The sequence below is a fragment of the Enterobacter soli genome (genome assembly GCF_964208575.1).
Taxonomy (GTDB): Bacteria; Pseudomonadota; Gammaproteobacteria; order Enterobacterales; family Enterobacteriaceae; genus Enterobacter; species Enterobacter soli_A.
On record NZ_CAXOFU010000009.1, the window covers coordinates 112,221 to 169,014 of the forward strand.

The window sequence follows — 56,794 nt, forward strand, 5'->3', positions numbered from 1 at the left end:
TCGGCAGAGCTCATTTCTGGCTGCAGATCGTAGGTCGCGACTTTCGGCGAGTTGATCAAGATACGGTCTTCACCTTTGAACGGCTCTTCGACGCCGCCGTTAAAGAAGAAGGTGACGTGCGCGTATTTCTCGGTTTCGGAGATACGCAGCTGGGTTTTATCGTTTTTCGCCATCCACTCACCGAAGGTATTTTCCAGTGAAGCCGGTGGGTAAGCGCATGGCGCTTTAATGTCGGCGGCGTATTCGGTCAGCTGAATGAAGTCGAGTTTCACCACTTTCTTACGGGCGAAGCCGTCGAAATCGCTGTTGACGAACGCACGAGTAATTTCACGGGCGCGGTCAGCACGGAAGTTCATGAAGATCAGCGCGTCGCCGTCTTCCATTGCGGCATCCGCCTGGCCTTCCGCACGAATCACGGTCGCTTTAACGAATTCGTCGTTCTCGTCGCGCGCGTAAGCGGCTTCCAGACCTTCAACCGCCGTTGCGAACTGGAATTCACCTTTCGCCAGGGTCATCAGGTCGTAAGCTTGTTCAACGCGATCCCAGCGGTTGTCGCGGTCCATTGCGTAGTAGCGGCCAATGATTGACGCCACGCGGCCTTTGCCCAGCGCGGCAAATTTGTCTTCGAAGGCTTTCAGTGAGCCTTCCGCGCTGCGTGGTGGGGTGTCGCGGCCATCAAGGAAAGCGTGCAGATAGATTTTTTCCGCGCCGCGTTCTGCTGCCAGTTCAACCATCGCCATGATGTGATCTTCGTGGCTGTGTACGCCGCCCGCGGAGAGCAGGCCCATGATGTGTACCGCTTTGCCTGCCGCAACGGCTTTATCTACCGCACCGGCCAGGGTCGGGTTGGAGAAGAAGGTGCGTTCTTTAATTTCAACGTCCAGACGGGTCAAATCCTGATAAACGATACGACCTGCGCCCAGGTTAACGTGTCCAACTTCGGAGTTGCCCATCTGGCGGTCCGGCAGACCCACTTCCAGGCCAGAGGCGTCAATCAGGGTATGAGGGCGTTTCGCCCACAGTGCATCCATCACTGGCGTTTTGGCGTTGAAAATAGCGTTATCCTGGCTGTCTTCACGGTAGCCATAGCCATCCAGAATCACCAGTACCATAGGTTTTTTAGAAACCGACATTGCGACAACCTCATGCTCAAGAGTCAAAAATTTGCGTAATTTTACTACAGCTGAATCGATCAAATAGCCGCGGAAGATCAAAGAATGCGTAGGGGCAAGGCGCTTCTCAGGTCATTTTCGGGCTTTTTTTTCGTGGCATCCCGCAGAAAATGGATTAGCTTATTGTCGCTGGCTGTATTTGCCACAACGCACAGGTATACTCCTGTCCTGGTTTTTTTAATCACTAAGACGGGAGTTGTTACCCCCCATGCAAGAAATTATGCAATTTGTTAGCCGCCACCCGGTACTGAGCATCGCGTGGATCGGTCTTCTGGCCGCTGTATTATTCACCACCTTTAAGGGCCTGACGTCTAAAATTAAGGTCATTACCCGCGGTGAAGCCACGCGCCTGATCAACAAAGAAGACGCCGTCGTTGTCGACCTGCGTCAGCGTGATGATTTCCGTAAAGGTCACATTGCAGGCTCTATCAACCTGCTGCCAGCTGAAATTAAAGCGAACAACATTGGCGAACTGGATAAGCACAAAGCCCAGCCTATTATCGTTGTTGACGGTACAGGTATGCAGGCTCAGGAATCCGCAAGTGCGCTGACCAAAGCTGGCTTTGAAAACGTATCTGTACTGAAAGAAGGCATTTCCGGCTGGAGCGGGGAAAATCTTCCTTTGGTTCGCGGTAAATAAGGAGTTCAGTCATGGCCAATATCGAGATCTACACCAAAGCAACCTGCCCGTTCTGCCATCGTGCGAAGGCGTTGCTGAACAGCAAAGGCGTTACCTTCCAGGAGCTGCCGATCGATGGTGACGCAACAAAACGCGAAGAGATGATTCAACGTAGTGGTCGCACGACGGTTCCGCAGATTTTTATTGATGCGCAGCACATTGGCGGCTGTGATGACTTGTATGCGCTCGACGCGCGTGGTGGACTCGATCCCCTGCTGCGCTAAGAGACTTTAGGACAATTAAAAAGGGTTTTTCCATGTCAGAACAAAACAACACCGAAATGACTTTCCAGATTCAGCGCATCTACACCAAAGATGTCTCTTTCGAAGCGCCAAATGCGCCACACGTTTTCCAGAAAGATTGGCAGCCAGAGGTTAAACTTGATCTTGATACCGCATCCACCCAGCTGGCGGATGATGTGTATGAAGTTGTGCTGCGCGTTACCGTTACCGCGTCTCTGGGCGAAGAAACTGCATTCCTGTGCGAAGTACAGCAGGGCGGCATCTTCTCCATCGGCGGTATCGAAGGCAACCAGATGGCGCATTGCCTGGGTGCATACTGCCCGAACATCCTGTTCCCGTATGCTCGCGAATGCATCACCAGCCTGGTTTCTCGCGGTACATTCCCGCAACTGAACCTTGCGCCAGTTAACTTCGATGCGCTGTTCATGAACTATCTGCAACAGCAGGCTGGCGAAGGTGCTGAACAACATCAGGATGCCTGATGAGCACTGTTAATGCGTCAATGACTGTGATCGGTGCCGGCTCTTACGGCACCGCTCTTGCTATCACGCTGGCGAGAAATGGTCACGATGTGGTCCTGTGGGGCCACGATCCTAAACATATCGCGACGTTGCAACACGACCGCTGCAATGTGGCGTTCCTCCCGGACGTTCCGTTCCCTGATTCCCTGCACCTGGAAAGCGATCTCGCCACCGCGCTGGCCGCCAGCCGCAATATCCTGATCGTGGTGCCAAGCCACGTGTTTGGTGAAGTGCTGCGCCAGATCAAGCCGCTGATGCGCCCTGATGCGCGCATTGTCTGGGCGACGAAGGGGCTGGAAGCGGAGACCGGACGCCTGCTGCAGGACGTTGCCCGCGAAGCGCTGGGCGACGACATTCCGCTGGCGGTGATCTCCGGGCCGACCTTTGCCAAAGAGCTGGCCGCTGGTCTGCCGACGGCCATTTCGCTGGCGTCCACCGATCAGGCTTTCTCTGACGATCTCCAGCACCTGCTGCACTGCGGCAAGAGCTTCCGCGTTTACAGCAACCCCGATTTCATCGGCGTGCAGCTGGGCGGGGCGGTGAAGAACGTGATTGCGATTGGTGCCGGGATGTCTGACGGCATCGGTTTTGGTGCGAATGCGCGTACGGCGCTGATCACCCGCGGCTTAACCGAAATGTCCCGTCTTGGCGAAGCGCTGGGCGCGGATCCTGCCACCTTTATGGGCATGGCGGGTCTGGGCGATCTGGTGCTGACCTGTACCGACAACCAGTCGCGTAACCGCCGCTTTGGCATGATGCTCGGTCAGGGCAGCGATGTGAAAGGCGCGCAGGAGAAGATTGGACAGGTGGTTGAAGGCTACCGCAATACCAAAGAAGTCCGCGAGCTGGCACACCGGTTTGGTGTCGAAATGCCAATAACCGAGGAAATTTATCAGGTATTGTATTGCGGAAAAAATGCGCGCGAGGCAGCATTGACCTTATTAGGTCGTGCGCGCAAGGACGAGCGCAGCAGCAACTGAGCCGGAACCTTTGTCACCTGAATGACCCAGCCAGCGCAGAACTGGCTGGTCATTACTATATCGTCTGGAGTAAGCAATGCCGTGTGAAGAACTGGATATCGTCTGGAACAATATTAAAGCCGAAGCCCGGGCTTTGGCCGACTGCGAGCCTATGCTTGCCAGCTTCTATCACGCGACGCTTCTCAAGCACGAAAACCTCGGTAGCGCCCTGAGCTATATGCTCGCCAACAAGCTGGCGTCCTCCATTATGCCTGCCATCGCCATTCGTGAAGTGGTGGAGGAGGCCTACGCCGCAGACCCGGAAATGATCGCCTCTGCCGCCTGTGATATTCAGGCCGTGCGCACGCGTGACCCGGCTGTCGATAAATATTCCACGCCGCTGCTGTACCTGAAAGGTTTTCATGCCCTTCAGGCCTACCGCATCGGCCACTGGTTATGGAATGAGGGCCGCCGCGCGCTGGCTATCTTCCTGCAAAACCAGGTTTCTGTGACCTTCCAGGTCGATATCCACCCGGCGGCGAAAATTGGCCGCGGGATCATGCTCGACCACGCCACCGGCATTGTGGTGGGTGAAACGGCGGTGATTGAAGATGATGTGTCGATCCTGCAGTCGGTCACGCTTGGCGGTACGGGCAAAACCAGCGGCGATCGCCACCCGAAAATCCGCGAAGGGGTGATGATTGGTGCGGGTGCCAAGATCCTCGGCAATATCGAAGTGGGTCGTGGCGCGAAGATCGGCGCGGGCTCTGTGGTGCTACAGCCTGTTCCTCCGCACACCACCGCCGCTGGCGTACCGGCGCGTATCGTCGGCAAGCCAGACAGCGATAAGCCGTCGATGGATATGGATCAGCACTTCAACGGCATTCACCACACGTTCGAGTATGGTGACGGCATTTAACTTCTGAGAATGGCGCCAGCGTATCCCAGCTGGCGCCACGCCTCGTACACCACCACCGACACCGCGTTAGACAGGTTCATGCTGCGGCTGTCCGGCATCATCGGAATACGAATTTTTTGCTCAGCGGGCAGGGCATCGAGAATGCTGGCCGGCAGGCCGCGCGTTTCCGGGCCAAACATCAGATAATCCCCTTCCTGATAGCTCACTGCGCTGTGCGCTGGCGTACCTTTGGTGGTCAGGGCAAACATGCGCTGCGGTTTTTCGGCGTCCAGAAACGCGGCGTAATCCTGATGGCGAACCACGGCGGTAAATTCATGGTAATCCAGCCCCGCGCGGCGCAGGCGCTTGTCGTCCCACGTAAAGCCCATGGGCTCGATGATATGCAGGCGAAAGCCAGTGTTCGCGCACAGGCGGATGATATTGCCGGTATTGGGTGGAATTTCTGGTTCGAATAAAACGATGTTAAGCATGCTGCCCCCTTAATTGCGGTGGGAAGCATAGCAGATTTTATTTTTTGCCTCTTCCTGTGGGCTAAGGGATCGCCTTTAATCCTAACCCTCTCCCCAAAGGGGCGAGGGAATGATTCTGTGCGAACATTATTTTGTGGGGAGCCCTCTCGCAGCAGGAGAGGGCTGAGCTAACGCCTTACGCCGCATCCCCCTGCGCCAGCGGTGCCAGCGCCGCTGGCAGCTTACGCAGCTCTTGCACCAGCGAATCCTGGCTGATTTCGCCGATGGATTTCGCCCCGGTCAGCGTCATCGCCACCTTCATCTCTTTCTCGATCAGGGTCAGCAGATTGGCGACGCCCGCCTGGCCGTGGGTCGCCAGCGCGTACAGGTAAGCGCGTCCCAGCAGCACGCTGTCGGCACCCAGCGCAATCATGCGCACCACGTCCAGCCCGCTGCGAATGCCGCTGTCGGCCAGGATCGCGATATCCCCTTTCACCGCATCAGCAATCGCCGGCAGCGCGCGCGCGGAGGAGAGCACCCCGTCAAGCTGGCGTCCGCCGTGGTTAGACACCACAATCCCGTCAGCGCCAAAGCGCACGGCGTCGCGGGCATCTTCCGGGTCGAGAATGCCTTTGATCACCATCGGGCCATCCCAGAATTCGCGGATCCACTCCAGATCTTTCCACGAGATAGACGGATCGAAGTTGTTCGCCAGCCAGCCGATGTAATCTTCCAGCCCGGTCGGCTTCCCGAGATACGCCGAGATGTTCCCGAGATCGTGCGGACGCCCGTTCAGACCCACATCCCACGCCCACTGGGGATGGGTTACCGCCTGCCAGTAGCGGCGCAGGGCGGCATTCGGGCCGCTCATGCCGGAGTGCGCATCGCGATAACGCGCGCCCGGGGTCGGCATGTCGACGGTAAACACCAGCGTTGAACAGCCCGCCGCCCTGGCGCGCTCCAGCGCGTTGCGCATAAACCCGCGGTCGCGCAGCACGTACAGCTGGAACCACATCGGGCGCTTGAGGGTCGGCGCGACCTCTTCAATCGGGCAAACGGACACGGTAGAGAGGGTAAACGGAATGCCTTTGGCGTCTGCGGCGGCGGCAGCCTGCACTTCGCCGCGGCGGGCGTACATGCCGCACAGGCCGACCGGCGCCAGCGCAACCGGCATGGAGAGCGTTTCGTTGAACAGCGTTGTCTCAAGGCTCAGGTCGGACATATTTTTCAGCACGCGCTGGCGCAGCGCGACGTCCGACAGGTCTTCGACGTTGCGGCGCAGCGTGTGTTCGGCATAGGCCCCGCCGTCGATGTAGTGGAACAGAAACGGCGGCAGTATGCGCTGTGCGGCGGCGCGATAGTCGCTGGCGGCTGAAATAATCATACTTTGTTCTCCCTGGAAATATCATTGTCGCCGGGCAGGCGGGTGATACGCGCCTGTCGGGCCTGATCTTCATCGAATCGTTTGATGGTGGTATGGACGAAGCCCAGATGCGCCATCATCGCTTTGCGCGCGGCATCGGCATCCCCGTCCAGAATGGCGTTAAGCACCGCGTCGTGCTGCTCGGTGAGCTTCGCAAACACCGGCGGCACCAGATACATGCGCTGGCGGCTCTGCTTCACGGAGGATTGCAGCAGGTCGAAGAACCCGCGCATGGTCTGGAGCAGCACCACGTTGTGCGAGGCCTCGGCAATGGCCAGATGGAAGCGCACGTCGGCCTGCGACGCGATATCCGGATCGCTGCTCTGGGTGGCCTCAAAGCAGGCTTTGAGCTTCTCTTTGTCCGCGTCGGTGGCGCGCATCGCCGCGTGCCAGGCGGTGCTGGCTTCGATGGCGTGGCGGGCTTCAAGGATATCGAAGCTGTAGTCGGGGTCGTTTTCCATCAGCGTTTTGAGCGGCTGAACGATGTTTTGCTCCGACCAGTCATCGTGCTGCCAGCGCACGAAGGTGCCGCCACCGCGACGGCTCAGCAGCACCCCTTCGTTCACCAGCGTCGCCAGCGCTTCGCGCAGTGAGTTTCGCGATACGCCGAGCTGGGCGGCAAGCTGGCGCTCGGCGGGCAATTTCATGCCCGCTTCAAGCTGTTGTTCTTCAATCAGCGCCCGCACGCGAGAGGCAATCTCGTCGGACAGGCGCCTGGGCATCACTATCATGGAATCATCCAGGTTAAGACATAGGCCTGCAGGGTGGTGATTACGCCCACCATGCAGGTAAATATCAGGCTGTGTTTAACGGTAAAGCGGAACAGATCCGACTCTTTCCCCACCAGTCCCACCGCGGCGCAGGCAATGGCGATGGATTGCGGCGAGATCATCTTCCCGGTCACGCCGCCCGTGGTGTTAGCCGCGACCAGCAGCACGTCCGATACGCCGATTTGCTGCGCGGCGGTGGCCTGCAGGGCGGCGAACAGGGCGTTAGACGACGTATCTGACCCGGTCAGGAACACCCCCAGCCAGCCGAGGAACGGCGAGAAGAAGGTGAAGGCATGGCCGGTATGCGCCAGGGCCAGCGCTAGCGTCGAGGAGAGACCGGAGTAGTTCGAGATAAACGCGAACGCCAGCACCATCCCGATGGAGTAAATCGGCAGCGCCAGCTCTTTGATCGTACTGGCGAAGGCCTGCACCGCGTCGGCGGGCTTCATGCGCAGCCACACCACAGAAAGGATAGCCGCAAACAAAATGGCCGTGCCGGTCGCGGAGAACCAGTCGAATTTATAGACCGCCGCGTAAGGCGTCGCATCGTGAACCACCGGCGGCATACGGGCGACCATCTTGTCGAGGAACGGCACGGAGATGTTGATCACCATGTCGTACAGCGCGCCGCCCGGGGCGAACTGCGCTTTAAACGGCGGGATGCTCCACAGGGTTACGGTGGCGGTCAGGAACAGGAACGGCGACCACGCGCGAACGACCTGGCCTGCGGTGTAGCCCGTGCGCGCCAGGGTTTGATCGACCTGAGAAGCGCCCATATCGGCAAAGCGGAAAATACGCACCGGCTGCCAGCGCTTGAGGAACAGCGTCAGGCACACCAGAGAGACCAGCGAAGAGATAATGTCCGGCAGCTCCGGGCCGAGGAAGTTCGAGCTGAGGTACTGGGCAATGGCGAACGAACCGCCCGCGACCATCACCGCAGGCCAGGTCTCTTTCACCCCGCGCCAGCCGTCCATGATCGCCATGATCCAGAACAGCACGATGATGGTCAGGAACGGCAGCTGGCGGCCCACCATCTGGCCGATTTCAAAGCTGTCCAGCCCGGTCACCTGTCCGGCCACCAGAATCGGGATGCCCATCGCGCCAAACGCCACCGGGGCGGTGTTGACGATCAAGCACAGTCCCGCGGCGTACAGCGGGTTAAAGCCCAGACCGACCAGCAGCGCGGCAGTGATGGCCACCGGCGCGCCGAACCCCGCCGCCCCTTCCAGGAACGCCCCGAAGGAGAAGCCGACAATCAGCATCTGTAAGCGCTGGTCCGGCGTGATAGAGAGAATCGACGAGCGGATGATGTCGAACTGCCCGGTTTTCACCGAGATTTTATAGACGAAGACCGCGGCAATGATTATCCAGGCAATCGGCCACAGCCCGTAGAAGAAGCCATACACCACCGAGGCCAGCGCCCGATCCACCGGCATTTTGTAGAAGAACAGCGCCACCAGCAGGGCGATGGCAACGGTGTACGTTGCGGCAAGGTAGCCCTTCAGCTTGAGCTTAATCAGCGCAAAGAAGAAGAACAGGATCGGGAGCGATGCGATCAGGCTCGACAGCCAGATATTCCCGGCCGGATCGTAGTTTTGTTGCCAGAGGCTCATGCAGGTCTCCTGGGGACCGCACAGTCAGCTTCGCGGTGAGTCTGCGCTCATCTCGGCGTCACAGCCTGTGTAAAAGTGGTCCTGCCAATAGTGTGATGTAGGGTTAATGACAATGAATGGTTAACCAAATGTTATGAGTGGGCAATGGTTTTGTAATCTGAGTTGCTGAAACTGTGAACGTTTGACGGTTTTGGGGTTGAATTGGTAGGACCAAACGCGCGGTGTGTTTTTACGGGCTGCCGCGGCGCGGATCGACAGGAAAACAGGCGGTGAGTGGGGATTTTTTTACGCCGCGGAGGGTTAACAAGAATAATGAGAATTGAAGATTATTTTATATAAAGTAAAGCAGATGTATTTTTAAGGTTGCATTCAAGAAATCAAATAATATCCTGTTTGTATGCGGAAACGCCTTTTTTTCAGAAAAATAAATTTTTTTTGGTTAAAAATGCTAAATCTAAGCTGTAGCAAAAAATTTTAATTAAGGTAATTTTCACGCATGGCTTTTAACATAATATTACAAACGATCAATTGCTGATCAGTGCGCATTTGTTCTGTGTATTCTCATTTTTTCAGAATAAAAATTAGTTACAGAGGGGATATCGGGAAAATTATCCCGAGACTTATTCAATAAAAATTGATCAAACATTGATCAATCTCTCACTTTTAAATTTCTGCTGAAACTAATAGATTGGTCATTATTTTCTTTGCAAACCAAAATGAGTTAATTTTGTTATATTTTTGTGAAACCGATGACATATATTACGCCGCTCTCCTCACCTGCGGGGCGTAGACGTTAAAAAATAAATGATCTACTATTTATGAAATTCAATGTTTTCGATGAATTGAATTTTCTCATAATAATCATATTCAGGTTATTAATTGAGCCCGCAGATATCCCCTCTTTTTCTGAGGAAATATCATCTGTCAGGGCCAAACACATGGATTGTCACATTGGGATGGACTCTTTTTATTCTATGAGGTCGCGTCTCCAACTCTTAATACCCTCAATGGGTGACGCCTTTCGATTCCTTATAGCGGTTAAATAACCTGGTACAACATATCTATATCTGTTTAATTTACAGAGGAAAGGTCATTTTCAAATGAAACTCAAAAATGTGGCGTTGGCCATTGCGGCAACGGGCCTGCTTTTATCTGCTCAACCGGTACTGGCGGGCAGTGATTCTGGCGTAGACACCTCCCTGGATACCGGGGCAGGAACTCAGGGTACCGGCGGCGTGATTAATTTCACCGGCAAAATTACGCTGGTTTCCTGCGATATTACGCCTGCGTCTAAGAGCAAAACGGTCGATCTCGGTGCCTGGGCGAAAAACTATTTTGACGAGCACAATGAAACGACACCGCGTGAATTTAAAATCAACGTTGAGAATTGTCCTCCTGCCGTGCAAAAGGTAGCCGTGCTGTTTGATGGCACCAAAGATAGTTCTGACGATACGCTGCTGCAGGTCACGCCGGGTGACGGCATGGCGTCCGGCGTTGGCGTGAAGCTCTATAACAGCAATCGTAGCACCGTCATTAAGCCGGGCACGGTATCAGAGACAACCACACCTAATGACGGAGATGCGGAATTAACTTTTTACGCCGCGCTGTCAAAAGATGGTTCAGAAGTTGCTGCCGGTGATGTGAATTCCGTTTCCAACTTCCTGATGGTCTACAACTAATTTCCTTTGTTTAGCCACCTCCAGAGATAATAGTGATGAAGCCTTTATCGTATATTATGCTCACTGCATTTATGATCAATTCTGCGTCAGCGTTTGCCGGCGTTGTTATGGGCGGTACACGGATCGTATACCCTCAGCACAGCAAGGAGGTGGCATTTTCTGTTGCAAATAAGGAAAGCGCGACCCCCTATCTTATTCAGTCCTGGGTTGAGGGTGATAAACAGACTGAAAATCACGCTGCACCATTTATTGTTACGCCTCCGCTGTTTCGACTCGACCCCGATCAGATAAATACGCTGCGTATTCAGTATACCGGCGCGCCGCTGCCAACCGATCGTGAATCGGTATTTTGGCTCGATATTAAAGCTATCGCGCCAAAGCCCAAAGAGAGCAGCAACGAATTACAGATTAACGTTAAATCGAAATTTAAAATTTTCTACCGACCCGAAAATCTGAAAGGCGATGCGGCGACGGCCTGGCAAAAAATTACCTTTACGCGCACGGCAAAAGGGGTGAAAGCCACGAACCCAACGGCCTATTACGTCTCTTTTTTCCAGCTGAATGTGGCAGGACATAATATCGACCAGCCGGGCATGATTGGCCCTGGAGAGTCGCGCGAGTGGCCGGTCGCGGGCAACGGTAGCGTCAGCTGGTCGGCGATTAATGATTTCGGCGCTATCACCTCCACGCACGTCCAGCCGCTGTAAGATGATGGCTTTCCGCCTGTCTCGCTATGCGATTTTACCCGTGCTGTGGCTCAGCCTGAGCCGCACGGGGCTAGCGGATGATTATTTCGATCCTGCGGCGCTGGAACTCTCTTCGTCTGATCAGAAAACGGCGGATCTGCACTATTTCTCGCAGAAGGGCGGCCAGATGCCCGGCACCTGGACGGTGACGCTGGAGATCAACGGGCGCGAGGAGCGGCAGGAGGAGATGACCTTCGTCGCGGAGAAGGACGGCCTGCAGCCGGTGTTTAACGTGCCGCTGCTGGAGGCCATCGGGGTGAACGTCAGCGCGATCCCCGCGTTCTCGCGGCTGCACGACGGCGAAACCTTTACCCATCTCGCCGACTTTATCCCGGCGGCGCGCTCTACCTATGATTTCAACCTGCAGCGCCTGTACATCAGCCTGCCACAGGCGGCGATGAAAAACCGCAGCCGCGGCTACGTTCCGCCCTCGCAGTGGGATGATGGCATTCCGGCCGCGTTTGTGGATTACAGCCTGTCGGGGGCGTCGGCCCATCGGGAAGACGGCGATACTACTTCAAGCTACCTGAGCCTGCGTAACGGCATGAACCTGGGGCCGTGGCGGCTTCGCAACACCTCGGCCTGGAGCCACAGCGAGGCCGGCGGCGACAGGTTCCAGTCACAGAGCACCTGGCTGACGCGCGATATCCGCAGCCTCAGCAGCCAGCTGCGCGTGGGGGATGCCTGGACCGCTGGCGACGTGTTCGACAGCGTGGCGTTTCGCGGGGTTCAGCTTGCCTCAAACGAGAGCATGCTGCCCGACAGCCAGCGCGGCTTCGCACCCACCATTCGCGGCGTGGCCCACAGTTTTGCCAAAGTCTCCGTTTCGCAAAACGGCTATGTGATTTATGAAACCTGGGTTGCCGCCGGGCCTTTCGTGATTAACGATCTCTTCCCCGGCGCGCAGAGCGGCGATTTACAGGTAACCATCACGGAAAGCGACGGCTCGAAGCGCGTTTTTACCCAGCCCTTCTCCGCCGTGCCGTTTATGCGCCGCGAGGGCAGCGTGAAATACAGCCTCAACGCCGGGCGTTTTCATTCCGGGACGGAGGGCACCCGCGAGCCCGATTTTGTTGAAGGCGCCTTCTTTTACGGCATTGCCTCGCGGACAACGGTTTACGGGGGGATCCGCGGGTCGGACAACTACCACGCCGCCGCGCTGGGCGTGGGCCAGGGGTTTGGCCTGTTTGGCTCGCTGGGCATTGACGATACGGTGGCAAAAAGCCGCTTGCCGGACGGCAGGCGGGCGATAGGGCAGGCGTGGCGGGTTCAGTATCAAAAGAACTTCAGCACCACCGGAACCGCATTCAATCTGGCGAGCTATCGCTATGCTTCCGGAAACTATTACGAATTCAGCGAGCTGAACCAGTCAGACCCTCAGCAGCTCCGCCTCAACAACCGCCGCAGCCGCTCGCAGGTCACCTTCTCCCAGACGCTTGGCCGGCTCGGCAGCCTGAGCGTTTCCGCCTGGATGCAGGATTACTGGCACACCCGCGGGCAGGACAAAACCATTCACGTGGGCTGGTACTCCAGCTGGCGGGGGATCTCCTGGGGGATGGGCTATTACTACACCGATTCCGCCCTCGAACGTAACCCTGAGCGTACCCTGTCGTTTAACATCACCGTCCCGCTGAGTAAATGGCTGCCGGACAGCTCGGTCAGCTATTTTACCAACCACAACAACCGGGGGATGTCGACTCAGCAGATGTCGCTCAACGGCACCGCGCTCGCCAACCGTAACCTCAATTACTCCGTTCAGCAGAGCGTCGCCCGCGAGGGGCAAAATGACAGCACCAGCCTGGCGATGCAATACAACGGCGGCTACGGAAACGTCAGCCTCGGCTATGACCACAGCCGCAGCGGCAATAACGTCAGCCTCGGGTTAGCGGGGGGCGTCATCGCCACGCAGTATGGGGTCACGCTGAGCCAGCCGCTGGGGGATACCGTCGCCCTGCTGCGGGTGCCCGGGGCGGCGAACGTTGAGCCGGAAGGTTATAGCGGCATTCATACCGACAGCCGCGGCTACGCGGTCATGCCTTCCCTGTCAGCCTATCGCAAGAATACGGTCAATCTGAACACGGCAACGCTGGGCGAAAATGCCGACGTTGAACAGAGCGGGCTGACCCTGATCCCGACCAGCGGCGCGGTGGTGCTGGCCAATTACAAAACGCACATCGGCTATCGCGTGCTGTTTTCCCTCCGCTATCGCGGCAGGCCGCTGCCGTTTGGCGCGGAGGTGGAAATTGCCGAGCACAACCGCAGCGCCGCAAACCGAAGCATGGTCGCGGACGGCGGTCAGGCCTACGTGAGCGGGGTGCCAGAGCGCGGTACGCTGCGCGCAAGCTGGTATGAGGACGGGGAGCCGCGCCAGTGTCAGTCACCTTTCAGGCTTGGGTCGGCCCACATGGCGCCCGGTATCGCTACGCTCGTCCTTGAGTGCCATTAGAGGAATTATTCATGCGTCATATGTTGAAATGGATTGTTTACCTGGGCCTGCTCTCCCTGTTCGGCACGCTGAGCTTCCACGCCCACGCGCAGACGTCTCCCTGCCGCACCACGCGGGAACAGTGGGTCGTTCAGGTGCCATACGCCATTGGCTTTGCCCCCGGCACGCCGGACTGGACGCCGATTACAGCGCCGATACAGACCTCGGACACGGAGCTGTACAGCTGCGAGGGAGGAAGTGACGCCTGGCGCAGCATTGGGTTTGTCGAAACGGACAGCCCCGTTGGCAGCGTCGTGGGGGAAGACGGCGCGTCGCGCCATGTCTACAAAACGCAAATCGACGGTATCGGCTACGCGATGGGATTCCGCGAGCAGCAATACTGCGGCGCGGACGCGGTGCGTTACATTGACGGGACGAGCCCGGTGAGCGGCAACGAGTCCCGGCGCATTTGCGATGCGTCGCAGGACCCGGCTTTTGCCAGCGCCTCAACGTACAAGATGCAGTTCTACCTCGTGTTCTACAAAATACCGACCACTAACCCTATGCCCAACGATAACGCCAACTCGCAGGAGCAAATCACGGGGTCGATAGTGCTGCAGGCGGGCGACAGCGCGGCGAGTGCAACGAACGTGGCAACCCCGGTGCAGATCCATCTCGCCAGCTTCACGGTCAAGCGAACCAGCTGCATGGTCGGCTCTCGCAGCATTCTCGTGCCCATGGGCACGGTGAGCCAGAATGAGTTTCACGGCATCGGCTCGCGCGCCGGAAGCGGACACTTCACTATTCCGGTCACCTGTGAGAACAACACGGCGGTTAAGATGGGCTTCTTTGGCGATACCACGCCCGCCAATGCGCAAGCGCTGGCGCTGACGAAGCAGCAGGATGGCGCCAGCGGCGTCGGCATCGAGCTGGTTTACGGTGAGAACACCGGTTCGGCTCAGGGGCAGACGGTTGAGTGGAATACGCCGCAGGTACCGGTGCTGGGACAGGTGGGCGACAGCCAGACGCAGACCTTCGGGTTTGATGCGCGCTACATTCAGACGGAAGAAAAGGTGGTGGCGGGGAAAGCGGACGCGATGGCGACGTTTAACCTGGTTTACAACTAACCCCCTGCCGGGGCGGCAGGGGGATCGCTTTAGAAGGCGGTCTTACAAAAGCCCGTCATCTCTTTCAGGCCCATTTCGCGGCCCAGCTCGGTCATCGGGTGAACCACGACCAGACCGCGCACGCTCTTCTTCAGCTTGCCCATGTCGGCCTGTTCTTTTTTGGTGATCGCGCGGCGGTGCGGCATGTTCATCAGCTTTTGCGCTTCTTTGCTCAGCTTCTGGCCTTTCACTTCACGCAGGCGCTCGATTTCGGTTTCCAGCGTGGCGGCTTCTTTTTCCAGCTCGGCATACTTCTCGGCGGAATCGACCAACGAGAGGCCTGCCATCTGGTGGCGGATCAGATCGAGACGGTCGCTCAGGCGTTTAATTTCGTTCTTTTCGACTTCTTTCATGACAAATAACTCTGAAAACGGGGGATTTACAGGGAAGGATACACCAATGTGCGCGGGCTTACTTCTGAAACGCTTTTTTTAAGCTGATTCGGGAAATCAGCTCAGTCAGGGAAAGGACCATGGTTGAGCGAACAACCTGCTGATAGCGCAGCTTTTGCATCGCGTACAGCTCGGGATCGCTGTTATCAAAATGGGGTGCCGGAGGAAGGGCGGTGACGCAGTGCAGCTCGCCGAAGGGCCCCAGAATCTCATCATCGGTAAAGGCGTATTCGTTACCGTCATGATTCAACTCTTCGCGCAGGGCCATTAACAGCTCCGCGTCTTCGTACTCGGGCCTGCTGAGCACGCCAAGACCGTATATCAGCTTCAGACGCACCGACAAATCGCCCAGCGGTCCGTCGCCGTCAAGTAACGGTTCAACGGCATACTTTACGGCGTAATCGTCTTTGCGAAACACCTGAAGCACCAGGATATTCACCGCCTCGGTTAATAGCTCGACGGCGGCAATCAGGAAGCTTCGTACGGTTTTGCCAGCATTCAGACGCTCAAGCACACGATTTTCAAAGGCCTGGGTTTGTTCCATTATTGCCTGCATATCTGACAATCTGTTATCTGGGCGCAGGATAACCTGCGCCGCACTCTGCATCATTTGGTTGCGTTGTATGCGTTAACCGCCTCCACAACCACATCACTGTTGGCTTCCAGACCTGAGATCTGCGCCAGCGCCGCCTGCGGGCCTTTGCTGTCAATCAGCTCTGCCAGCTCGATGGCCTGCGGGTCTTGCTCGCTGCGATAGTGCATGGCAGCCGCAATCCCTTTCACCAGGTTAGCGTGCGGCAGGCCGTATTCCAGCGTACCCAGCAGAGGTTTGATCAGGCGATCGCCCGCGCTCAGCTTGCGCAGCGGCTGACGACCCACGCGCTCAACGTCATCTTTCAGATACGGGTTTTCAAAACGACCGAGGATTTTCTGGATGTATGCCGCATGTTTGTCAGCATCAAAACCGTAGCGTTTGATCAGCACCGCGCCGCTCTCTTCCATTGCACCTTTCACCACCGCGCGGATGTTCTCATCAAGGATTGCATCGCGAATGGTCTGATGACCGGCCAATTTTCCGAGGTACGCGGTTATAGCATGACCGGTGTTCAGCGTGAAGAGTTTACGTTCGACAAATGCCATCAGGTTATCAGTTAATTCCATGCCCGGAATGGTCGGCAGCGCGCCTTTAAACTGGGTCTTGTCGACGATCCACTCGCTGAAGGTTTCAACGGTGACTTCCAGCGGGTCGTTGGTGGCGGATTCTGACGGCGGAACGATGCGGTCAACGGCGGAATCCACAAAGCCGACGTGCGCTTCAACCCAGGCTTTGTCTTCGTCCGCGACGGCGGCCATCACGTGGCCTTTCAGCTGCGTCGTGCCGCGCACCATGTTTTCACAGGCGATGATGTTCAGCGGGGTTTCAACGCCCTGCGCTTTACGTTTTGCCAGGCCTTTCGCCACGGCGGGCGCGATGCGCTCAAGCACGACCGGGCCGACGGCGGTGGTCACCAGATCGACGCTGGCGATCAGGTCAACGACGTCGTCGCCAATGCTGCTGACCGCGTTCACGCCGGACACGGTTTCAACCTGTTCGTTTTCGCCCACCACGTGAACCTGATAGCTATGACGGGCATTCAGGGCGTCGAGCACCACCTGGTTCACATCGGCGAATGTCAGCGTAATGCCCGCGTCCGCCAGCAGTTTGCCGATAAAGCCACGACCGATATTACCTGCGCCAAAATGTAATGCTTTCATAGTGTTACCTTTATCAATGTTTTTACCCGAGAGGGCTGGGGTGAGGAACCGCGTGAATTTCCCCTCACCCTAGCCCTCTCCCCGGAGGGAGAGGGAAGAGCATAAATTATTTGTTCAGCAGCGCCAGAACTTCTTCCACGCTGGTGGTGTTGGCCAGACGCTCGATGACGGTGTCGTCGTCCAGGGCGTTGGTCAGGCTGGTAATCACCTGGATGTGCTCGTTGTTGCGAGCGGCGATACCAATCACCAGGCGGGCGATGTCGTCTTCTTCTTCACCGAAGCGCACACCCTGCGGATACTGGCAGAACACGACGCCGGTTTTCAGCACGCGGTCTTTCGCTTCAACCGTACCGTGCGGCACCGCGATAGATTCGCCCAGGTAGGTTGGGGTCAACTTTTCACGTTCCAGCATCGCTTCAACATACTCAGGCTGAACGTAACCGCCTTTCACCAGCTGCTCACCCGCGAAGCGAATCGCCTCTTCTTTATTGGTCGCGGTGCGGCCGAGGAAGATGTTCTCCGCGCCCAGCTTGAACAGATGCGCGTTGCTCTCGTCGAAGCTGTCCTGCAGGCTGGTACGCACTTTCACTTCGTTATCTTCATGACGCTGCGCGGCAACCAGACGTTCGGTCAGGCTGGTGTACAGGCCGCTGTCGAGGAAGTTGGTCAGCGAAATGTGCTGTGCCTGTGGCACCTGGCGCATCGCACGTTCGGTCAGATCGCGGTGCGTGATAACCAGGTCGACATCCGGCGGCAGGCTGTTGATGGCGCTGTTGGTCACAGAGATGTTGGTCAGACCCGCATCCTGCACTTTCTTACGCAGCACGCCTGCACCCATTGCGCTTGAACCCATACCGGCGTCGCAGGCAACGATGATTTTACGCACGTGGCTCAGGTCGTTAGACACATCGCCCGCAGCCAGAGGGGTTGCTGCACCTTTGGATTCTGCTTTCATATCCTGCATACGACGGGTCGCTGCTTCGATATCGTCTTCTTCTTTCACTTTGCTGGTTTTCAGCAGGATAGAAGAGACAACGAAGGAGACCGCCATAGCCGCGAAGATTGCCGCGATGTTGGCGAAGTAAGCGCCTTTCGGCGTCATCGCCAGTACCGCCAGGATAGAGCCCGGAGACGCCGGAGACACCAGACCGCCGCCCAGCACGCTCAGGGTGAACACGCCGGTCATACCGCCGAGGATAACGGCCAGGATCAGACGTGGGTTCATCAGCACGTACGGGAAGTAAATTTCGTGGATACCGCCCAGGAAGTGGATGATAGCCGCACCGCCAGCAGACTGTTTCGCGCTACCGCGACCGAAGAAGATGTACGCCAGCAGAACGCCCATCCCCGGGCCTGGGTTCGCTTCAATCAGGAAGAAGATAGACTTGCCGAGGTCATGGGACTGCTGAATGCCCAGCGGCGAGAAGATACCGTGGTTGATGGCGTTGTTGAGGAACAGGATTTTCGCCGGTTCAACAAAGATAGACGCCAGCGGCAGCATGTCGTGCGCAACCATGAAGTTAACGCCTGCTGCCAGAATTTTGGACAGCACTTCAACCGCCGGGCCAATGCCGAGGAAGGCCAGAATCGCCAGGATCATACCGATGATGCCAGCGGAGAAGTTGTTCACCAGCATTTCGAAGCCGGATTTGATTTTACCATCAACCCAGACGTCGAATTTCTTGATTGCCCAGCCGCCCAGAGGACCGGCAATCATGGCGCCGAGGAACATTGGCATATCAGCACCCACGATAACGCCCATGGTGGTGATAGCACCCACCACGCCGCCGCGGTCACCGCCGACCAGACGACCACCGGTATAACCGATGAGCAGCGGCAGGAGATAAGTGATCATAGGGCCAACGAGCTTCGCCAGCGTTTCGTTTGGCAACCACCCTGTCGGAATAAACAATGCAGTGATGATACCCCACGCGATAAACGCGCCGATATTTGGCATCACCATGTTGCTGAGGAAACGACCAAAGCTTTGAACTTTGATCTTGAAATCGGATGACATAAAACACCCCTTCTTATGTTTACGCTTAGGCTTACTGCCCGAGGTTTATCGTTAATGTGCGGCGGCAGAGGTAGCCGGGCCCTGTTCATGCTGTGAAATCTGGCACTGAATCGTTCAACTGTCCAGACAGCGAAAATTTGTGTGATCTCAGTCACGTAAATGTAGGGGGTAGGGCATTTAATGAAGTGATCTGCATCACAAAACTAATGTACAAAAATAAATCAATGGGCATAAAAGCGGCAAAAGTCAGGGTGATTTGTGATTGTTATCACATTTCATTGCTGCCATTTTGTTTCTGTAATGTGACTGCATTCACAAAATATTTTTATGCGGATTTCTCTGGATGTGATCCCCGGCAAATTCTGTCTTGCGGTGGCGCGCCAGGATGATGTTGAGGTGACATCAAATGCTAAAAAAATACTCACCGAGTGTGGTATGGCAAAAAACGAAATCCTGGATTACGCTCATTATGTAAGGTTAAGTCTATTATTATTCAGGATATATTTTGACACGCTTATAAACTTGCATGGAGATATAATTAAAAACCATACTCCCCGGCTCTGAAATAAATAAGCGCAACCCTTGCGCTTATTATGAATTAATTTGGTTGCTTACCATTTTATTTAATTAATGAGTTGACGTTGTTTGAGTGAGGAAAATATGTTTCTCAACTATTTTGCGCTGGGCGTATTAATCTTCGTGTTCCTGGTTCTGTTTTACGGGGTCATCGCGATTCACGACATTCCCTATAATATGGCGAAAAAACGTAACCATCCCCATGCCGATGCTATTCATACGGCGGGGTGGATTAGCCTGTTTACGCTCCATGCCATTTGGCCGTTTTTATGGATTTGGGCAACCCTGTACAGAGAAGACCGCGGCTGGGGGATGCAGAACCACATCACCCGACCTGATGAGGTCCCCGGGATGGATGCCCTGTCCCGGCGCGTGGCCGAACTGGAACAAAAGCTGGCTGCGGTAGATCCCACCGCCGATAAGAATACGTCGGAGCGTTAATCATGGATTTGCTGATTATTTTGACCTATGTGGCTTTTGCCTGGGCGATTTTTAAAATATTCCGTATTCCGGTCAACCAGTGGACGCTCGCCACCGCTACTTTAGGCGGCGTATTTATTGTGGCCGGACTCATCTTATTGATGAACTATAACCATCCGTATACCTTTACGGCGCAAAAAGCGGTTATTTCTATTCCAATAACACCTCAGGTTACAGGTGTCGTAACGGAAGTGACGGATAAAAATAACCAGCTCATTAAAAAAGGCGAAGTGTTATTTAAACTTGATCCAGGCCGCTACCAGGCGCGCGTCGACAGACTGCAGGCTGACCTGGTGACCGCCACGCATAATATCGACAACCTGAAGGCCCAGCTTTCAGAAGCGGTGGCCAATACCACCCGGGTCTCCGCGGAACGCGACCGCCTGTTTAAGGACTATCAGCGCTACCTGAAGGGCAGCCAGGCGAAGGTGAACCCGTTCTCTGAAAGCGATATCGACAACGCCCGGCAGAACTATCTGGCGCAGGACGCGATGGTCAAAGGCTCTGTTGCCGAACAGACGCAGATCCAAAGCCAGCTAGACAGTATGGTCAACGGCGAGCAGTCGCAGATTGCGTCCCTGCGCGCCCAGCTTGCCGAGGCCAAATACAATCTGGATCAGACCGTGGTGCGCGCGCCAAGCAACGGCTATATCACCCAGGTGCTGATCCGCCCGGGGACTTACGCCGCCGCGCTGCCGCTGCGTCCGGTGATGGTGTTTATCCCAGAGCAGAAGCGCCAGATTGTGGCGCAGTTCCGCCAGAACTCGCTGCTGCGCCTGAAGCCGGGAGATGAAGCCGAAGTGGTGTTCAACGCCCTGCCGGGGCAGGTGTTCTCCGGTAAGCTCACCAGCATTTTGCCGGTGGTGCCCGGCGGTTCGTATCAGGCTCAGGGGGCGTTGCAGTCCCTGACGGTGGTGCCGGGAACGGACGGGGTAATTGGTACTATCGAGCTTGACCCGAACGCCGACGTGGACGCGTTGCCAGACGGTATTTACGCACAGGTGGCGGTCTATTCCGACCACTTCGCCCACGTGTCGGTGATGCGTAAGGTGCTGCTGCGCATGACCAGCTGGATGCACTATCTCTACCTCGATCACTAATCTATTCAGGGCAGGAATGCGATACGCATACCTGCCTTTTTTTCTCGCTTGATCCATACTCTGCTCTTTGTGGGCATTAAGGATCAGGTCATGAAACTCATCGGCAGCTACACCAGTCCCTTTGTACGTAAAATTTCGATTCTCCTGCTGGAAAAGGGCATTGCGTTCGAATTCGTCAATGAACAACCCTACAACGCTGAAAACGGCGTGGCGCAGTTCAACCCGCTGGGAAAAGTCCCGGCGCTGGTCACCGATGAAGGCGAATGCTGGTTCGACTCTCCCATTATTGCCGAATACATCGAACTGCTGGGCGTCGCGCCCGCCATGTTGCCCGCCGACCCAAAGGCCGCGCTGGAGATCAAACAGATTGAAGCCCTGGCCGACGGCATTATGGACGCCGCATTGACGTCCGTGCGCGAGCAGGCAAGACCGGCGGCACAGCAGTCGGAAACGGAGCTGCTGCGCCAGCGGGAAAAAATCAGCCGCAGCCTGGACATGTGCGAGCAGCTTATAAAGGAAGGCAAAATTCTCACCGACAGCCTCAATCTGGGGACAATTGCCATCGCCTGCGCGATTGGCTATCTCAATTTCCGTCGCGTGTCGCCGGGCTGGTGCGTCGAACGCCCGCTGCTGGTCAAGCTTGCCGAGACCCTGTTCCAGCGCGAAAGCTTTGCCCAGACTGAACCGCCAAAGGCTTGATTCGGGTTATAACACTTCGCGGCAGGAGGTTGTACAATCCCTCTTCACGTCGACTCCCTCTCCCGTCGGGAGGGGGGATGATACTTAATTGCCAGGCACTTTCATGACAACGCATCTTTCTCTCTACAGCCATATCCCCGCGACCGATCGTCTGCTTCGTGATCCCCACGTCCTCACCGTGCTGGAAAAGTACGGCCATCGCGCAACGGTGGATACCCTGCGTGCGCTCCAGGAAGAGGCCCGGAAACATATTCAGACGGCAAATGCGCTACCGGCGTGGTCGGCAAATTGGGGGCAGGAAGTTGAGCGTCGGCTGGACGCGAATGCGCAAAGCGCGCTGCGCCCGGTGCTGAACCTGACGGGCACGGTGCTGCACACCAACCTGGGCCGCGCCCAGCAGGCGGAAGAGGCCATCGACGCCGTGGTGCAGGCGATGCGCGCCCCGGTGACCCTGGAGTACGATCTTGACGGTGCCGGGCGCGGTCATCGCGATCGCGCGCTGGCAGACATTCTTTGTCAGCTGACCGGCGCAGAAGATGCCTGCATTGTGAATAACAACGCCGCGGCGGTGCTGCTGATGCTGGCGGCAACGGCAGGCGGCAAAGAGGTGGTGGTGTCGCGCGGGGAGCTGGTGGAGATTGGCGGCGCGTTTCGCATTCCCGACGTGATGCGCCAGGCCGGCTGCACCCTGCACGAAGTGGGCACCACCAACCGCACCCACGCGAAGGACTACCGCGCGGCGGTGAATGAAAACACCGCGCTGCTGATGAAAGTCCACACCAGCAACTACCAGATTGAAGGTTTCACCAAAACGGTTGAAGAGGCCGAGCTGGCCGAGATTGGCCGCGAGCTCAACGTCCCGGTGATTGCCGACCTGGGCAGCGGCTCGCTGGTGGATCTGAGCCAGTACGGCCTGCCGAAAGAGCCGATGCCGCAGGAGATGATTGCCGCGGGCGTCAGCCTGGTGAGCTTCTCCGGCGACAAGCTGCTGGGCGGGCCGCAGGCGGGCATTATTGTCGGCAAGCGCGAGCTGATAGCTAAGCTTCAGCAGCATCCGCTCAAGCGCGCGCTGCGTGCCGACAAAATGACGCTCTCAGCGCTGGAGGCCACGCTGCGCCTGTATCTCCACCCGGAGAAGCTGGCCGAGCGCCTGCCGACGCTGCGCATGCTGGCGCGGGATGCCGCGTCTGTCCGGGCGCAGGGCGAACGGCTGCTGCCGCAGATTGCCCCGCACTTCCCTGAGTTTGATGTCCGCGTCGAGGCGTGCCAGTCGCAGATTGGCAGCGGTTCGCTGCCGGTGGACAGGCTGCCCAGCGAAGCCTTGACGTTTACCCCGCGCGACGGGCGCGGCAGCCGGCTTGAGGCGCTATCGTCACGCTTACGCGCGCTGCCCGTGCCGGTTATCGGACGCATTTACGACGGCCGTATGTGGCTGGATCTACGCTGCCTTGAAGATGAAGCGCGGTTTCTGGAGATGATGTCGAAATGATTATTGCCACCGCCGGTCACGTTGACCACGGCAAAACTACCCTCCTTCAGGCCATTACCGGCGTGAATGCCGACAGGCTGCCGGAAGAGAAAAAACGGGGCATGACCATCGATCTGGGCTATGCCTACTGGCCGCAGCCGGACGGTCGCGTGCTGGGGTTTATCGACGTGCCCGGACACGAAAAGTTTCTCGCCAACATGCTGGCGGGCGTGGGCGGTATCGACCACGCGCTGCTGGTGGTGGCGTGCGATGACGGCGTGATGGCGCAAACCCGCGAGCATCTCGCCATTTTACAGCTGACCGGCAACCCGCAGCTGACGGTCGCCCTGACCAAAGCCGACCGCGTGGACGACGCGCGCGTTGAGGCAGTGCGGGAAGAGGTGCAGGCCACCCTGCGCGAATTCGGCTTTGCCGATGCGCCGCTGTTCGTGACCGTCGCGACGCAGGGGACGGGCATCGATGCCCTGCGCGAGCATCTGCAGCACCTGACCTCCCGCGAGCAGGCCAGCCACCATCGTTTTCGCCTGGCGCTCGATCGCGCGTTCACCGTCAAAGGTGCGGGGCTGGTGGTCACCGGAACGGCACTGAGCGGCGAAGTGCGCGTGGGCGACACCCTGTGGCTGACGGGCGTCAACGCGCCCATGCGCGTGCGCGCGCTTCACGCGCAAAATCAGCCGGTTGAGCAGGCGCATGCCGGGCAGCGCATCGCGCTGAACATCGCCGGGGATGCGGAAAAAGAGCAGCTCAAGCGCGGCGACTGGCTGCTTTCAGACGCGCCGCCGGAGCCTTCAGAGCGCGTGATTGTCGCTCTGCAAACGCATACACCCTTGACCCAGTGGCAACCGCTGCACATTCACCATGCCGCCAGCCACGTCACCGGGCGCGTGTCGCTGCTGGAAGGATCGCTGGCGGAGCTGGTGCTGGACACCCCTTTGTGGCTGGTGGATAACGACCGCCTGGTGCTGCGGGATATCTCCGCCAGAATCACCCTTGCCGGGGCGCGCGTGGTTACCCTGAATCCGCCGCGTCGCGGCAAACGTAAGCCAGAGTATCTGCAGTGGCTGGCCGGACTGGCCGAGGCGAAGGATGACGCCGCCGCGCTGGCCGCGCATCTCGATCGCGGCGCGGTCGATCTGGCGGACTTTGCCTGGGCGCGTCAGCTGAGCGGCGAAGGTTTGCGTCAGCTGACGCAGGAGCCGGGCTTTATCCAGGCCGGAGACAGCCTGCTCAACGCGCCGGTTGCCGCCCAGTGGCAGCGCAAGGTATTGAGCACGCTCGCCACGTACCACGCGCAGCATCAGGACGAGCCGGGCCCGGGCCGCGAGCGCTTGCGCCGCATGGCGCTGCCGATGGAAAACGAGGCGCTGGTGCTGCTGCTTATCGAAAACATGCGCGCCAGCGGCGTGATTCAAAGCCACCACGGCTGGCTGCATCTGCCGGATCACAAGGCCGGATTTACCCCAGAGCAAGAGGCGTTATGGCAGAAAGCCGCGCCGCTGTTTGGCGACGAGCCCTGGTGGGTTCGGGATCTGGCGCGCGAAACGGGCACGGACGAGCAGACCATGCGTCAGGTGCTGCGTCACGCGGCGCAGCAGGGGCTGATAGCGGCGATCGTCAAAGATCGTTATTACCGTAACGATCGCATCGTGGCGTTCGCGAATATGATCCGCGAGCTGGATCGTGAGCGCGGTTCCACCTGCGCCGCCGACTTCCGCGATCGCCTGAACGTGGGGCGCAAGCTGGCGATTCAGATTCTGGAATATTTCAACCGCATCGGTTTTACCCGCCGTCGCGGTAACGATCATCTGCTGCGCGACGCGAAGTTATTCCCCTAAGCGCTGCGGGCACAAGGCTGTCTGTGCCGCAGAAACGAAGCCTCCGCCGCGGGAATCCGTGACAGGGCTCGTAAACCGGTGACCGGCTGGCGAGAAAATAGCCAGCCGCGGCTACCCTTGTTGTATACCAACAGCAAGGAGAAGGTCATGACAAACAATCCTCCCTCATCGCGCGTTCAGCCGGGCGAGTATGGTTTTCCTCTCAGACTGAAACCCCGGTATGACAACTTTATCGGCGGCGACTGGGTCGCCCCCGTTGACGGCGAATACTATACGAACCTGACGCCCGTTACGGGCCAGCCGCTGTGCGACATCGCCAGCTCGGGCAGGCGGGACATCGATCTGGCGCTGGATGCGGCGCACAAGGTGAAGGACAAATGGGGGCAGACCTCCGTGCAGGATCGCGCCGCCATATTGTTCAAAATCGCCGACCGCATGGAGCAGAATCTGGAGCTGCTGGCGACGGCGGAAACCTGGGATAACGGCAAGCCGATCCGTGAAACCCTGGCGGCGGATGTGCCGCTGGCGATTGACCACTTCCGCTATTTTGCCTCCTGTATTCGCGCCCAGGAGGGCGGGATCAGCGAAGTCGACAGCGATACCGTGGCTTACCATTTCCACGAGCCGCTGGGCGTGGTCGGGCAAATTATTCCGTGGAACTTCCCGCTGCTGATGGCGAGCTGGAAGATGGCGCCCGCGCTGGCGGCGGGCAACTGCGTGGTGCTCAAGCCCGCGCGCTTAACGCCGCTGTCGGTGCTGCTGCTGATGGAAGTCATCGGCGACCTGCTGCCGCCGGGCGTGGTGAACGTGGTTAACGGCGCCGGGGGAGAAATCGGTGAATATCTGGCGACCTCAAAGCGCATCGCCAAAGTGGCCTTTACCGGCTCCACGGAAGTGGGCCAGCAAATCATGCAGTACGCGACGCAGAACATCATTCCGGTGACGCTGGAGCTGGGCGGCAAATCGCCGAACATTTTCTTCGCCGACGTGATGAATGAAGAAGACGCCTTCTTTGATAAAGCGCTGGAAGGGTTTGCGCTGTTCGCCTTCAACCAGGGGGAAGTCTGTACCTGCCCAAGCCGGGCGCTGGTGCAGGAGTCCATCTACGAGCGCTTTATGGAGCGCGCGATCCGCCGCGTAGAGGCGATTCGCAGCGGCAACCCGCTCGACAGCGTCACCCAGATGGGCGCGCAGGTGTCCCACGGGCAGCTGGAAACCATCCTTAACTACATTGATATCGGCAAGAAAGAGGGGGCAGACGTTCTGACCGGCGGGCGGCGTAAAGCGCTGGCGGGCGATCTCAGCGAGGGCTATTACCTTGAGCCCACCATTCTGTTCGGCAAGAACAACATGCGCGTTTTCCAGGAGGAGATTTTTGGCCCGGTGCTGGCGGTGACCACCTTCAAAACGATGGAGGAGGCGCTGGAGCTTGCAAACGACACCCAGTACGGCCTGGGGGCGGGTGTCTGGAGCCGTAACGGCAATCTGGCCTACAAAATGGGGCGCGGCATTCAGGCCGGGCGCGTGTGGACGAACTGCTACCACGCCTATCCGGCCCACGCGGCGTTTGGCGGCTACAAGCAGTCGGGCATTGGCCGCGAAACGCACAAGATGATGCTGGAACACTACCAGCAGACGAAGTGCCTGCTGGTGAGCTACTCCGACAAGCCTCTCGGGCTGTTTTAACGCAGACTCTCAGGTCGCTCGCTGAAGGGCGGCCTGAGCAATCTGGTGACGCAGGCAGTTCAGCACCGCATCCAGAACATACTGCACGCGCCAGGGCTGGTATTCGCGCTTGCGGAATATCGCCGTGAGATCGAGCCACCACTCCTCCTGGTGCGGGAAGCAGGGCACCAGCATTCCCTGCGTTAACTCTTTTTGCAGGCTCTCTTTTGGCGCAAAAACAATCCCAAGATTATTTCGCGCGAGCTCGAGGGCGGTTTGCGTATTGTCGCAAATATAATTTCCCGTCACTTTATAATCGCGTACGTCTTCCGTTCCATGCACCCGAAAACGCCAGATATTGGCATCGTCGACCAGCATTGAGTCTATTAATATACACGAATGGTTGATTAAATCTTCCGGGCCGCTAATAGGGTGCTGGCTTAAATACTCTTTGGTCGCAAACGCCGTTACGGAATATTTTGTTAAAACGCTGGCAACCAGACTTTCATCTTTAGGTTGCGCATAGGTAATTAAAATATCGCAGTCGTCAGGGAAGGACACGCCGTCGGCAAATTCATTGCGGTCGAGATTATAGGTTTTAAGGGACAGGCGAATGTCGCCCGGCTCTTCAATCCTGTGAATAACATGGCGAGCAAGATAGGTGACAATACCCGTTGGCGCGTAGATGGTCACTTTACCGCGCTTTTCGTGCTTGTAGTCGGCAATAAAATTAATGAGTTGGCTATTTTTATCCAGCGAAGCATTCACGTACGGGAGTAATGCCTCGCCGAACTGCGTAAGGGCAAGCTGGCGCGTGGTTCGCTCAAAAACCTTGAGCCCGACCCGCGTTTCAAAATCCGATAAGTATTTGCTGACGTTGGCCTGCGCCATGCCTAATAGCGCAGCGGCGTCGCCAATACTTCGCGTGGCGGCGATGACGGAGATAATTTTTAACTCGCGCGGTTTTAACTGTAGGTTATTCATCATGCACGCCCATCTATATGATTTTATATATAATATTATATAAACTGCTTTGTTGCATGGGTAAATTTGTAACCATTATTATGCGCTTCGCTTGTTTGGCGTATAAATGGATTGCACAGAATGACTATTAATAAAAATTTACTCATCGCTGCCACATTATTAGCATCAACATCTGCTATGGCCGGTGGATTATCACTTGGTGCGGGTGCGGTATTTAATGAGTCGCCTTACAAAGGGTATAACCAAAATACCACCGCAGTGCCGTTAATCAGCTACGAAGGCGATAATTTCTATATTCGTCAGACGACGGGTGGATGGATCCTGTGGAAAGATGAAAAAAACGAGTTAAGCCTGACCGCATCCTGGATGCCGCTGCACTTCGATCCCGATGATAACGACGACCACCAGATGAAGCACCTCGACGAGCGTAAGGCGTCTGCATTCCTGGGCGGCGCATACTATCGTCACGAGCGTTGGGGTAGCCTGAAGTTTGCGCTCGCGGGTGACGCCATGGACGAAAGCGGCGGGATGACCGGCGAAATCTCCTATTTCCGCCCAATCCGCATGGAACGCCTGACGCTGACCCCGTCCGTGGGCGTTTTCTATAGCGACGAAAGCTACAACGATTACTACTACGGCGTATCCCACAGCGAATCGCGCCGTACCGGGCTGGATCAATACAGCGCGGGTGACAGCTGGACGCCATACGTCGGCCTCGCAGCAAAATACCAGCTGACGCAAAATCTTTTCCTGAACGCGAGCGCGGTTTACACCGTATTGCCTGACGACGTGAAGAACAGCCCAATGATCGACCGCGACGACAGCTTCGCGCTGATGACGGGCGTCACCTGGCGTTTCTGACGGGGTAAAACTGTCCCCACGGAAGGGGGCAGCCTCTTTTTAGCCGGGTGGCGGCTTCGCCTGACCCGGCCTACGAATAAAGTCCCTTTGTGCGTGCCTGGCTCCTATCCGCCTTATATCTCCTCAAGCCAAATCCGTATTTCGCCTCTGGCATTCGGCCAGATAGGGTGGCAATTGGCACAAATCTGGGGATTTTCCCCTGTTTGATCAAAGCGCTGGCGAGGCTCTCTCTGGCACTCTGCATTTTTTACGCACGGACGGGGTAGAGAGATGAACCGGTTTATTGTTGCTGATTCGGCAAAGTGCATTGGCTGTCGCACCTGCGAAGTGGCCTGCGTGGTGTCGCATCAGGAAAAGCAGGACAGCGCCGCCGTGTCTGCCGCGGCGTTCTCTTCCCGGATCAAGGTAATAAAGGGCGGAGCGTTCACCACGGCGGTGGCCTGCCATCAGTGCGAAGATGCCCCCTGCGCGAACGTCTGCCCGACTCAGGCTATTCGTCAGTCTTCCGGCGTCTGGCTGGTTGAACAGGCGCGGTGCATTGGCTGTAAAAGCTGTATGGTGGCGTGCCCGTTCGGGGCGATGCAGGTGACCGCGGTGGCGCAGCGTGCCCAGGCGTTGAAATGCGATTTATGCTCCCATCGCGATGGCGGGCCGGCCTGCGTTGCGGCCTGCCCGACTCATGCGCTGAGCTGTGTTGATCCCGCCAGACTGCGCGGCGAACGTCTGCGTAATCTGGCGTAATCGTTACTGTCCCGCTTCACGCCAGGCGAGTTCAATCTCTTCGGCAAGAATTTTCACGCCGGCTTCAATTTTATCCGGATCGGGAACGTAGTTCATGCGCATGCACTGGTGCGTGTGCGGCCAGGGTTTATCCAGCCCCGGGAAGAAGTAGTCGCCCGGCACCATCAGCACCCCGCGCTTTTTCAGACGCTGATAGAGCAGCTCGGTCGAAATCGGCAGATCCTTGAACCACAGCCAGAGGAAAATGGCGCCTTCGGGTTTGTGGATCAGGCAGCGTTCTTCCGGTAAATAGCGGCGAAGGATCGCAATCGTGTCCTGAACGCGCTGATAGTAAAACGGTTTAATCACTTCGTTCGACAGGCGCAGCAGGTCGTTGCGTTTGATCATTTCGCACATCATTGCCGGGCCGATCCCGCCAGGAGAAAGGCTGATAATGCCGTTCATGTTGGTGATGGCGGTGATGATTTTTTCATTGGCGATGATGATGCCGCAGCGGCTGCCCGGCAGGCCCAGCTTGGAGAGGCTCATGCACAGGACGATGTTCGGATTCCACAGCGGGCGGGCCTCGCTGAAGATAATGCCCGGGAACGGGACGCCGTAGGCATTATCGATAACCAGCGGGATGCCGTGCTGATTGGCCAGCGCGTCCAGCTTCATCAGCTCGTCGTCGGTGATCACATTGCCGGTCGGGTTGGTCGGGCGCGACACGCAGATCATGCCGGTCTCTTCGCCAATGTGCAGGTGTTCAAAGTCGACGTGATATTTGAACTGGCCTTCTGGCAGCAGCTCGATGTTCGGGCGCGCGGAGACGAACAGATCTTCCTCAAGGCCGGAATCGGCATAGCCGATATACTCTGGGGCCAGCGGGAACAGCACTTTTTTGGTGCTGCCATCGGCGCGACGTCCTGCAAAGAGGTTAAACAAGTAGAAAAACGCGCTCTGACTGCCGTTTGTCAGTGCAATATTCTGTGGCTCGATATCCCAGCCCAGCTCCTCACGCAGCATGTTTGCCAGCAGAGCCAGCAGCTCGGTTTTGCCCTGAGGGCCATCGTAATTGCAAAGCGCATCGGTCGCTTTGCCGTTTTCCAGCATGTGGGCCAGCAGGGTCTGAAAATACTCGGTCATCTCCGGGATTTGCGCCGGATTTCCGCCGCCGAGCATGATTGCGCCTGGCGTGCGCAACCCATCGTTGAGATCTTCCATCAGGCGGGTAATGCCTGAATGGCGGGTAAATTTGTCGCCGAAAAGTGAAAACGTCATAGCAGGTGATCTGTCGGGCTTATTTTGAGAGTGGGTAACCATAACGCTAGCATCGTGCGGGTGCAAATCGAGAGGTGCGGTCTGGTTTGTTGTTTTATTCGGCAGGTTTGCAGTTGTGTAGTTGATTGTTCTGGAAAACGATCCTCTCCCCGGCGGGGAGAGGGTCAGGATGATGGGATTACGGGTTCCCTGCCCACACAACCATGACTTTATCGCCTTTGTGCTCGCGCACAAATCCGTACCCCTCTTTCAGGGAAAGCGTGGTTTGTTTGCCTTCTCCAATCGCCGGGTGGCGGGCGCGGAACTGCCCCAGAAGCTGCCAGTGGGCGACGGTTGAAGCCTGCTTGCCTGCAACGTCCTGCCAGTTCATGTCCGAGCGCGTTCCCTGCAGCGGGTCAGAGCCGGTTGGGCCAAACGGCCGTTCGGATTCATCGCCGTAATAGATCTGCACGCTGCCGGGTGCCAGCAGCAGCAGTTCGGCGGCGCGCGAGCCCCCCTCACGGAACAAGCGCGTGTCGTGTGAAGAGAGATAGCTCAGGACGTTGAAGCTTTGCAGTTTTTCCGCCATCTGCTGCCAGGTTAAGTCGATATCCGCCAGACAATCGACGGCTTTTGCCGCCTGTTCCTGATAATCAAAGTTGATCATCGCGTCGAAGCCGTGGCGATAGTAATCGCTTTGCATCACGCCGTGCCCCCAGGATTCGCCGGTCATCCAGAACGGGGCGTTATCGAGCTTTTTGTCCGGGTTGGCCGCTTTCCACGCGGCCAGAGCCTGTCCAGCCCGATCCTTCAGCTGCTGCCACGCGTCGAGCTCGACATGTTTGGCGGTATCGACGCGGAAACCGTCGATGCCGTAGTCCCGCACCCATTGGCTGAGCCAGTGGGTTAGATAATCGCGCGGCGTGAAGCCGGAGATCGCGCGTGCGTGGGTGTCGGGCTTGTGCTGATAAAAGTTAGGCAGGCCGGACGGGACGGTGGATTCGGTTTTCAGATCCGGTAAAAACGCCAGCGACATGGTTAAATCGTCAAAGCCGGGGTTGTCGTAATCGCCGATGTCCGTGCGGACCCACTTCTTGCCCCACCATTTTTCCCAGGCGGCTTTATCGCTGAAATTAATGTAGTCGTTAAAGCTATGCCAGCTTTGGCCCGCGCCCGGTTTCCAGTCGGTCCAGCGTTCGCCAAGCGTCTTTTTCAGCTCGTCGCCGTGCAGATAGAGCGCGCCAAACTGGTATTCCTGCATATCCGCGAGCGTGGCGTAGCCGGTGTGGTTCATGACGACATCAAACAGGACGCGAATGCCGCGCTTGTGGGCTTCATCAACCAGCTGGCGTAAATCGTCTTCGCTGCCCATATTGGCGTCCAGCTTCGTCCAGTCCTGGGTGTAGTAGCCGTGATAGGCGTAGTGAGGGAAATCGCCTTTCGTGCCGCCGCCCACCCAGCCGTGGATTTGCTCCAGCGGAGAGCTGATCCACAGCGCGTTCACGCCGAGCTGCTGCAAATAGTCGAGCTTGCCGGTAAGCCCCTTGAGATCGCCGCCGTGGAAGGTGCCAATCTCCTGCATGCCATCTTTATGACGGCCATAGCTATTGTCGTTTGTCGGATCGCCGTTCACGTAGCGATCGGTCAGCACGAAATACACCGTGGCGTTTTGCCAGCTAAAGGGGGCGGGTTTGTCGGTTTCGGCGCGTTCCAGCAGCAGTAAGCCGTTGCTGCTGGCGGCGGGCTGGAGGGTGATTTTCCCCTGCTGCACGGTGGCGGTCTGCTTGCTGTAGAAGTCGCGCACCACGCTGCCTTCCGGGAAGGTGCTGCTGACGTCAAGGGTCAGCGGTTTTCCGTCCCATTTTGGGCACTGGCGGGTGACGTTCGCGACCGGCCGGGTTTCCGCGCTCTGGATCGTCAGCATCAGCGTCGGCGTGCCGGAGCGCGTATCAACGCGCATCTGGTAATCACCATCGCGGAAGAGGCGCCACTGCGGCGGTGTGCCTTCGCAGGGCGTTAACGACAGCATTTCGTTGAGTTTGATCGCCTCAGAAGTCTGCCAGCACGCGTTGTCAAAACTCAGCGTGAGGGGACGAGTACCCTTCGTCAGCTTTGCCTGGCTGGTAAATATCCCGGTGCCTTCGGCATTGAATGCGTTAAACCCCGGGGATGACCAGCCTGCATGCGCCAGTGCGGGCAACATCAAAAAAGCTAATGCGGTACGTTTCATTCCGTATTCCTGTCGCGGCATTTTTGACCAGTTTGCCACCGTGGGAAGACAAGAAACTCCTCCCCCGATGCTTTCTGCAAGGATGATGCGTGAGGATGAGTGATCCCGCGCAAAATTAGGCAGTTATCTGCGATAACGCACACAAATTTTCAGAAATGACGATTTAGTGAGCAACTTTTAGATGACATAGTTTCGGAATTCGACTATTTCTTTACGTGCTCAGAAAGTCTATTTTTGATATGATTTGAGATTCCGCTCTCAAATTTTTGAAAAAAATAAGGTGTTGGAATGTTTAAATCCGACCAGGAGACCTAATGATATCGACTCCCATTCGACGATTTGGGGCTACGATACTCATGTTACTCACCGTGTCATTTTCAGGTGGGGTGCTTGCAAAAACGCACACAGATACATCGAGTCACAAAGCCCACGTCATAAAGACGACGAGTAAGAGTAAGGTTAGCAGTAAACAAGAGTATTCTCGCAATAGTGCAAAGAGCAGTTCACTTCCTGATTTGCGAAAATACCCTTCCGGGACACCAAGGAAAAAAGCGTTTCTCCGGACGGTAATGCCTTTCATTACAAGTCAAAATGCCGCGATTACTGCGGATCGTAACTGGCTTATTTCCAAGCAGTACGATAGCCGCTGGTCGCCGTCTGAACGCACGCGCCTGAAAGACATCGCGAAACGTTACAAGATCAGCTGGAACGGCAACACCCGTCGAGTGCCGTGGAACTCGCTGCTTGAACGCGTGGATATCATTCCAGGCAGCATGGTAGCGACGATGGCAGCAGCCGAAAGCGGCTGGGGCACATCAAAACTGGCGCGTAACAACAACAACCTGTTTGGTATGAAGTGTGCCAAAGGCCGTTGTAACAACGCACCGGGCAAGGTGAAAGGCTATTCGCAGTTTGAGTCGGTGAAAGACTCCGTGAACGCTTACGTGGTGAATCTGAACACGCATCCGGCCTACAACTCGTTCCGTAAGTCACGCGCCCAGCTGCGTAAAGCGGATCAGGAAGTGACGGCAAGTACGATGATCCACAAGCTCAAGGGTTACTCCACGATGGGGCAGAGTTATAACAACTACCTGTTCGCCATGTATCAGGATAACCAGCGCTTAATCGCCGCCCATATGTAATCATCAAAAACGCCTTCCACTGGAAGGCGTTTTCTTTTCTTGTGTAACTACATCAGCACCTCGCTGTGCCGCTCCCGATACTCCTTCGGCGTGGTGTCATACTCTTTCTTAAATACCGAATAGAAATATTGCAGCGACGGGTAGCCGCACATCTGTGAAATCTCGTTGATCGACAGCGACGTGGAGATCAGCAGGCTTCGCGCTTTCTCCAGTTTCTCTGCGTGAATAACCGCGTGAATAGTTTCGCCTACTTCTTCCTTGAAGCGCTTTTCCAGGTTAGAGCGAGAAATGCCCACCGAATCCAGAACCTGATCGACCTTAATGCCTTTGCAGGCGTGATTGCGAATGTAGTGCATCGCCTGAATCACGGCCGGATCGTTAAGGGAGCGGTAATCGGTGGAGCGTCGCTCTACTACGCGAACAGGCGGCACCAGCAAGCGCTGCAGCGGCAGGGCTTCATTATCCAGCAGCCGGTGCAGTAACTTCGCCGCCTGGTAGCCCATCTGACGCGTTCCCTGCGCCACGGACGACAGCGCCACGCGCGACAGATAGCGTGTGAGCTCTTCGTTATCGATGCCAATCACGCACAGCTTCTCAGGCACGGGAATATGCAAATGCTCGCAAACCTGCAGCACGTGGCGGGCGCGGGCATCCGTTACCGCGATAATCCCGGTTTGCGGCGGCAGCGTTTGCAGCCAGTCTGCCAGACGGTTTTGCGCGTGCTGCCAGTTCTCGGGGGCCGTTTCCAGCCCCTGATACACCACGCCGCGATACTTCTCCTGCGCGACCAGCTGACAGAACGCGTATTCACGCTCCACGGCCCAGCGTTTACCGCTGGTGGCGGGCAGTCCGTAAAACGCGAAGCGATGCACGCCTTTCTCTTTTAAGTGCAAAAAGGCGCTTTCGACCAGCGCGTGGTTATCGGTGGCGATGTAGTGAACGGGCGGGTAGTGATCGGGTGAATGATAAGAGCCGCCAACGCCCACAATCGGGACGTCGACGTCGGTCAGCAATTTCTCGATGACGGGATCGTCATAGTCAGCAATCACGCCATCGCCAAGCCAGTCTTTGATATTTTCAATTCGAGCCCGGAAATCCTCTTCGATGAAGATATCCCACTCCGATTGCGACGCCTGCAAATATTCACCCACGCCTTCAACCACCTGACGGTCGTAGGCTTTGTTGGCATTGAATAACAACGTAATGCGGTGACGCTTCTCAAACATGGCTCACTTTCCCAAATCAGTAACAATGTTGTTATCAGGCTCGTCGCTTGGTGGCGGAGTCCATCCAGACTGCCAGCAGCAGAATGGCCCCCTTGACGATATACTGCCAAAAGGTCGGGACGTCCATCATACTCATCCCGTTATCAAGCGAAGCCATAATAAATGCCCCCATTACCGCACCCGCAACGCTGCCAACACCCCCCGCGAGACTGGTTCCGCCGATAACGCAGGCGGCGATGGCGTCCAGCTCGGCGATGTTCCCGGCTGAAGGCGAACCCGCCCCTAAACGTGAGCTAAGGATAAGCCCGGCAATGGCGACCATCAGGCCGTTAATGGCGAAGACCGCCAGCTTGGTGCGCTCTACGTTGATACCGGACAGGCGCGCCGCCTCCAGGTTGCCGCCGATAGCGTAAATCCGGCGACCAAACGCGGTGCGGGTGGCCATAAACATGCCCGCCAGCAGCAAAAGCGCCAACAGCAGTACGGGCGTTGGCACGCCGCGATAGTCATTCAGCAGCCAGATCGCACCCAGCACAATCACCGCCGTCAGCGCCTGACGCCCGACAACCGATGTCGAAGGCGCAGAGGCCAGCCCCAGCGCCTGACGACGCATCCGCCCGCGCCACTGCCAGGCCACGAACGCCATCAGACCCACCACGCCGAGGGTAAAGCCTAAGCCGTTGGAGAGGTAGCTCTGTCCGATTTGCGACATGGATGCGCTGGTGGGGGACACGGTTGTGCCGTTGGTGATGCCAATCAGAATGCCGCGGAAGGCCAGCATCCCGGCGAGGGTGACGATAAACGACGGCACCTTACGGTAGGCAACCCACCATCCGTTCCAGGCCCCGAGAACCAGACCCAGCACCAGAGTTACCGCCACGGTGAGCGGCAGCGGCCAGCCAAGCCAGACGTCGAATATTGCGGCCACTCCCCCAAGCAGACCCATCATGGAGCCGACGGACAGGTCAATTTCAGCCGAGATAATAACGAATACCATCCCCACGGCCAGGATGCCTGTGATCGCCGTCTGGCGCAGCAGGTTGGAAACGTTGCGCGCGCTCAGGTAAGAACCGTCGGTCATCCAGGTAAAGAACAGCATGATGACGACAATGGCGGCGATCATGACAAAGACCTGCAGGTTTAGCGCTTTAAGTCCCGCGAACGCGCCTGGCGTCGGAACGGCGACTTTGAGATCAGACGGATTGCTTTTCGACATGGCGTTCGCTCCTTAATGCGGCTTCCATTACCTGCTCCTGCGTCAGGCTCTGGTTAATCAGATTGGCTTTCAGTTTCCCTTCGTGCATGACCAGCACACGGTCGCTCAGACCCAGCACCTCGGGGAGTTCAGACGAGATAACAATGACGGCAATCCCTTGCTGCACAAGCTGATTAATCAGTTTGTAGATTTCGTACTTCGCGCCGATATCGATCCCACGGGTGGGCTCGTCGAGAATCAAAATGCGCGGGTTGAGCAGCAGGCAGCGCGCGAGTATGGCTTTTTGTTGATTCCCCCCGCTCAGGCGACCGATCGCCAGCTCCGGCGAGGAGGTTTTAACCTTAAGGCGGGCAAGGGACTGGAGAATGCACTGCTGTTCGGCGGCATCGTCAAGGCTGCTGAGCGCGCCGGAAAACTGGTTGAGCGCGGCAAGGGTAATGTTTTTCCCTACCGCCATCACCGGCACAATGCCGTCTTTTTTGCGATCTTCGGGCACCATCGCAATACCTTGCGCAATGGCCTGCTGACAGTTATCGATATGAACCTGCTTCCCGTCGATGTAGATGCTGCCTTCCCAGCGCCCGGGCCAGACGCCAAACAGGCATTGCACCGCTTCGGTACGTCCGGCACCGACTAACCCGGCGATACCGAGGATCTCCCCGCGGTGCAGCGAGAAAGAGATGTTGTTGACGCGCTTGATGTGGCGGTTAACCGGGTGCCAGGCGGTCAGGTTTTCAACGCGTAAGACTTCCTCGCCCACGGTGTGGGGCTCGTTCGGATAGAGCGCGGTCAGTTCACGCCCTACCATCATGGTGATGATGTCGTCTTCGCTCATCCCCTGGGCTTCGCGTGTGCCGATGTGCTGACCGTCGCGAATAACGCAGATGGTGTCCGAAATGGCTTTCACTTCATTAAGCTTGTGCGAGATATAAATGCAGGCAATGCCGTGGTTTTGCAGGTCGCGGATGATGTTAAGCAGCACCGCCGTTTCCTGCTCGGTGAGCGAGGCGGTCGGCTCATCGAGGATCAACAGGCGCACCTGCTTGTTCAGCGCTTTGGCGATCTCGACCAGCTGCTGCTGGCCTAGCCCGAGATCGCCCACGCGGGTGTCGGGTGAAATCGCAAGGCTTACCTGCGCCAGCAGCTTTTCGCAGCGCAGGGTCATGGTGTCGTAATCCAGCACGCCGTGGCGTGAGATTTCGGCACCGAGGAAGATGTTTTCCAGCACGGTGAGATGCTTCACCAGCGCCAGCTCCTGGTGAATAATGGCGATACCTTTGCGTTCGGTATCGCGAATATGCGTGGCCTCAATCACTTCTCCGGCAAAGACGATTTCGCCGTCGTAGCTACCGTGGGGATAGATCCCACACAGCACCTTCATCAGCGTCGATTTGCCCGAACCGTTTTCACCACACAGCGAAACGACTTCACCTGCGTTCAGGCGCAGGCTGACGTTATCGACGGCTTTCACCGCGCCAAAGGCTTTGGTGATGCTTTTCATTTCTAATAAATAAGACATAACTGCTCCACGTGACCCGAAGGAAGAACAGTACAACTCGATGCGCCCCCGCAGGGCAGGGGCAGCGCTGGATTACAGTTCGCTCTTTTTGTGGAAACCGTCTTTAACCACGGTGGCGTCAATATTGTCTTTATTGACTTCGATAGGGGTGAGCAGGCGGGACGGCACATCTTTCAGCCCGTTATTCAGGCTGGTATCGGCTTTGGGCTGTTTATCATTGCCCAGCTCCACGGCAATTTCCGCCGCCGTGTTGGCAAGCTCGGTGATCGGTTTGTAGACGGTCATGGTTTGCGTGCCCGCAATGATGCGCTTCACGCCGGCGAGGTCGGCGTCCTGGCCAGAAATGGCCACTTTACCCGCAAGACCCTGGGCGCTGAGTGCCTGGATGGCGCCGCCTGCGGTAGCATCGTTGGAGGCGACAACGGCATCAATTTTGTTGTTGTTGGCGGTTAAGGCGTTTTCCATAATTTTCAGCGCATTTTCCGGCAGCCAGCCGTCGGCCCATTGATCGCCAACCACTTTAATTTTGCCATTATCAATATACGGCTTCAGGACTTTCATTTGGCCCTGGCGGAACAGTTTGGCGTTGTTATCTACCGGCGAGCCGCCCATCAGGAAATAATTCCCCTGAGGCACTTTATCGACCAGGCTTTTTGCCTGTAATTCACCGACTTTTTCATTATCGAAAGAAATATAAAAATCGATATCCGCATTATTAATCATGCGATCATAAGCTAAAACTTTTATACCCTCTTGCTTCGCTTCTTTAACAACGTTACTTAAGACCTGCCCGTTGTAAGGGATAATGACCAGCACATCAACGCCACGGTTGATCATATTCTCGATTTGCGACATTTGTGTTTCTTCATTGCCGTTTGCCGACTGAACAAACACCTGTGCGCCAAGTGATTCCGCTTTTTTCACAAAAATATCGCGATCTTTTTGCCAGCGTTCCAGACGCAAATCGTCAATCGCCATGCCGATTTTGACCTCTTTCGCATGGCCGGCAAAGCTGGCAAGCAGGAGAGTAGTGCAGAGAGTAAGGGACAGATTCTTTATCTTCATAATGATATGGCCTTTTTGTAGGTGATGTGTTGCCGAGATAAAAGAAACATTCACTGCTGTAGACGAGACAAATTTTTAACGGGGAATGGCTGGCTGGCAATTACAGATTTTTATCTTCTCATTACGATATTTGGTTTATTTCCGAATTTATGACCGCGATCGAATTTTAAAATGCGTAACTTATTAATTACACGGAAATCTGGAATAAGCGCCGAAAAATGGTTTGCCTGCGCATTATTTTGCGAGCCAGCGCACAGTTGTGCATTCTCTCAATAGCAGTGTGAAATAACGTAATTGAGCAAGCGCGAATGTGTATCCACTATTACTCCAGTATCGACTACTCGCCGCATCCCTTGATTATGGAGCTCAATATGCAAGCTTATTTCGACCAACTCGATCGTGTTCGTTACGAAGGCCCGAAATCCGCCAATCCTTTAGCATTTCGTCACTACAATCCGGATGAGCTGGTGCTGGGTAAGCGCATGGAAGATCATCTGCGCTTTGCCGCCTGTTACTGGCACACCTTCTGCTGGAACGGTGCCGATATGTTCGGCGTTGGCTCTTTCGATCGTCCGTGGCAGCAGCCAGGCGAAGCGATTGAGCTGGCGAAGCGCAAAGCCGATGTGGCGTTTGAATTCTTCCACAAGCTGAACGTGCCGTACTACTGCTTCCATGATGTCGATGTGTCGCCAGAAGGCGCATCGCTGAAAGAGTATCTGAACAACTTCGCGCAGATGGTGGACGTGCTGGCGGCTAAACAGCAACAGAGCGGCGTGAAGCTGCTGTGGGGCACCGCGAACTGCTTCACCAACCCGCGCTACGGCGCAGGTGCGGCAACCAACCCGGATCCTGAAGTCTTTAGCTGGGCCGCCACGCAGGTGGTCACGGCGATGAACGCCACGCACCAGCTTGGGGGTGAAAACTACGTGCTGTGGGGCGGTCGTGAAGGCTACGAAACCCTGCTGAACACCGATTTGCGCCAGGAGCGCGAACAGATTGGCCGCTTCATGCAGATGGTTGTCGACCACAAGCACAAAATCGGCTTCCGCGGCACGCTGCTGATTGAGCCGAAACCGCAAGAGCCAACCAAGCACCAGTATGATTATGATGTGGCAACCGTCTACGGCTTTCTGAAACAGTTTGGTCTGGAAAAAGAGATCAAAGTGAACATCGAAGCGAACCACGCGACCCTCGCGGGGCACTCGTTCCATCATGAAATCGCCTCGGCGATTGCCCTCGGTATCTTTGGCTCTGTGGATGCCAACCGCGGCGACCCGCAGCTGGGTTGGGACACCGACCAGTTCCCGAACAGCGTGGAAGAGAATGCGCTGGTAATGTACGAAATCATTAAGGCGGGCGGTTTCACCACCGGTGGCCTGAACTTTGACGCCAAAGTGCGCCGTCAAAGTACCGATAAATATGACCTGTTCTACGGTCACATCGGGGCGATGGATACCATGGCGCTGGCGCTGAAAGTCGCGGCGCGCATGATTGAAGACGGTGAGCTGGATAAACGCGTGGCGAAGCGCTACGGCGGCTGGAACAGTGAACTGGGTCAGCAAATTTTGAAAGGGCAGTTATCGCTCTCTGAAATCGCGAAGTACGCTGAACAGCACAACCTGGCACCGCAGCATCAAAGCGGTCATCAGGAGCTGCTGGAAAACCTGGTTAATCATTATCTGTTCGACAAATAACAGGCCGTAAAATAAATGCAGGCCCGGGAAGCGCATCGCCACCGGGCATTTCTGTTAAAGGAGTCACCACATGTATATCGGGATCGATCTTGGCACATCGGGTGTGAAAGCCATCCTGCTGAACGAGCAGGGCGAGGTGTTAGCAACACAGACTGAAAAGCTTGAGGTTTCGCGTCCGCACCCGCTGTGGTCAGAACAAGATCCTGAGCAGTGGTGGCTGGCAACGGATCGCGCAATCAAAGCGCTCGGCCAACAGCAAAGCCTGCGCGAGGTTAAAGCGCTTGGCATTGCCGGACAAATGCACGGCGCCACGCTGCTCGACAGCCAGCATCGCGTGCTGCGCCCGGCGATCCTCTGGAACGACGGTCGCTGCGGTGAAGAGTGCGCCATTCTTGAAGAACGTGTTCCCACCTCACGGGAAATCACCGGCAACCTGATGATGCCGGGCTTTACCGCGCCCAAACTCTTGTGGGTTCAGCGCCATGAGCCGGACGTTTTCCGCCAGGTCGCTAAGGTGTTGCTGCCAAAAGATTATCTTCGTTTTCGCATGACGGGCGAGTTTGCCAGCGACATGTCTGACGCTGCGGGCACCCTGTGGCTCGACGTGGCGAAACGCGACTGGAGCGAGGCAATGCTCGATGCGTGTCACCTGACGCGCGACCATATGCCAGCCCTGTTTGAAGGCAGTGAAGTCACGGGAGTGCTGGCGGAGAGCCTTGCGCAGCGCTGGAATATGCCTGCGGTGCCGGTCGTTGCGGGCGGCGGTGATAACGCGGCGGGGGCCGTCGGCGTGGGGATGGTGGACGCAGGTCAGGCGATGCTCTCGCTAGGCACCTCCGGCGTCTATTTTGCCGTGAGCGATGGCTATCGCAGCAACCCGGAAAGCGCCGTTCACAGCTTCTGCCACGCGCTGCCGGAGAAATGGCATTTGATGTCCGTGATGCTCAGCGCCGCATCCTGTCTTGACTGGGCGGTAAAATTGACGGGGATGGCGGACGTCCCGTCGCTTATCGCGGCGGCGCAGCAGGCGGATGAAAACGCAGGGGCAGTCTGGTTTTTACCTTATCTTTCCGGCGAGCGTACGCCGCACAACAACCCGGAAGCCAAAGGCGTTTTCTTTGGCCTGACCCATCAGCACGGCCCCGCCGAGCTGGCTCGCGCGGTGCTTGAGGGCGTGGGGTACGCGCTGGCGGACGGGATGGACGTTGTCCACGACTGCGGGTTGAAACCGTCCAGCATTACCCTGATTGGCGGCGGTGCGCGCAGCAGCTACTGGCGGCAGATGCTCGCTGATATCAGCGGATTGCAGCTTGATTACCGCACGGGCGGCGACGTGGGGCCCGCGCTGGGTGCCGCGCGCCTGGCGCAGATCGCGGTCAATCCTGAGAAGCCGTTATCCGAGCTTTTACCGCAGCTGCCGCTTGAGGAACAACATACGCCTGATGCGAAAAAGCACGCCCTCTACGCTGGGCGTCGTGAAGTGTTCCGTAATATTTATCAGCAGCTTAAGCCGCTGATGTCATAAGCAGTGGCCGGGTGGCGATGCGCTTACCCGGCCTGCAGCTCACCCGTTCGGGCTAGCTCACAAATCGGCGGGTATCTATTTTTTGTAACAGCATCGAGAGCAGCAAACTCGCTGCCAGCGTTGCGGCAAAAATCCAGACGATATCCAGCAGCGGCCAGCTTTTTAACTCCACGCCGCGCGTGCGAAGCGCATGAATCACGAGGGCGTGAAAGCCGTAAATCCCCAGCGAATGCCGCGAGATGAGGCTCAGTACGGGAAGAGGGCGCGCGTTGAGGGTATTTTTAGCCAGCGTCAGCAGGGCGATCGCGCAGATAAAGACCATCGGCCCGCAGTACAGATACCAGGTATCGGCAAAGTTGCCGCGCCACTGCAGCTCATGCAGCGTCCCGCGAGAAATAATCGCCACGCCTGCAATAAAAATGGCCGCACACAGCCAGTTCAGGCCGCGCTTTTGCGTGTCCATCATTCCCAGGGCGCGCCCCAACATGCCGTACAGCACGTAGTAAAACGTATCGCCGTTGATATAGAGATTCACCGGCAGCCATTCGACGCCGTCGATTTTCTGCGACAGGGTATTGGGATTCGCCACTACCCCAATCACCAGCATCAGCGCCAGCAGCATTTTCCAGCCGACCTGCTTGACCTGAATCAGCGGTGAAACCAGATAAATCACGATGATGGCGAAGAAAAACCACAGATGGTAGAAAACCGGTTTTTGCAGCACATTTTTCAGCGAGAGCCCGGCGTTAATGGAGGTAAACAGCGTGATATAGAGCAGGGCAACGGCGCTGTAAAAGAGCAGGCAGGACGCGATGCGGATGAAGTGTCTCGGCTGGGCGCTGCGTTCGCCAAAAAAGAGAAAGCCGGAGATCATAAAGAATAGCGGCACGCTCACTCGTGAAGCCGAGTTCAGAATATTGGCGATGTCCCAGTTAACCTGGCTGACGCTGTGGGCGTTGGTGACATACCAGGTGGTTGTGTGGATCATCACCACCATCAGGCACGCTATTCCCCGCAGGTTATCAATCCAGTTAATTTTTGACTGCATTAGTTCCTCTTTTCCCTGTAAATAGAGTGTGACTGCTTCTGCGCAAAAGCCTTCCCTTGGAAAAATCTGAGTTTTATTTTGCAGGCTTGTGTGAAGGCCGCGAGATTCGCAGAATGCCAGACCTTAATCTATAAAAAGCATTGATACTAAAAATAACAGCCACAGAACAGGCCGGTAATAAAAATGATGATGAAGCGCGTGGCGTCACTCTTTCTGCTGTTTATGCTGGCAGGATGCAGTACTTCGCAAGATGCCCCACAGCAAAAAGCGCAGAAGGGGAAAGTGAGCCCGGAACGCTCGCTCAATATGGAACAGCAGTGCAAGGAGCAGGCGGCTCACCGCTATAATACCGGGGCGCAAAAAATAGACGTGACGGCGTTCGAGCGCTTCCAGGGAAGCTACGAGCTGCGGGGACATACCGCGCGTAAAGAGGGCTTTGTCTGCTCTTTTGACGCAGACGGTCAGTTTTTACACCTCTCCATGCGCTGATCCGTGCGGATATTCAACAGCCATAGCGTAAACGCGTTATGGCTGAAGGCCTTATTTCCCAATTTTCCCTAAACAACCCCGTTTCGTACTGTATATCTTGCAGCCAGCGGGTATACTGATCCCTTCCATTTAAAACCACACGTATCCAGCACGAAATACTATGCAAAAGTTTGATACCAAGACCTTCCAGGGCCTGATCCTGACCTTACAGGATTACTGGGCTCGTCAGGGCTGCACCATTGTTCAACCTTTGGACATGGAAGTAGGCGCAGGCACCTCCCACCCGATGACCAGCTTACGCGCGTTGGGGCCAGAACCGATGGCGACTGCCTATGTGCAGCCTTCCCGCCGCCCTACCGATGGCCGTTACGGCGAAAACCCGAACCGTCTGCAGCACTACTATCAGTTCCAGGTGGTCATTAAGCCATCGCCTGACAATATTCAGGAGCTGTACCTCGGGTCGCTGAAAGAGCTGGGTATGGATCCGACCATTCACGACATCCGTTTCGTGGAAGATAACTGGGAAAACCCAACGCTGGGTGCCTGGGGTCTGGGCTGGGAAGTGTGGCTGAACGGTATGGAAGTGACCCAGTTTACTTACTTCCAGCAGGTTGGCGGTCTGGAATGTAAACCGATCACCGGTGAAATCACCTACGGTCTGGAACGTCTGGCAATGTACATTCAGGGCGTAGACAGCGTTTACGACCTGGTCTGGAGCGACGGCCCGCTGGGTAAAACCACCTACGGCGACGTGTTCCATCAGAACGAAGTGGAGCAATCCACCTATAACTTCGAATACGCAGACGTGGACTTCCTGTTCACCTGCTTCGAGCAGTACGAGAAAGAAGCGCAGCAGCTGCTGGCGCTGGAAACTCCGCTGCCGCTGCCTGCTTACGAGCGTATTCTGAAGGCCGCCCACAGCTTCAACCTGCTCGACGCCCGCAAAGCGATCTCCGTGACTGAACGTCAGCGCTACATTCTGCGTATTCGTACCCTGACCAAAGCCGTTGCAGAAGCTTACTACGCGTCCCGTGAAGCCCTTGGCTTCCCGATGTGCAACCGAAACAAATAAGAGGCGGCCATGTCTGAAAAAACTTTCCTGGTGGAAATCGGCACCGAAGAGCTGCCACCAAAAGCCCTGCGCAGCCTGGCTGAATCTTTCGCTGCGAACGTGACTGCCGAGCTGGATAACGCTGGCCTGGCGCACGGTAAAATTGAGTGGTTTGCGGCTCCGCGTCGTCTGGCGCTGAAAGTGGCAAGCCTGGCGGCTGCCCAGCCGGATCGTGAAGTTGAAAAACGCGGCCCGGCAATTGCCCAGGCGTTCGACGCTGAAGGCAAACCGAGCAAAGCGGCAGAAGGCTGGGCGCGCGGTTGCGGTATCACCGTTGACCAGGCCGAGCGTCTTACCACCGACAAAGGCGAGTGGCTGCTGTATCGCGCACACGTCAAAGGTGAGAGCGCAGAAGCGCTGCTGCCAAACATGATTGCGACGTCTCTGGCGAAACTGCCTATTCCGAAGCTGATGCGCTGGGGCGCGTCCGACGTCCACTTCGTGCGTCCGGTTCACACCGTAACGCTGCTGCTGGGCGATACCGTGATCCCTGCCACCATTCTGGGCGTAGCCTCCGATCGCGTGATCCGCGGCCACCGCTTTATGGGCGAGCCGGAATTCACCATCGACAATGCCGACCAGTACCCGCAGATCCTGCTGGAGCGCGGTAAGGTCATTGCCGATTACGAACAGCGTAAAGCCAAAATCAAAGCAGACGCAGAAGAGGCGGCGCGTAAAATTGGCGGTAACGCTGACCTGAGCGAAAGCCTGCTGGAAGAAGTGACCTCTCTGGTGGAATGGCCGGTTGTCCTGACCGCCAAATTCGAAGAGAAGTTCCTGGCCGTTCCGGCGGAAGCGCTGGTTCACACCATGAAGGGCGACCAGAAGTACTTCCCTGTTTACGCCAACGACGGCAAGCTGCTGCCAAACTTCATCTTCGTGGCGAACATCGAATCCAAAGATCCGATCCAGATTATCTCCGGTAACGAGAAAGTGGTTCGTCCACGTCTGGCGGATGCCGAGTTCTTCTTCAATACCGACCGTAAAAAGCGTCTGGAAGATAACCTGCCGCGTCTGCAAACCGTGCTGTTCCAGCAGCAGCTGGGTACGCTGCGTGACAAAACCGACCGTATCGCTGAGCTGTCCGGCTGGATCGCCCGCGAAATCGGTACGGACGTTAACCACGCGACCCGCGCTGGCCTGCTGTCCAAATGCGACCTGATGACCAACATGGTGTTCGAATTTACCGACACCCAGGGCGTGATGGGGATGCACTACGCGCGTCACGACGGCGAAGCGGAAGACGTGGCCGTTGCCCTGAACGAGCAGTATCAGCCGCGCTTTGCCGGTGACGATCTGCCGTCTAACCCGGTTGCGTGTGCGGTGGCGATTGCCGATAAAATGGACACCCTGGCGGGTATCTTCGGCATCGGTCAGCATCCGAAAGGCGATAAAGACCCGTTTGCGCTGCGACGTGCCGCGCTGGGCGTGCTGCGCATCATCGTTGAGAAGAACCTGAACCTCGATCTGCAAACGCTGACCGAAGAAGCGGTGCGTCTGTACGGCGACAAGCTGACCAACGCGAACGTGGTGGATGACGTGATCGACTTCATGCTCGGTCGTTTCCGCGCCTGGTATCAGGATGAAGGCTACACCGTTGACACCATTCAGGCGGTGCTGGCGCGTCGTCCGACCCGTCCGGCTGATTTCGATGCGCGTATGAAGGCGGTTTCCCACTTCCGTACGCTGGAAGCGGCCTCTGCGCTGGCTGCGGCCAACAAGCGAGTCTCTAACATCCTGGCGAAGTCCGACGAAACGCTGAACGAGCGCGTGAACGCCGCAACCCTGAAAGAGCCGGAAGAAATTGCCCTGGCGATGCAGGTCGTTGTGCTGCGCGACAAGCTGGAGCCGTTCTTCGCCGAAGGCCGTTACCAGGAAGCGCTGGTCGAACTGGCTGAACTGCGTGAGCCGGTTGATGCCTTCTTCGAGAAAGTGATGGTGAACGTAGAAGATAAAGATCTGCGCGTTAACCGCCTCTCTATGCTCGAAAAACTGCGCGAGCTGTTCCTGCGCGTGGCGGACATTTCGCTGCTGCAGTAACCCGATCGCCGTTCTGAAAACCCGCTTCGGCGGGTTTTTTTATATCCTGACGCTGAAAAATTAACCTTGAACAGGTCATTAAATTACCGTTATCCTAGCCCCCGTTAACTTTTCCTCTCCGGAGCGCATACCGAAAATGAACAAACACGACTGATGAATTTCGATCCTTGCTAAACGCCACCGCGTCGGCAGGGGATGTTTTGATTTCATTCAGGAGTGCTTATGGCTCATTTTGCGCAGTCCCCTTCTTTTATTTTGCATCAGGTCACCTGTCAGTTTGCGACGGGCGATACCCTTTTTGGCCCGCTGAACCTTACCCTCGAGCCCTCTTTATCGGCGCTCGTCGGGCGCAACGGCAGCGGAAAAACCCGCCTGCTGCGCCTGCTGGCGGGGTTGGATGAACCGGCTCATGGCCATATCGAGCGGTCAGGCACCCACGCTTACGTGGCGCAACAGCACGACATTTCCCCGCAAACCACCCTGGCCGAACTGCTCGGCTATGATGCGATCTTCGCCGCCCGTCGGCGTGTCGAAAGCGGTGAGTACCAGCCGGAAGACCTGGAGACGCTCGACGGCTACTGGGATTTAACCGAGCGCCTGAGCGAGGCGTTTAACAATGCGAAACTCCCGCCCTTCGATCCGGACAAAAGCGCCCTTGAGCTGAGCGGCGGCGAACGCGTCCGCGCGCTGCTCTGCGGCGCATTTACCGCCGGGGCGGACTTCCTTCTGCTGGATGAGCCCACCAACCACCTGGACCGGCAGGGGCGCGCATGGTTTTACGACGAGCTTGCCCGCTTCGAAGGCGGCGTGCTGGTTGCGTCCCACGACCGTGAATTATTGGCGCAGGTTCCGCGCATTCTGGAACTGAGCCCATCCGGCTTACGCAGCTACGGCGGTAACTATGCGGACTACCAGCACCAGCGCGATGCAGAGCAGCAATCTGCCCGGGCGGCGCTCGAACATGCCGCCACCGAGCGCAAACGCACGCGGGCGCGCATGAAGAAAGAGCATGACGACAGTCAGCGGCGTTCGGCGAAAACGCTGCGCACCGTGGATACGCTCAACATCGCCTCGTTTGAGCGGGTCAAATACAAAATGGCGGCGAAAGAGCGTATCGGCACCTGGCGCAAACAGCACGGCGATCAAAACGACGCGCTGAACGCCGCGGTCAACAAGGCGCGCGAACGGGTTGAAGAGGATAATCCGGTGATGTTTACCCTGCCCGGAAGCCAGATTGCCGAGGGCAAACAGGTGCTTGTGCTGGAAGAACTGCTGCTGCCGCATGTGGATATTTCGCCTGTGAACTGGCGAATGGACGGGCCGATGCGCGTGGCGCTGCGCGGGCCAAACGGCTGCGGAAAGTCGACGCTGCTGAAAGCGATCCTCGGTGAGATCGCGCCCGTTTCGGGCACCTGCCGCGTGTCGGTCACCTGCGCGTATCTTGATCAGCACCTGTCGCAGCTGGATCTCACCTTATCAGTGATGGCGCACCTCAATCTCAGCAATACGCCGCTGGAGGAGGGGACGTTGCGCACGCGGCTCGCGCAGCTCCAGCTTGGGGCGGACAAAGTGACGCTACCGCTGGCGGAGCTGAGCGGCGGCGAGCGTCTGAAAGCGGCGCTCGCCTGCGTGCTGTGGCGCAAAGAGGCAACGCAGCTGCTGCTGTTGGACGAGCCGACCAACCATCTGGATCTGGCTTCCGTTCAGGCTATCGAAGCGGCGCTGGCGGATTTTCCCGGTGCGTTACTGGTGGTATCCCACGATGAGGCCTTTTTGAAGGGGCTGAAACTGACGCATGAAATGGTGTGGCACGCGGCGGGATGGCGTTGTGAAAGCCTCTAAAACACAAGCCCCCGCAGGTGCGGGGGCAGTCAACTTCTGGCTTTACTCTCAGGCGATATGCTTGCTGAGTGCCGGGTTGGCCTGAATCAGGCGCATCAGCTTTAGCTCGGCGGGTGTGGGTTTTTCACGCTTAGATTCCCACTCCAGCACCATGGCCACGCTAACACCCATAGCTCTGGCGAATTCATCGTTTTTCAGTCCTGACCCTTTGCGCAATTGCTCAAATTCTGTAAAGGGATTGGATTTCTGTTGCAGGGTTACAGTCTGCGGTACGTCTTTAAAAATAATCTGTTCCAGGCTGCTCAGCAGCTCAAACTCAGGATCTTTATATTCCATTGAGAACTCCTCTTAAATCACACTGCGGGATCGTGAACATCAGAGAGCCACTTAAGAATAGTCTTTAATGCGAACGTACGATCGTCACGGGAGTGACTAATCGTGCGGTAACGATCGCTTTACGCGTTTCAGCAATATGGATAGTTATGCTAATTCGCTGATTAACCGTAGGTCCGTTTGCAGAGTATTTTTTTGTAAATAGTCAGAAAAAAAACGGCAATGGCCGTTTTGCGTGAAAAGAGTATCTTGCGAGGCTGACCTGGACTATCCTTGTCACCGTCGGGCACGCGTGTGCCGGTGTGCGCTTTTTTGGGTGAAAGGAGTAAGAAAATGGCGACAGGAAAGTCCTGCTCTCGCTGGTTTGCGCCTCTTGCGGCGTTATTGATGGTAGTTAGCCTGAGTGGGTGTTTCGATAAAGAAGGCGATCAGCGCAAAGCGTTTATCGATTTTCTACAGAATACGGTGATGCGCAGCGGCGAACGTTTGCCAACCCTGACTGCGGATCAGAAAAAACAGTTTGGTCCTTTCGTTTCCGATTACGCCATTCTGTATGGTTATTCACAGCAGGTGAGCCAGGCGATGGACTCCGGTCTTCGTCCAGTGCTGGATAGCGTAAACGCCATCCGTGTGCCCCAGGATTACATGACTCAGAGTGAACCGCTGCGTCAGTCTAACGGTGCGCTCGGCGTGCTGAGCCAGCAGTTGCAGAACGCAAAAATGCAGGCAGATGCGTCCCGCTCCGCGCTGAAGCAAGGCGACGATCTGAAGCCGGTCTTCGATAAAGCCTATGAGAAAGTGGTGACCAAACCCGCTGACGCGATGCAACCGCTGATCCCGGCGGCGCAGATCTTCACGCAGCAGCTGGTGCAGGTGGGGGATTATATTTCTCAGCAGGGTACGCAGGTGAGCTTTGTCTCCAACGGTATCCAGTTCCCGACCTCTCAGCAGGCCAGCCAGTATAACGCGTTGATTGGGCCTCTGGCCTCTCAGCACCAGGCGTTTAGCCAGGCGTGGAGTGCGGCAGTCGCCGCAACCGAATAAGACAAAAAGCCCCGCGGATTGCGGGGTTTTTTATAAGTGATGAAAATAACGCTTGTCATTCATGTACCACATAGGTATAACTGTCGCGTCGGTTTGTTACACAGACCTAAAGCAGTTTAGTAAAGCAGTCCAGATTGTTATCCATAGATACCCTTCGTTGTGACCCTTCCTTCATCGCTTAATTCTGTAACGCAACCCATCGCGCCGGAAGGCACACTATATTTGTTAATAAGGTATTTTCTATGTCTGCTAAAATGACTGGTCTGGTTAAATGGTTCAACGCTGATAAAGGTTTCGGCTTCATCACTCCTGACGATGGCTCTAAAGATGTGTTCGTACACTTCTCTGCTATCCAGAACGATGGCTACAAATCTCTGGATGAAGGTCAGAAAGTTTCCTTCACCATCGAAAGCGGCGCTAAAGGCCCAGCAGCTGGTAACGTTGTAAGCCTGTAAGCTTCCAACCCAGTAGCAAAGAATTTAAAAACCCGCCTTCTGGCGGGTTTTTTCGTTTCTTAGCCCTGGATCTGCGGGTTCACGCAGTTCCTCTCGACCTTCCCGCCAAGCGCGGCGATCAGGTTATCCACGGCGGTGGCCGCCATATTGTAGCGGGTTTCATGCGTTGCCGAGCCAATGTGCGGCAAGGCAACCACGTTGGATAATTTCAGCAGCGGCGAACTCAGCGGCAGCGGCTCTTGCTCAAACACGTCCAGACCTGCGGCGTGGATCTCACCGTTTTGCAGTGCCTCAATTAGCGCCTGCTCATCCACCACCGGGCCGCGCCCCGCGTTGATGAAAATGGCCGATTTCTTCATCTTCGCAAATTCCGCTTTGCCTATCAGATGGTGCGTTTCGTCCGTCAGCGGCAGGATCAGGCAGACGTAATCGGCTTCCTGAAGCAGCGTATCCAGCTCGCAGTAGCGCGCGCTGAAGCGCTCTTCCGCTTCGCTGTGATGGCGGCGCGCATTGTACAAAATCGGCATGTTAAAGCCGAAGTGCGCACGCTGCGCCAGCGCCAGCCCGATACGTCCCATCCCGACAATCCCCAGCGTTTTGCCGTGAACGTCCACGCCAAACCAGTCCGGGCCGATGCTTTTAGTCCATTCGCCCGCTTTGACGCGCTCGGCGACTTCCACCACCCGACGCGCGGTGCTGAGCACCAGCGCCATCAGCGTATCGGCCACCGTTTCCGTCAGGGCGTGGGGCGTGTGCATCAGCAGGATCTTACGCGCGTTAAGCGCATCCACGTCGAAGTTGTCGTAACCCACGGATATGGTGGAGGTGGCGCGAAGCGTTGGCATTTTCTCCAGCAAAGCGACATCCACTTTTTCGCTCGATCCCAGCAGCCCTTCGGCGCGGGCAAACGCATCGGCGTGCTGCGCCACGGTGTCCGGACTCAGGTTTTTCACCTGGGTAACGGTGAAGTGTTCTTCCAGGCGTTTTTGCAGATCGTCAGGCAGTGCTTTGTACAAAATGACGGACGGCTTCATGCTAATCTCCGTTGATTTTCAAAAGGTTCAGGCGTGGCGTGCGCCGACGGGTAGCTGTTGATTATTAGCAGGCTTAACAATCAGAGTAAGCCACACTGAGGCAAAAAGCGCCACCCCCATAAATATGTATGACGCGGACGGGCTGCCGGTCGCACCGTTCAGATAGCCCACAAACCAGGAGCCGAAGAAGGAGCCCAGCGCGCCCATGCTGTTGATCAGCGCCATCGCGCCACCCGCCACGTTGCGCGGCAGCATCTCCGGGATAATGGCGAAGAACGGGCCGTACGGCGCGTACATGGCGGCACCAGCGATCACCAGCAGAGTGTAAGAGACCCAGAAGTGGTTTGCGCCGACCGCCCAGGAGCCGATAAACGCAAAGGCGGCAATCAGCAGCAGCGGCCAGACGAACAGCTTACGATTTTGCAGTTTGTCCGACGCCCAGGAGGCAATAATCATCGCGATGGTCGCCGCCAGATACGGCACCGACGACAGCCAGCCCACTTCCACCATGCCGAGGTTCTCCCCGCCGCTGCGGATAATCGACGGCAGCCACAGCACGAAGCCGTATACGCCGATGCTCCAGGTGAAATACTGCGCGCACAGCAGAATAACGTTGCGGGAGCGGAAGGCTTCGCCGTAGTTACGCACCGCTTTCAGGCCCTGCTGCTCTTTATCCAGCTGCGCCTGGAGGGCGGCTTTTTCGTCTTCGGAGAGCCATTTCGCCTGGGACGGTTTGTCTTTCACCAGCACCCACCAGCAGAATGCCCAGATCACCGCCGGGACGCCTTCGATGATGAACATTTCACGCCAGCCGAATGACTGGATCAGGTAGCCGGACACCACCGACATCCACAGTACCGTGACCGGGTTACCGAGGATCAGGAAGGTATTGGCGCGGGAGCGTTCGGATTTAGTAAACCAGTTGCTGATGTAGATAAGCATCGCTGGCATGACCGCCGCCTCGACCACCCCGAGGATAAAGCGAATCGCCGCCAGCGCAGGAATGTTGTTCACCACGCCGGTCAGCGATGCGCAGCCGCCCCACAAAATCAGGCAGATGAAGATAAGCTTCCGCACGCTGCGTCGCTCGGCGTAGATTGCGCCGGGGATCTGGAAGAAGAAATAGCCGAGGAAGAAAAGGGCGCCCAGCAGCGATGAGACACCTTTGGTGATCCCAAGATCTTCGGTGATCCCCGCCGCGGACGCGAAGCTGAAGTTGGCACGATCGAGGTACGCCAGGCTGTACGTGATAAACACGATTGGCATGATGTACCACCAGCGTTTTACTGCATTGGTCGAACTGTTCATAGGCTTGCCTCTGTTGTTGAGGATATACCGCCGTTGTATGTAGGGTACACGGTGGCTTAATTAACGTATGTGTTTAAGTAATTTATGCGCCGAGCTGCGCGCGGGTGGGCAATCCTTCGCTGTCGCCCTGCACCTGGATCGCCAGGGATCCAATTTTGTTGCCCCGCTCAACGGCCTGTTGCAGCGGTTTTCCTTCCAGCAGGGCGCTGATCACCCCAACGGCGAAGCCATCCCCTGCGCCAACGGTATCCACCACGTTATCGACTTTTACTGCCGCCACCGCGCCCTGCTCGCCGCTGGCGGTTTTAAACCAGGCGCCGTCGGCGCCGGTTTTCAGCACGACCGCCTTAACGCCTTGATCCAGATAGAAATCGGCAATCGCTTCCGGTGTTTTTTGTCCGGTAAGGACGATCCCCTCTTTGACGCCGGGCAGCACCCAGTCGGCCTGAAACGCCAGATGGTTAAGCTTTTCGACCATCTCCGCTTCGCTTTTCCACAGCACCGGGCGCAGGTTCGGGTCGAACGAAATGGTTTTGCCCTGCGCCTTCATGGCCGCGGCCGCATGGTCGAGGAGTTCATAGGAGCTGGCCGAGAGCGCAGCCGCCACGCCGCTCAGGTGCAGGTGCCGGGCAGAGGCGAAGTAGCGGGCGTTGAAATCCTCCACGGAAAGGTGGCTGGCCGCAGAGCCTTTGCGGAAATACTCCACGATGGGATCGGTTCCATTTTCGACTTTTGACTTCAGCTGAAAGCCGGTGGCAAAGCGCCCGTCGAGCGTCACGCCCGCGGCGTCGATGCCCTCTTTTTTCAGGGAGTCGAGAACGAAGTGGCCGAAGCTGTCATCCCCCACGCGGCTCACCCAGCCGACGTTCAGCCCCAGGCGCGCCAGGCCGGTCGCCACGTTCAGCTCTGCACCCGCCACGCGCTTAATGAAGCTCTCGACCTCGCGTAGCTCGCCCGTTTGCGTGGCGACGAACATCGCCATCGCCTCGCCAATGGTGATCGCATCCAGCGTCTTTTGCATGATTTACTCCTCGCGCAGCAGGTTAACGTAGTGACGGGTAACGGCGGTTAAGTCCGCCCCTTCCAGCGGAAATTCGATGCCGCGCGGCGCGTCGGACGGCAGCTGGTCAAGCAGCGCAAGCCAGCGGGCGTCGGCGGTATCCGGCGCAATCGCGCGGAACTGCTCTTTGTGCGGGACGGCGGCCTTCACGTGGATATAGCTGACGGCGGGGGCCAGCTGGCGCGCGGCCTCTTCCGGCGAATCGCCGACCCACAGCCAGTTGCCCATATCAAAGGTCAGGGTGACGGGCAGCGACATCACCCGGCAGGCCGCCTTGAAGCGCTGCATCGGCGCGAGCTGGCCGCAGTCGGTTTGATCGTTTTCGACCACCAGCGTCATGCCGCTCTCATTCAGCAGGGCATACAGCGCCTCAAGCGGCTGTTTGTCGCGAAAATGGCCGAGCGAAACCTTAAGCCACAGGGCGTTGAGCGTGCTGGCCTCGGCGAGATAGCGCGGCAGATCCGGGTTAAGGGCGCCATCAGGGGTAAACAGGGGCGCGGGAGCAGAGTAGCAGGCCAGCAGACCCAGCAGCTCGATGGACTCACCCAGCGCGGGCAGCGCCCGTAATTCTTCGCTGCTGAACAGCTCGCGGCGGATCTCCACGCCGTCGGCACCCGCGGCGGCAATGACGGGAAGCATCGCCCGCTGTCCGCCCGCCTGTTGCACCCGATCCGCGCCATACGCGGCGGTGACCACCATTATTTTCCTGCTCATTGCCGGACTCCATCTAACACATCGTAGTATTACGCTAGATGGAACCGGTTCCAAAGGAAAGGTCAGGATGTTGAATTTATGATCGCTATCACGAAGGGAAAATTAACGTGCGGTGGAGCCGCGGACGATCAGCTCGCCGGAGAAAACCTGCTCGCGAACGGTGTCGCTTACGCCCTCGATGCGGCGAACCACCTGTTCTACGGCGGCATAGCCAATCTGCCAGGTGGGCTGTTTGAGGGTGGTAATGCCGACGCCCGCGAGCTCTGCCCACTCCAGTTCGTCGAACCCGAGCAGGCCAATGTCGCTGCCCCAGTGCAGTCCGATACGCTTGAGGGAGCGCGCCACCTGCAGGGTGAGCGCCCCGTTGGCGGAGATCACCGCTTTGCGCATTCCGCGATGGCGGGTGTGGAACTGGCGCAGGATATTGTCGATCTGCCCGGCCTCGTGCAGCGGCGTTTCGGCATTTTCGGCGATCACGCCGGGGTAACGCGCCAGCGTGGCGCGAAACGCGCTCAGGCGGTCGCGGCGGGTGTTGACCATGCCCAACGGTTCGCTCAGAAACAGGATCGCCTCGAAGCCTTGCTCAATCAGGTGTTCGGTCGCGGTGGTCGCCGCCTGGGTGTTGTCCAGCCCGACCACATCGCAGGCGAAATCGGGAATTTTTCTGTCGATGAGCACCATCGGCAGGGAAGATTGCTGCAGGCGGTTCAGCCCCTCTTCGCGCATCCCCACGGCGTTGACCACGATCCCTTCCACCTGGTAGCTGCGCAGCAGATCGAGGTAGTGCAGTTCCTGATCCACTTCGTTATTGGTGTTACAGACCAGCGGGGTAAAGCCCTTTTCGCGGCAGGCGGCTTCAATGCCGCTCAGCACGTTGACGGAGTAGGGGTTGGTGATGTCGGCGATGATAAGCCCGATGAGGCGGGTGCGGCCACGCTTCAGGCCGCGCGCCATCAGGCTTGGGCGATAATCCAGATCGGCGATGGCCTGTTCAATTCGAGCCAGCAGCGCGTCGGATAGCAGGTGTTTCTCGCCGTTGAGATAGCGAGAAATGCTGGTTTTCCCGGTTTTGGCGGCTTTCGCCACGTCGCTGATGGTGGCCCGTGCTGGTTTGCTCATCGCTGATTTCCCTGTATTGAGTGGGAATACCTTAGCGGGAAAATCAACGATGGCAAGCGGTTCATGCCGGGGTAGGCGCCCTGATGCCCCCTCCCACGGGGAGAGGGGGAGAGGCGATTACTGCAGAGGGCTCAACGTAATCTCTACGCGACGGTTCTGCGCTTTGCCTTCGGCGGTGCTGTTGCTGGCGATTGGATTTGCCGGCCCCATCCCTCTGCTGTTAATACGGCCCGCTTCCACGCCCTGGGTGATTAACGCGCTGGAGACCGCGTCGGCACGCTGCTGCGACAGACGGTTGTTCAGATCCAGGCTGCCGGTGTTGTCGGTGAAGCCGAACACGTTCACGGCGGTCTTGTTGTACTCCTTGAGCACCATCGCCACGCCGGTCAGGGTGTTAGCACCCGCTGGCTTCAGGGTGGCGCTGCTTGAGTCAAAGGTCACGTTGTTCGGCATGTTCAGGATGATGTTGTCGCCGCTGCGCGTCACGCTCACTCCGGTGCCTTTCATTTTTTCACGCAGTTTGGATTCCTGCACGTCCATGTAATAGCCCGCGCCGCCGCCCAGTGCTGCGCCTGCCGCGGCACCAATCAGCGCGCCTTTGCCGCGATCTTTTTTGGACGAGGAGAGCGCGCCAATACCCGCGCCTACCAGCGAACCGAGGCCCGCGCCAATGCCTGCTTTACCCGCTTCTTTCTCGCCGGTGTAAGGGTTTGTTGTGCAGCCTGAAACCGCCAGTGCGCCGCTCACGATAGCGGCAATGACCAGTACGCGTTTTTTCATCTTATTTCCTTAATCCTTTTTATTCTTTGCCACGACGCGCGTGGCGGTTGATTATGACGTCCAGATACGGAGAAAATTCCGGGTATAACTCTGAAATTTGTGTCAAATCATAAACAGCCTCAATCAGAAGGCCGTAAACCTGCACGCATCCAGGAGCGCACGCTTGAGCACATCAACCAAAACCATTCTGACCGCCGCCCACTG

At 57.0% G+C, this 56,794-nt stretch carries 50 protein-coding genes (1 of these 50 running past the window's edge); 26 read left to right on the forward strand and 24 right to left on the reverse strand.

Annotation, left to right across the window (positions count from 1 at the left end):
• Positions 1-1,133 carry the 5' portion of a 2,3-bisphosphoglycerate-independent phosphoglycerate mutase gene (gene gpmM, locus AB6V08_RS11580; RefSeq protein WP_368542784.1) on the reverse strand. The gene continues 412 nt to the left of window position 1, outside the view, so 1,133 of the gene's 1,545 nt are visible here — the first part of the coding sequence; it begins with the start codon at positions 1,131-1,133; the stop codon falls past the left edge of the window.
• Positions 1,134-1,380: 247 nt separating this feature from the next.
• Here gpmM and AB6V08_RS11585 point away from each other — a divergent pair, with 247 nt between their 5' ends.
• From AB6V08_RS11585 to cysE, 5 genes are all read left to right on the forward strand, one after another.
• The gene (locus AB6V08_RS11585) at positions 1,381-1,812 is read left to right on the forward strand and encodes a rhodanese-like domain-containing protein (RefSeq protein ID WP_368542785.1); all 432 of its coding nucleotides are present in this window, start codon (positions 1,381-1,383) and stop codon (positions 1,810-1,812) included.
• 11 nt (positions 1,813-1,823) lie between these two features.
• A complete protein-coding gene (gene grxC, locus AB6V08_RS11590; RefSeq protein ID WP_014068373.1) occupies positions 1,824-2,075 on the forward strand; it encodes a glutaredoxin 3 in 252 nt (83 codons plus the stop codon).
• 32 nt (positions 2,076-2,107) lie between these two features.
• Entirely contained in the window at positions 2,108-2,575 is a 468-nt protein-coding gene (gene secB, locus AB6V08_RS11595) for a protein-export chaperone SecB (RefSeq protein WP_003860835.1), read from the forward strand.
• A complete protein-coding gene (gpsA, locus tag AB6V08_RS11600; protein ID WP_368542786.1) occupies positions 2,575-3,594 on the forward strand; it encodes an NAD(P)H-dependent glycerol-3-phosphate dehydrogenase in 1,020 nt (339 codons plus the stop codon). Before secB ends, gpsA begins: the two co-directional genes overlap by 1 nt.
• Positions 3,595-3,670: 76 nt before the next feature.
• Positions 3,671-4,492, forward strand: a complete 822-nt coding sequence (cysE, locus tag AB6V08_RS11605; protein WP_008502718.1) for a serine O-acetyltransferase — start codon at positions 3,671-3,673, stop codon at positions 4,490-4,492.
• On the opposite strand, the gene trmL is transcribed toward cysE, so the two are convergent.
• The 4 genes from trmL to lldP all read right to left on the reverse strand — a co-directional run bounded on the left by trmL (position 4,489) and on the right by lldP (position 8,747).
• A complete protein-coding gene (trmL, locus tag AB6V08_RS11610; protein ID WP_368542787.1) occupies positions 4,489-4,962 on the reverse strand; it encodes a tRNA (uridine(34)/cytosine(34)/5-carboxymethylaminomethyluridine(34)-2'-O)-methyltransferase TrmL in 474 nt (157 codons plus the stop codon). The genes cysE and trmL overlap by 4 nt on opposite strands.
• Before the next feature lie 175 nt (positions 4,963-5,137).
• Complete coding sequence (lldD, locus tag AB6V08_RS11615; RefSeq protein WP_368542788.1) at positions 5,138-6,325, reverse strand: FMN-dependent L-lactate dehydrogenase LldD; 1,188 nt, start codon at positions 6,323-6,325, stop codon at positions 5,138-5,140.
• Entirely contained in the window at positions 6,322-7,095 is a 774-nt protein-coding gene (lldR, locus tag AB6V08_RS11620; RefSeq protein ID WP_368542789.1) for a transcriptional regulator LldR, read from the reverse strand. Before lldR ends, lldD begins: the two co-directional genes overlap by 4 nt.
• On the reverse strand, positions 7,092-8,747 hold the full coding sequence (gene lldP / locus AB6V08_RS11625; protein WP_368542790.1) for an L-lactate permease: 1,656 nt from the start codon (positions 8,745-8,747) through the stop codon (positions 7,092-7,094). Before lldP ends, lldR begins: the two co-directional genes overlap by 4 nt.
• Before the next feature lie 1,100 nt (positions 8,748-9,847).
• Between lldP and AB6V08_RS11630 the strand changes: the two genes are divergently transcribed.
• The 4 genes from AB6V08_RS11630 to AB6V08_RS11645 are packed head-to-tail and all read left to right on the forward strand — an operon-like array spanning position 9,848 to position 14,724.
• On the forward strand, positions 9,848-10,426 hold the full coding sequence (locus AB6V08_RS11630; RefSeq protein WP_368542791.1) for a fimbrial protein: 579 nt from the start codon (positions 9,848-9,850) through the stop codon (positions 10,424-10,426).
• Between the two features lie 32 nt (positions 10,427-10,458).
• The gene (locus AB6V08_RS11635) at positions 10,459-11,133 is read left to right on the forward strand and encodes a molecular chaperone (protein WP_368542792.1); all 675 of its coding nucleotides are present in this window, start codon (positions 10,459-10,461) and stop codon (positions 11,131-11,133) included.
• Position 11,134: 1 nt separating this feature from the next.
• A complete protein-coding gene (locus tag AB6V08_RS11640) occupies positions 11,135-13,618 on the forward strand; it encodes a fimbria/pilus outer membrane usher protein (protein ID WP_368542793.1) in 2,484 nt (827 codons plus the stop codon).
• Between the two features lie 11 nt (positions 13,619-13,629).
• On the forward strand, positions 13,630-14,724 hold the full coding sequence (locus AB6V08_RS11645; protein WP_368542794.1) for a fimbrial protein: 1,095 nt from the start codon (positions 13,630-13,632) through the stop codon (positions 14,722-14,724).
• Positions 14,725-14,753: 29 nt separating this feature from the next.
• On the opposite strand, the gene AB6V08_RS11650 is transcribed toward AB6V08_RS11645, so the two are convergent.
• The 4 genes from AB6V08_RS11650 to AB6V08_RS11665 all read right to left on the reverse strand — a co-directional run bounded on the left by AB6V08_RS11650 (position 14,754) and on the right by AB6V08_RS11665 (position 18,927).
• A complete protein-coding gene (locus tag AB6V08_RS11650; protein ID WP_010436679.1) occupies positions 14,754-15,116 on the reverse strand; it encodes a YibL family ribosome-associated protein in 363 nt (120 codons plus the stop codon).
• 58 nt (positions 15,117-15,174) lie between these two features.
• A complete protein-coding gene (mtlR, locus tag AB6V08_RS11655; protein WP_368542795.1) occupies positions 15,175-15,765 on the reverse strand; it encodes a mannitol operon repressor MtlR in 591 nt (196 codons plus the stop codon).
• Complete coding sequence (gene mtlD, locus AB6V08_RS11660) at positions 15,762-16,910, reverse strand: mannitol-1-phosphate 5-dehydrogenase (RefSeq protein ID WP_368542796.1); 1,149 nt, start codon at positions 16,908-16,910, stop codon at positions 15,762-15,764. Before mtlD ends, mtlR begins: the two co-directional genes overlap by 4 nt.
• Positions 16,911-17,016: 106 nt before the next feature.
• Positions 17,017-18,927: a PTS mannitol transporter subunit IICBA gene (locus AB6V08_RS11665; RefSeq protein ID WP_368542797.1), complete on the reverse strand. Its 1,911-nt coding sequence runs from the start codon at positions 18,925-18,927 to the stop codon at positions 17,017-17,019.
• Between the two features lie 660 nt (positions 18,928-19,587).
• On the opposite strand from AB6V08_RS11665, the gene AB6V08_RS11670 reads away from it, so the two are divergent.
• The 6 genes from AB6V08_RS11670 to aldB all read left to right on the forward strand — a co-directional run bounded on the left by AB6V08_RS11670 (position 19,588) and on the right by aldB (position 26,792).
• Positions 19,588-19,944: a DUF3302 domain-containing protein gene (locus AB6V08_RS11670; protein WP_368542798.1), complete on the forward strand. Its 357-nt coding sequence runs from the start codon at positions 19,588-19,590 to the stop codon at positions 19,942-19,944.
• 2 nt (positions 19,945-19,946) lie between these two features.
• The gene (locus tag AB6V08_RS11675) at positions 19,947-21,083 is read left to right on the forward strand and encodes an HlyD family secretion protein (RefSeq protein WP_368542799.1); all 1,137 of its coding nucleotides are present in this window, start codon (positions 19,947-19,949) and stop codon (positions 21,081-21,083) included.
• A gap of 90 nt (positions 21,084-21,173) precedes the next feature.
• Entirely contained in the window at positions 21,174-21,782 is a 609-nt protein-coding gene (locus AB6V08_RS11680; protein ID WP_368542800.1) for a glutathione S-transferase, read from the forward strand.
• Between the two features lie 103 nt (positions 21,783-21,885).
• Entirely contained in the window at positions 21,886-23,271 is a 1,386-nt protein-coding gene (gene selA / locus AB6V08_RS11685; RefSeq protein ID WP_368542801.1) for an L-seryl-tRNA(Sec) selenium transferase, read from the forward strand.
• Entirely contained in the window at positions 23,268-25,106 is a 1,839-nt protein-coding gene (selB, locus tag AB6V08_RS11690) for a selenocysteine-specific translation elongation factor (RefSeq protein WP_368542802.1), read from the forward strand. Before selA ends, selB begins: the two co-directional genes overlap by 4 nt.
• Before the next feature lie 147 nt (positions 25,107-25,253).
• A complete protein-coding gene (gene aldB / locus AB6V08_RS11695) occupies positions 25,254-26,792 on the forward strand; it encodes an aldehyde dehydrogenase AldB (RefSeq protein ID WP_368542803.1) in 1,539 nt (512 codons plus the stop codon).
• Between the two features lie 9 nt (positions 26,793-26,801).
• Here aldB and AB6V08_RS11700 read toward each other — a convergent pair whose 3' ends face one another.
• The gene (locus AB6V08_RS11700) at positions 26,802-27,758 is read right to left on the reverse strand and encodes a LysR family transcriptional regulator (protein WP_368542804.1); all 957 of its coding nucleotides are present in this window, start codon (positions 27,756-27,758) and stop codon (positions 26,802-26,804) included.
• Between the two features lie 117 nt (positions 27,759-27,875).
• On the opposite strand from AB6V08_RS11700, the gene AB6V08_RS11705 reads away from it, so the two are divergent.
• Positions 27,876-28,616: a MipA/OmpV family protein gene (locus AB6V08_RS11705; protein ID WP_368542805.1), complete on the forward strand. Its 741-nt coding sequence runs from the start codon at positions 27,876-27,878 to the stop codon at positions 28,614-28,616.
• A 270-nt stretch (positions 28,617-28,886) separates the two neighbouring features.
• Positions 28,887-29,357, forward strand: coding sequence for a 4Fe-4S dicluster domain-containing protein (locus AB6V08_RS11710; protein WP_368542806.1), 471 nt, complete (start codon positions 28,887-28,889; stop codon positions 29,355-29,357).
• 3 nt (positions 29,358-29,360) lie between these two features.
• On the opposite strand, the gene avtA is transcribed toward AB6V08_RS11710, so the two are convergent.
• Both avtA and AB6V08_RS11720 read right to left on the reverse strand, forming a co-directional pair.
• Positions 29,361-30,617, reverse strand: coding sequence for a valine--pyruvate transaminase (avtA, locus tag AB6V08_RS11715; RefSeq protein WP_368542807.1), 1,257 nt, complete (start codon positions 30,615-30,617; stop codon positions 29,361-29,363).
• A 178-nt stretch (positions 30,618-30,795) separates the two neighbouring features.
• Positions 30,796-32,826 carry an alpha-amylase gene (locus AB6V08_RS11720; protein ID WP_368542808.1) on the reverse strand — a complete coding sequence of 677 codons (2,031 nt, stop codon included), beginning with the start codon at positions 32,824-32,826 and terminating at the stop codon, positions 30,796-30,798.
• A gap of 314 nt (positions 32,827-33,140) precedes the next feature.
• Between AB6V08_RS11720 and AB6V08_RS11725 the strand changes: the two genes are divergently transcribed.
• A complete protein-coding gene (locus AB6V08_RS11725; RefSeq protein ID WP_368542809.1) occupies positions 33,141-33,968 on the forward strand; it encodes a protein bax in 828 nt (275 codons plus the stop codon).
• A gap of 47 nt (positions 33,969-34,015) precedes the next feature.
• Here AB6V08_RS11725 and xylR read toward each other — a convergent pair whose 3' ends face one another.
• The 4 genes from xylR to xylF all read right to left on the reverse strand — a co-directional run bounded on the left by xylR (position 34,016) and on the right by xylF (position 38,994).
• Positions 34,016-35,194 (reverse strand): D-xylose utilization transcriptional activator XylR, encoded by a 1,179-nt coding sequence (xylR, locus tag AB6V08_RS11730; RefSeq protein ID WP_368542810.1) that lies wholly within the window; start codon positions 35,192-35,194, stop codon positions 34,016-34,018.
• A gap of 34 nt (positions 35,195-35,228) precedes the next feature.
• On the reverse strand, positions 35,229-36,410 hold the full coding sequence (gene xylH / locus AB6V08_RS11735; RefSeq protein ID WP_368542811.1) for a xylose ABC transporter permease XylH: 1,182 nt from the start codon (positions 36,408-36,410) through the stop codon (positions 35,229-35,231).
• On the reverse strand, positions 36,388-37,929 hold the full coding sequence (locus AB6V08_RS11740; RefSeq protein WP_368542812.1) for a xylose ABC transporter ATP-binding protein: 1,542 nt from the start codon (positions 37,927-37,929) through the stop codon (positions 36,388-36,390). Before AB6V08_RS11740 ends, xylH begins: the two co-directional genes overlap by 23 nt.
• A gap of 72 nt (positions 37,930-38,001) precedes the next feature.
• Complete coding sequence (gene xylF / locus AB6V08_RS11745) at positions 38,002-38,994, reverse strand: D-xylose ABC transporter substrate-binding protein (protein ID WP_368542813.1); 993 nt, start codon at positions 38,992-38,994, stop codon at positions 38,002-38,004.
• Positions 38,995-39,365: 371 nt separating this feature from the next.
• Between xylF and xylA the strand changes: the two genes are divergently transcribed.
• Both xylA and xylB read left to right on the forward strand, forming a co-directional pair.
• Positions 39,366-40,688: a xylose isomerase gene (gene xylA, locus AB6V08_RS11750; protein ID WP_368542814.1), complete on the forward strand. Its 1,323-nt coding sequence runs from the start codon at positions 39,366-39,368 to the stop codon at positions 40,686-40,688.
• 70 nt (positions 40,689-40,758) lie between these two features.
• The gene (gene xylB / locus AB6V08_RS11755; RefSeq protein ID WP_368542815.1) at positions 40,759-42,213 is read left to right on the forward strand and encodes a xylulokinase; all 1,455 of its coding nucleotides are present in this window, start codon (positions 40,759-40,761) and stop codon (positions 42,211-42,213) included.
• A 52-nt stretch (positions 42,214-42,265) separates the two neighbouring features.
• Here xylB and AB6V08_RS11760 read toward each other — a convergent pair whose 3' ends face one another.
• Positions 42,266-43,261 carry an acyltransferase gene (locus AB6V08_RS11760; RefSeq protein WP_368542816.1) on the reverse strand — a complete coding sequence of 332 codons (996 nt, stop codon included), beginning with the start codon at positions 43,259-43,261 and terminating at the stop codon, positions 42,266-42,268.
• A gap of 183 nt (positions 43,262-43,444) precedes the next feature.
• Here AB6V08_RS11760 and AB6V08_RS11765 point away from each other — a divergent pair, with 183 nt between their 5' ends.
• The 4 genes from AB6V08_RS11765 (at position 43,445) to AB6V08_RS11780 (ending at position 48,743) form a co-directional block, all read left to right on the forward strand.
• Positions 43,445-43,750, forward strand: coding sequence for a YsaB family lipoprotein (locus AB6V08_RS11765; protein ID WP_368542817.1), 306 nt, complete (start codon positions 43,445-43,447; stop codon positions 43,748-43,750).
• A 160-nt stretch (positions 43,751-43,910) separates the two neighbouring features.
• Positions 43,911-44,822 (forward strand): glycine--tRNA ligase subunit alpha, encoded by a 912-nt coding sequence (glyQ, locus tag AB6V08_RS11770; RefSeq protein ID WP_003860141.1) that lies wholly within the window; start codon positions 43,911-43,913, stop codon positions 44,820-44,822.
• A 9-nt stretch (positions 44,823-44,831) separates the two neighbouring features.
• Complete coding sequence (gene glyS, locus AB6V08_RS11775) at positions 44,832-46,901, forward strand: glycine--tRNA ligase subunit beta (RefSeq protein ID WP_368542818.1); 2,070 nt, start codon at positions 44,832-44,834, stop codon at positions 46,899-46,901.
• A 222-nt stretch (positions 46,902-47,123) separates the two neighbouring features.
• Complete coding sequence (locus AB6V08_RS11780; protein ID WP_368542819.1) at positions 47,124-48,743, forward strand: ABC-F family ATP-binding cassette domain-containing protein; 1,620 nt, start codon at positions 47,124-47,126, stop codon at positions 48,741-48,743.
• 48 nt (positions 48,744-48,791) lie between these two features.
• Here AB6V08_RS11780 and AB6V08_RS11785 read toward each other — a convergent pair whose 3' ends face one another.
• The gene (locus AB6V08_RS11785; RefSeq protein WP_368542820.1) at positions 48,792-49,079 is read right to left on the reverse strand and encodes an HTH-type transcriptional regulator; all 288 of its coding nucleotides are present in this window, start codon (positions 49,077-49,079) and stop codon (positions 48,792-48,794) included.
• A gap of 330 nt (positions 49,080-49,409) precedes the next feature.
• Between AB6V08_RS11785 and AB6V08_RS11790 the strand changes: the two genes are divergently transcribed.
• The gene (locus AB6V08_RS11790) at positions 49,410-50,120 is read left to right on the forward strand and encodes a DUF3053 domain-containing protein (RefSeq protein ID WP_368542821.1); all 711 of its coding nucleotides are present in this window, start codon (positions 49,410-49,412) and stop codon (positions 50,118-50,120) included.
• Between the two features lie 242 nt (positions 50,121-50,362).
• Complete coding sequence (cspE, locus tag AB6V08_RS11795; protein ID WP_003860775.1) at positions 50,363-50,575, forward strand: transcription antiterminator/RNA stability regulator CspE; 213 nt, start codon at positions 50,363-50,365, stop codon at positions 50,573-50,575.
• 59 nt (positions 50,576-50,634) lie between these two features.
• Here cspE and ghrB read toward each other — a convergent pair whose 3' ends face one another.
• The 6 genes from ghrB to AB6V08_RS11825 form a co-directional block, all read right to left on the reverse strand.
• The gene (gene ghrB, locus AB6V08_RS11800) at positions 50,635-51,609 is read right to left on the reverse strand and encodes a glyoxylate/hydroxypyruvate reductase GhrB (protein ID WP_368542822.1); all 975 of its coding nucleotides are present in this window, start codon (positions 51,607-51,609) and stop codon (positions 50,635-50,637) included.
• A gap of 27 nt (positions 51,610-51,636) precedes the next feature.
• Positions 51,637-52,917, reverse strand: coding sequence for an MFS transporter (locus AB6V08_RS11805; protein ID WP_368542823.1), 1,281 nt, complete (start codon positions 52,915-52,917; stop codon positions 51,637-51,639).
• An 82-nt stretch (positions 52,918-52,999) separates the two neighbouring features.
• The gene (locus AB6V08_RS11810; RefSeq protein ID WP_368542824.1) at positions 53,000-53,938 is read right to left on the reverse strand and encodes a sugar kinase; all 939 of its coding nucleotides are present in this window, start codon (positions 53,936-53,938) and stop codon (positions 53,000-53,002) included.
• A 3-nt stretch (positions 53,939-53,941) separates the two neighbouring features.
• Positions 53,942-54,691: a sugar phosphate isomerase/epimerase family protein gene (locus tag AB6V08_RS11815; RefSeq protein WP_368542825.1), complete on the reverse strand. Its 750-nt coding sequence runs from the start codon at positions 54,689-54,691 to the stop codon at positions 53,942-53,944.
• A gap of 102 nt (positions 54,692-54,793) precedes the next feature.
• Positions 54,794-55,810 (reverse strand): LacI family DNA-binding transcriptional regulator, encoded by a 1,017-nt coding sequence (locus AB6V08_RS11820; RefSeq protein WP_368542826.1) that lies wholly within the window; start codon positions 55,808-55,810, stop codon positions 54,794-54,796.
• A 117-nt stretch (positions 55,811-55,927) separates the two neighbouring features.
• Complete coding sequence (locus tag AB6V08_RS11825; RefSeq protein WP_368542827.1) at positions 55,928-56,590, reverse strand: OmpA family lipoprotein; 663 nt, start codon at positions 56,588-56,590, stop codon at positions 55,928-55,930.
• Positions 56,591-56,794 lie beyond the last annotated feature (204 nt).

What these genes read in the sequence shown, in the direction of transcription:
- AB6V08_RS11585 (WP_368542785.1), top strand. Translation starts at nt 1,381, where the DNA reads ATGCAAGAAATTATGCAATTTGTTAGCCGCCACCCGGTACTGAGCATC.
- grxC (WP_014068373.1), top strand. Translation starts at nt 1,824, where the DNA reads ATGGCCAATATCGAGATCTACACCAAAGCAACCTGCCCGTTCTGCCAT.
- secB (WP_003860835.1), top strand. Translation starts at nt 2,108, where the DNA reads ATGTCAGAACAAAACAACACCGAAATGACTTTCCAGATTCAGCGCATC.
- gpsA (WP_368542786.1), top strand. Translation starts at nt 2,575, where the DNA reads ATGAGCACTGTTAATGCGTCAATGACTGTGATCGGTGCCGGCTCTTAC.
- cysE (WP_008502718.1), top strand. Translation starts at nt 3,671, where the DNA reads ATGCCGTGTGAAGAACTGGATATCGTCTGGAACAATATTAAAGCCGAA.
- trmL (WP_368542787.1), bottom strand. Translation starts at nt 4,962, where the DNA reads ATGCTTAACATCGTTTTATTCGAACCAGAAATTCCACCCAATACCGGC.
- lldD (WP_368542788.1), bottom strand. Translation starts at nt 6,325, where the DNA reads ATGATTATTTCAGCCGCCAGCGACTATCGCGCCGCCGCACAGCGCATA.
- lldR (WP_368542789.1), bottom strand. Translation starts at nt 7,095, where the DNA reads ATGATAGTGATGCCCAGGCGCCTGTCCGACGAGATTGCCTCTCGCGTG.
- lldP (WP_368542790.1), bottom strand. Translation starts at nt 8,747, where the DNA reads ATGAGCCTCTGGCAACAAAACTACGATCCGGCCGGGAATATCTGGCTG.
- AB6V08_RS11630 (WP_368542791.1), top strand. Translation starts at nt 9,848, where the DNA reads ATGAAACTCAAAAATGTGGCGTTGGCCATTGCGGCAACGGGCCTGCTT.
- AB6V08_RS11640 (WP_368542793.1), top strand. Translation starts at nt 11,135, where the DNA reads ATGATGGCTTTCCGCCTGTCTCGCTATGCGATTTTACCCGTGCTGTGG.
- AB6V08_RS11645 (WP_368542794.1), top strand. Translation starts at nt 13,630, where the DNA reads ATGCGTCATATGTTGAAATGGATTGTTTACCTGGGCCTGCTCTCCCTG.
- AB6V08_RS11650 (WP_010436679.1), bottom strand. Translation starts at nt 15,116, where the DNA reads ATGAAAGAAGTCGAAAAGAACGAAATTAAACGCCTGAGCGACCGTCTC.
- mtlR (WP_368542795.1), bottom strand. Translation starts at nt 15,765, where the DNA reads ATGATGCAGAGTGCGGCGCAGGTTATCCTGCGCCCAGATAACAGATTG.
- mtlD (WP_368542796.1), bottom strand. Translation starts at nt 16,910, where the DNA reads ATGAAAGCATTACATTTTGGCGCAGGTAATATCGGTCGTGGCTTTATC.
- AB6V08_RS11665 (WP_368542797.1), bottom strand. Translation starts at nt 18,927, where the DNA reads ATGTCATCCGATTTCAAGATCAAAGTTCAAAGCTTTGGTCGTTTCCTC.
- AB6V08_RS11670 (WP_368542798.1), top strand. Translation starts at nt 19,588, where the DNA reads ATGTTTCTCAACTATTTTGCGCTGGGCGTATTAATCTTCGTGTTCCTG.
- AB6V08_RS11675 (WP_368542799.1), top strand. Translation starts at nt 19,947, where the DNA reads ATGGATTTGCTGATTATTTTGACCTATGTGGCTTTTGCCTGGGCGATT.
- AB6V08_RS11680 (WP_368542800.1), top strand. Translation starts at nt 21,174, where the DNA reads ATGAAACTCATCGGCAGCTACACCAGTCCCTTTGTACGTAAAATTTCG.
- selA (WP_368542801.1), top strand. Translation starts at nt 21,886, where the DNA reads ATGACAACGCATCTTTCTCTCTACAGCCATATCCCCGCGACCGATCGT.
- selB (WP_368542802.1), top strand. Translation starts at nt 23,268, where the DNA reads ATGATTATTGCCACCGCCGGTCACGTTGACCACGGCAAAACTACCCTC.
- aldB (WP_368542803.1), top strand. Translation starts at nt 25,254, where the DNA reads ATGACAAACAATCCTCCCTCATCGCGCGTTCAGCCGGGCGAGTATGGT.
- AB6V08_RS11700 (WP_368542804.1), bottom strand. Translation starts at nt 27,758, where the DNA reads ATGATGAATAACCTACAGTTAAAACCGCGCGAGTTAAAAATTATCTCC.
- AB6V08_RS11705 (WP_368542805.1), top strand. Translation starts at nt 27,876, where the DNA reads ATGACTATTAATAAAAATTTACTCATCGCTGCCACATTATTAGCATCA.
- AB6V08_RS11710 (WP_368542806.1), top strand. Translation starts at nt 28,887, where the DNA reads ATGAACCGGTTTATTGTTGCTGATTCGGCAAAGTGCATTGGCTGTCGC.
- avtA (WP_368542807.1), bottom strand. Translation starts at nt 30,617, where the DNA reads ATGACGTTTTCACTTTTCGGCGACAAATTTACCCGCCATTCAGGCATT.
- AB6V08_RS11720 (WP_368542808.1), bottom strand. Translation starts at nt 32,826, where the DNA reads ATGAAACGTACCGCATTAGCTTTTTTGATGTTGCCCGCACTGGCGCAT.
- AB6V08_RS11725 (WP_368542809.1), top strand. Translation starts at nt 33,141, where the DNA reads ATGATATCGACTCCCATTCGACGATTTGGGGCTACGATACTCATGTTA.
- xylR (WP_368542810.1), bottom strand. Translation starts at nt 35,194, where the DNA reads ATGTTTGAGAAGCGTCACCGCATTACGTTGTTATTCAATGCCAACAAA.
- xylH (WP_368542811.1), bottom strand. Translation starts at nt 36,410, where the DNA reads ATGTCGAAAAGCAATCCGTCTGATCTCAAAGTCGCCGTTCCGACGCCA.
- AB6V08_RS11740 (WP_368542812.1), bottom strand. Translation starts at nt 37,929, where the DNA reads ATGTCTTATTTATTAGAAATGAAAAGCATCACCAAAGCCTTTGGCGCG.
- xylF (WP_368542813.1), bottom strand. Translation starts at nt 38,994, where the DNA reads ATGAAGATAAAGAATCTGTCCCTTACTCTCTGCACTACTCTCCTGCTT.
- xylA (WP_368542814.1), top strand. Translation starts at nt 39,366, where the DNA reads ATGCAAGCTTATTTCGACCAACTCGATCGTGTTCGTTACGAAGGCCCG.
- xylB (WP_368542815.1), top strand. Translation starts at nt 40,759, where the DNA reads ATGTATATCGGGATCGATCTTGGCACATCGGGTGTGAAAGCCATCCTG.
- AB6V08_RS11760 (WP_368542816.1), bottom strand. Translation starts at nt 43,261, where the DNA reads ATGCAGTCAAAAATTAACTGGATTGATAACCTGCGGGGAATAGCGTGC.
- AB6V08_RS11765 (WP_368542817.1), top strand. Translation starts at nt 43,445, where the DNA reads ATGATGATGAAGCGCGTGGCGTCACTCTTTCTGCTGTTTATGCTGGCA.
- glyQ (WP_003860141.1), top strand. Translation starts at nt 43,911, where the DNA reads ATGCAAAAGTTTGATACCAAGACCTTCCAGGGCCTGATCCTGACCTTA.
- glyS (WP_368542818.1), top strand. Translation starts at nt 44,832, where the DNA reads ATGTCTGAAAAAACTTTCCTGGTGGAAATCGGCACCGAAGAGCTGCCA.
- AB6V08_RS11780 (WP_368542819.1), top strand. Translation starts at nt 47,124, where the DNA reads ATGGCTCATTTTGCGCAGTCCCCTTCTTTTATTTTGCATCAGGTCACC.
- AB6V08_RS11785 (WP_368542820.1), bottom strand. Translation starts at nt 49,079, where the DNA reads ATGGAATATAAAGATCCTGAGTTTGAGCTGCTGAGCAGCCTGGAACAG.
- AB6V08_RS11790 (WP_368542821.1), top strand. Translation starts at nt 49,410, where the DNA reads ATGGCGACAGGAAAGTCCTGCTCTCGCTGGTTTGCGCCTCTTGCGGCG.
- cspE (WP_003860775.1), top strand. Translation starts at nt 50,363, where the DNA reads ATGTCTGCTAAAATGACTGGTCTGGTTAAATGGTTCAACGCTGATAAA.
- ghrB (WP_368542822.1), bottom strand. Translation starts at nt 51,609, where the DNA reads ATGAAGCCGTCCGTCATTTTGTACAAAGCACTGCCTGACGATCTGCAA.
- AB6V08_RS11805 (WP_368542823.1), bottom strand. Translation starts at nt 52,917, where the DNA reads ATGAACAGTTCGACCAATGCAGTAAAACGCTGGTGGTACATCATGCCA.
- AB6V08_RS11810 (WP_368542824.1), bottom strand. Translation starts at nt 53,938, where the DNA reads ATGCAAAAGACGCTGGATGCGATCACCATTGGCGAGGCGATGGCGATG.
- AB6V08_RS11815 (WP_368542825.1), bottom strand. Translation starts at nt 54,691, where the DNA reads ATGAGCAGGAAAATAATGGTGGTCACCGCCGCGTATGGCGCGGATCGG.
- AB6V08_RS11820 (WP_368542826.1), bottom strand. Translation starts at nt 55,810, where the DNA reads ATGAGCAAACCAGCACGGGCCACCATCAGCGACGTGGCGAAAGCCGCC.
- AB6V08_RS11825 (WP_368542827.1), bottom strand. Translation starts at nt 56,590, where the DNA reads ATGAAAAAACGCGTACTGGTCATTGCCGCTATCGTGAGCGGCGCACTG.